This is a genomic window from Acetobacter oryzifermentans (genome assembly GCF_001628715.1).
In the GTDB taxonomy this organism is placed as follows: domain Bacteria; phylum Pseudomonadota; class Alphaproteobacteria; order Acetobacterales; family Acetobacteraceae; genus Acetobacter; species Acetobacter oryzifermentans.
In genome coordinates, this window is record NZ_CP011120.1 from 916,083 (window position 1) to 971,021 (window position 54,939).

Annotated in this window: 62 protein-coding genes, 2 pseudogenes and 1 CRISPR repeat array (2 of these 65 running past the window's edge); of the genes and pseudogenes, 38 read left to right on the top strand and 26 right to left on the bottom strand. The window is 51.6% G+C overall.

Annotated elements, in window-relative coordinates; genetic code table 11:
* A protein-coding gene (locus tag WG31_RS04435; RefSeq protein WP_063353760.1) for a competence/damage-inducible protein A crosses the window boundary here: on the bottom strand, positions 1-366 show its beginning. It extends 390 nt beyond the left edge of the window; 366 of the gene's 756 nt are visible here — the first part of the coding sequence; its start codon is at positions 364-366; the stop codon falls past the left edge of the window.
* A gap of 158 nt (positions 367-524) precedes the next feature.
* Between WG31_RS04435 and WG31_RS04440 the strand changes: the two genes are divergently transcribed.
* Genes WG31_RS04440 through WG31_RS04450 form a run of 3 tightly spaced genes read left to right on the top strand, consistent with a single transcriptional unit; the run spans position 525 to position 5,053 of the window.
* Complete coding sequence (locus WG31_RS04440) at positions 525-2,150, top strand: lysine--tRNA ligase (protein ID WP_006116201.1); 1,626 nt, start codon at positions 525-527, stop codon at positions 2,148-2,150.
* 20 nt (positions 2,151-2,170) lie between these two features.
* On the top strand, positions 2,171-4,258 hold the full coding sequence (locus WG31_RS04445; protein ID WP_006116199.1) for a lysylphosphatidylglycerol synthase domain-containing protein: 2,088 nt from the start codon (positions 2,171-2,173) through the stop codon (positions 4,256-4,258).
* A gap of 57 nt (positions 4,259-4,315) precedes the next feature.
* Complete coding sequence (locus WG31_RS04450; protein WP_006116198.1) at positions 4,316-5,053, top strand: MarC family protein; 738 nt, start codon at positions 4,316-4,318, stop codon at positions 5,051-5,053.
* Positions 5,054-5,067: 14 nt separating this feature from the next.
* On the opposite strand, the gene WG31_RS04455 is transcribed toward WG31_RS04450, so the two are convergent.
* A complete protein-coding gene (locus WG31_RS04455; protein ID WP_063353761.1) occupies positions 5,068-5,889 on the bottom strand; it encodes a 23S rRNA (adenine(2030)-N(6))-methyltransferase RlmJ in 822 nt (273 codons plus the stop codon).
* Entirely contained in the window at positions 5,886-6,992 is a 1,107-nt protein-coding gene (gene tsaD / locus WG31_RS04460) for a tRNA (adenosine(37)-N6)-threonylcarbamoyltransferase complex transferase subunit TsaD (RefSeq protein WP_063353762.1), read from the bottom strand. Before tsaD ends, WG31_RS04455 begins: the two co-directional genes overlap by 4 nt.
* A 145-nt stretch (positions 6,993-7,137) precedes the next feature.
* Here tsaD and hemC point away from each other — a divergent pair, with 145 nt between their 5' ends.
* Both hemC and WG31_RS04470 read left to right on the top strand, forming a co-directional pair.
* Positions 7,138-8,211, top strand: coding sequence for a hydroxymethylbilane synthase (gene hemC, locus WG31_RS04465; RefSeq protein ID WP_035353999.1), 1,074 nt, complete (start codon positions 7,138-7,140; stop codon positions 8,209-8,211).
* Between the two features lie 9 nt (positions 8,212-8,220).
* Positions 8,221-8,949: a uroporphyrinogen-III synthase gene (locus WG31_RS04470; RefSeq protein ID WP_063353763.1), complete on the top strand. Its 729-nt coding sequence runs from the start codon at positions 8,221-8,223 to the stop codon at positions 8,947-8,949.
* Between the two features lie 62 nt (positions 8,950-9,011).
* Here the strand turns inward: WG31_RS04470 and secB are convergent, their stop codons facing one another.
* Both secB and WG31_RS04480 read right to left on the bottom strand, forming a co-directional pair.
* A complete protein-coding gene (gene secB / locus WG31_RS04475) occupies positions 9,012-9,509 on the bottom strand; it encodes a protein-export chaperone SecB (RefSeq protein WP_003628317.1) in 498 nt (165 codons plus the stop codon).
* A 124-nt stretch (positions 9,510-9,633) separates the two neighbouring features.
* Positions 9,634-10,266, bottom strand: a complete 633-nt coding sequence (locus tag WG31_RS04480; protein ID WP_006116191.1) for a histidine phosphatase family protein — start codon at positions 10,264-10,266, stop codon at positions 9,634-9,636.
* Positions 10,267-10,312: 46 nt separating this feature from the next.
* On the opposite strand from WG31_RS04480, the gene WG31_RS04485 reads away from it, so the two are divergent.
* The 4 genes from WG31_RS04485 (at position 10,313) to WG31_RS04500 (ending at position 14,177) form a co-directional block, all read left to right on the top strand.
* Positions 10,313-10,993, top strand: coding sequence for a Tim44/TimA family putative adaptor protein (locus tag WG31_RS04485; protein WP_035353993.1), 681 nt, complete (start codon positions 10,313-10,315; stop codon positions 10,991-10,993).
* Entirely contained in the window at positions 10,990-11,847 is an 858-nt protein-coding gene (locus WG31_RS04490) for a DNA-methyltransferase (protein ID WP_006116189.1), read from the top strand. Before WG31_RS04485 ends, WG31_RS04490 begins: the two co-directional genes overlap by 4 nt.
* A 134-nt stretch (positions 11,848-11,981) precedes the next feature.
* On the top strand, positions 11,982-13,412 hold the full coding sequence (locus WG31_RS04495) for a cytochrome-c peroxidase (RefSeq protein ID WP_063353765.1): 1,431 nt from the start codon (positions 11,982-11,984) through the stop codon (positions 13,410-13,412).
* Between the two features lie 132 nt (positions 13,413-13,544).
* Positions 13,545-14,177, top strand: coding sequence for a Smr/MutS family protein (locus tag WG31_RS04500; RefSeq protein ID WP_063353766.1), 633 nt, complete (start codon positions 13,545-13,547; stop codon positions 14,175-14,177).
* On the opposite strand, the gene WG31_RS04505 is transcribed toward WG31_RS04500, so the two are convergent.
* Positions 14,157-15,371: a hypothetical protein gene (locus WG31_RS04505; protein ID WP_063353767.1), complete on the bottom strand. Its 1,215-nt coding sequence runs from the start codon at positions 15,369-15,371 to the stop codon at positions 14,157-14,159. The genes WG31_RS04500 and WG31_RS04505 overlap by 21 nt on opposite strands.
* A gap of 10 nt (positions 15,372-15,381) precedes the next feature.
* Positions 15,382-16,296, bottom strand: a complete 915-nt coding sequence (gene hemF / locus WG31_RS04510) for an oxygen-dependent coproporphyrinogen oxidase (protein WP_063353768.1) — start codon at positions 16,294-16,296, stop codon at positions 15,382-15,384.
* 138 nt (positions 16,297-16,434) lie between these two features.
* Here hemF and WG31_RS04515 point away from each other — a divergent pair, with 138 nt between their 5' ends.
* The 5 genes from WG31_RS04515 to WG31_RS04535 all read left to right on the top strand — a co-directional run bounded on the left by WG31_RS04515 (position 16,435) and on the right by WG31_RS04535 (position 20,708).
* Complete coding sequence (locus WG31_RS04515; protein ID WP_063353769.1) at positions 16,435-17,658, top strand: cytochrome b; 1,224 nt, start codon at positions 16,435-16,437, stop codon at positions 17,656-17,658.
* A complete protein-coding gene (locus tag WG31_RS04520; RefSeq protein ID WP_082823230.1) occupies positions 17,655-18,446 on the top strand; it encodes a cytochrome c1 in 792 nt (263 codons plus the stop codon). Before WG31_RS04515 ends, WG31_RS04520 begins: the two co-directional genes overlap by 4 nt.
* Entirely contained in the window at positions 18,433-19,317 is an 885-nt protein-coding gene (locus tag WG31_RS04525; protein WP_063353770.1) for an S-methyl-5'-thioadenosine phosphorylase, read from the top strand. Before WG31_RS04520 ends, WG31_RS04525 begins: the two co-directional genes overlap by 14 nt.
* A 91-nt stretch (positions 19,318-19,408) precedes the next feature.
* Positions 19,409-19,930: a DUF4232 domain-containing protein gene (locus tag WG31_RS04530; protein ID WP_063353771.1), complete on the top strand. Its 522-nt coding sequence runs from the start codon at positions 19,409-19,411 to the stop codon at positions 19,928-19,930.
* A gap of 142 nt (positions 19,931-20,072) precedes the next feature.
* Positions 20,073-20,708 (top strand): LysE family translocator, encoded by a 636-nt coding sequence (locus tag WG31_RS04535; protein ID WP_063353772.1) that lies wholly within the window; start codon positions 20,073-20,075, stop codon positions 20,706-20,708.
* Positions 20,709-20,718: 10 nt separating this feature from the next.
* Here the strand turns inward: WG31_RS04535 and WG31_RS04540 are convergent, their stop codons facing one another.
* The 3 genes from WG31_RS04540 to WG31_RS04550 form a co-directional block, all read right to left on the bottom strand.
* Positions 20,719-21,072, bottom strand: a complete 354-nt coding sequence (locus WG31_RS04540) for a hypothetical protein (RefSeq protein WP_035353987.1) — start codon at positions 21,070-21,072, stop codon at positions 20,719-20,721.
* A 229-nt stretch (positions 21,073-21,301) separates the two neighbouring features.
* Entirely contained in the window at positions 21,302-21,952 is a 651-nt protein-coding gene (gene nfsB / locus WG31_RS04545) for an oxygen-insensitive NAD(P)H nitroreductase (RefSeq protein WP_063353773.1), read from the bottom strand.
* A 143-nt stretch (positions 21,953-22,095) separates the two neighbouring features.
* Positions 22,096-22,992, bottom strand: a complete 897-nt coding sequence (locus tag WG31_RS04550) for a delta(1)-pyrroline-2-carboxylate reductase family protein (RefSeq protein WP_063353774.1) — start codon at positions 22,990-22,992, stop codon at positions 22,096-22,098.
* A 485-nt stretch (positions 22,993-23,477) separates the two neighbouring features.
* Between WG31_RS04550 and WG31_RS04555 the strand changes: the two genes are divergently transcribed.
* Positions 23,478-24,017, top strand: a complete 540-nt coding sequence (locus WG31_RS04555) for a cupin domain-containing protein (protein ID WP_063353775.1) — start codon at positions 23,478-23,480, stop codon at positions 24,015-24,017.
* Positions 24,018-24,173: 156 nt separating this feature from the next.
* Here the strand turns inward: WG31_RS04555 and WG31_RS04560 are convergent, their stop codons facing one another.
* Together WG31_RS04560 and WG31_RS04565 are read right to left on the bottom strand one after the other, a co-directional pair.
* Complete coding sequence (locus WG31_RS04560) at positions 24,174-24,608, bottom strand: hypothetical protein (protein WP_063353776.1); 435 nt, start codon at positions 24,606-24,608, stop codon at positions 24,174-24,176.
* On the bottom strand, positions 24,608-25,048 hold the full coding sequence (locus WG31_RS04565; protein WP_063353777.1) for a glycoside hydrolase family protein: 441 nt from the start codon (positions 25,046-25,048) through the stop codon (positions 24,608-24,610). Before WG31_RS04565 ends, WG31_RS04560 begins: the two co-directional genes overlap by 1 nt.
* Positions 25,049-26,176: 1,128 nt before the next feature.
* Here WG31_RS04565 and WG31_RS04575 point away from each other — a divergent pair.
* Positions 26,177-27,007: a sulfotransferase family protein gene (locus WG31_RS04575; protein WP_063353779.1), complete on the top strand. Its 831-nt coding sequence runs from the start codon at positions 26,177-26,179 to the stop codon at positions 27,005-27,007.
* Here WG31_RS04575 and WG31_RS04580 read toward each other — a convergent pair.
* Entirely contained in the window at positions 26,997-27,881 is an 885-nt protein-coding gene (locus tag WG31_RS04580) for a helix-turn-helix transcriptional regulator (RefSeq protein ID WP_238332842.1), read from the bottom strand. The genes WG31_RS04575 and WG31_RS04580 overlap by 11 nt on opposite strands.
* A gap of 691 nt (positions 27,882-28,572) precedes the next feature.
* Between WG31_RS04580 and WG31_RS04590 the strand changes: the two genes are divergently transcribed.
* On the top strand, positions 28,573-28,854 hold the full coding sequence (locus WG31_RS04590) for an RNase A-like domain-containing protein (protein WP_245191559.1): 282 nt from the start codon (positions 28,573-28,575) through the stop codon (positions 28,852-28,854).
* Positions 28,829-29,212 carry a hypothetical protein gene (locus tag WG31_RS04595; RefSeq protein WP_245191560.1) on the top strand — a complete coding sequence of 128 codons (384 nt, stop codon included), beginning with the start codon at positions 28,829-28,831 and terminating at the stop codon, positions 29,210-29,212. Before WG31_RS04590 ends, WG31_RS04595 begins: the two co-directional genes overlap by 26 nt.
* A gap of 399 nt (positions 29,213-29,611) precedes the next feature.
* Here the strand turns inward: WG31_RS04595 and WG31_RS04600 are convergent, their stop codons facing one another.
* The gene (locus tag WG31_RS04600) at positions 29,612-29,995 is read right to left on the bottom strand and encodes a hypothetical protein (protein ID WP_245191561.1); all 384 of its coding nucleotides are present in this window, start codon (positions 29,993-29,995) and stop codon (positions 29,612-29,614) included.
* 317 nt (positions 29,996-30,312) lie between these two features.
* Positions 30,313-30,570, bottom strand: coding sequence for a hypothetical protein (locus WG31_RS14910; RefSeq protein WP_209439368.1), 258 nt, complete (start codon positions 30,568-30,570; stop codon positions 30,313-30,315).
* Between WG31_RS14910 and WG31_RS16250 the strand changes: the two are divergent.
* From WG31_RS16250 to WG31_RS04635, 8 genes and pseudogenes are all read left to right on the top strand, one after another.
* Positions 30,535-30,630: pseudogene (locus WG31_RS16250) on the top strand (IS5/IS1182 family transposase); the annotation flags it as partial. The gene WG31_RS14910 and the pseudogene WG31_RS16250 sit on opposite strands and share 36 nt — an antisense overlap.
* A 492-nt stretch (positions 30,631-31,122) precedes the next feature.
* A complete protein-coding gene (cas5c, locus tag WG31_RS04605; RefSeq protein ID WP_006116166.1) occupies positions 31,123-31,803 on the top strand; it encodes a type I-C CRISPR-associated protein Cas5c in 681 nt (226 codons plus the stop codon).
* Positions 31,800-33,620: a type I-C CRISPR-associated protein Cas8c/Csd1 gene (gene cas8c, locus WG31_RS04610; protein ID WP_063353782.1), complete on the top strand. Its 1,821-nt coding sequence runs from the start codon at positions 31,800-31,802 to the stop codon at positions 33,618-33,620. Before cas5c ends, cas8c begins: the two co-directional genes overlap by 4 nt.
* Entirely contained in the window at positions 33,617-34,564 is a 948-nt protein-coding gene (gene cas7c / locus WG31_RS04615) for a type I-C CRISPR-associated protein Cas7/Csd2 (RefSeq protein ID WP_006116164.1), read from the top strand. Before cas8c ends, cas7c begins: the two co-directional genes overlap by 4 nt.
* A gap of 6 nt (positions 34,565-34,570) precedes the next feature.
* On the top strand, positions 34,571-35,218 hold the full coding sequence (gene cas4, locus WG31_RS04620; protein WP_006116162.1) for a CRISPR-associated protein Cas4: 648 nt from the start codon (positions 34,571-34,573) through the stop codon (positions 35,216-35,218).
* Positions 35,219-35,223: 5 nt separating this feature from the next.
* Positions 35,224-36,264: a type I-C CRISPR-associated endonuclease Cas1c gene (gene cas1c, locus WG31_RS04625; RefSeq protein WP_063353783.1), complete on the top strand. Its 1,041-nt coding sequence runs from the start codon at positions 35,224-35,226 to the stop codon at positions 36,262-36,264.
* Positions 36,265-36,266: 2 nt separating this feature from the next.
* Complete coding sequence (gene cas2, locus WG31_RS04630; RefSeq protein ID WP_006116159.1) at positions 36,267-36,557, top strand: CRISPR-associated endonuclease Cas2; 291 nt, start codon at positions 36,267-36,269, stop codon at positions 36,555-36,557.
* Between the two features lie 272 nt (positions 36,558-36,829).
* Positions 36,830-37,521: direct repeats of the CRISPR family, unit length 32 nt; unit sequence GTCGCTCCCCGTGCGGGGGCGTGGATAGAAAC.
* A 142-nt stretch (positions 37,522-37,663) separates the two neighbouring features.
* Complete coding sequence (locus WG31_RS04635; RefSeq protein ID WP_063353784.1) at positions 37,664-40,057, top strand: CRISPR-associated helicase/endonuclease Cas3; 2,394 nt, start codon at positions 37,664-37,666, stop codon at positions 40,055-40,057.
* A 14-nt stretch (positions 40,058-40,071) separates the two neighbouring features.
* Here WG31_RS04635 and WG31_RS14915 read toward each other — a convergent pair.
* The 3 genes and pseudogenes from WG31_RS14915 to WG31_RS04640 all read right to left on the bottom strand — a co-directional run.
* Positions 40,072-40,227 (bottom strand): annotated as a pseudogene (locus WG31_RS14915) (IS5/IS1182 family transposase); the annotation flags it as partial.
* 95 nt (positions 40,228-40,322) lie between these two features.
* Positions 40,323-40,553: a hypothetical protein gene (locus WG31_RS15475; RefSeq protein ID WP_157884495.1), complete on the bottom strand. Its 231-nt coding sequence runs from the start codon at positions 40,551-40,553 to the stop codon at positions 40,323-40,325.
* A gap of 986 nt (positions 40,554-41,539) precedes the next feature.
* Complete coding sequence (locus tag WG31_RS04640; protein WP_063353785.1) at positions 41,540-41,866, bottom strand: DUF6538 domain-containing protein; 327 nt, start codon at positions 41,864-41,866, stop codon at positions 41,540-41,542.
* A gap of 311 nt (positions 41,867-42,177) precedes the next feature.
* Between WG31_RS04640 and WG31_RS04645 the strand changes: the two genes are divergently transcribed.
* The 5 genes from WG31_RS04645 to WG31_RS04670 all read left to right on the top strand — a co-directional run bounded on the left by WG31_RS04645 (position 42,178) and on the right by WG31_RS04670 (position 46,619).
* Positions 42,178-42,888 carry a class I SAM-dependent methyltransferase gene (locus WG31_RS04645; protein WP_157884496.1) on the top strand — a complete coding sequence of 237 codons (711 nt, stop codon included), beginning with the start codon at positions 42,178-42,180 and terminating at the stop codon, positions 42,886-42,888.
* A 336-nt stretch (positions 42,889-43,224) separates the two neighbouring features.
* The gene (locus WG31_RS04650; RefSeq protein WP_063353787.1) at positions 43,225-43,407 is read left to right on the top strand and encodes a hypothetical protein; all 183 of its coding nucleotides are present in this window, start codon (positions 43,225-43,227) and stop codon (positions 43,405-43,407) included.
* A gap of 1 nt (position 43,408) precedes the next feature.
* On the top strand, positions 43,409-43,861 hold the full coding sequence (locus tag WG31_RS04655) for a hypothetical protein (RefSeq protein WP_063353788.1): 453 nt from the start codon (positions 43,409-43,411) through the stop codon (positions 43,859-43,861).
* Between the two features lie 186 nt (positions 43,862-44,047).
* Positions 44,048-44,527, top strand: a complete 480-nt coding sequence (locus WG31_RS04665) for an HK97-gp10 family putative phage morphogenesis protein (RefSeq protein ID WP_063353790.1) — start codon at positions 44,048-44,050, stop codon at positions 44,525-44,527.
* Positions 44,520-46,619, top strand: coding sequence for a hypothetical protein (locus tag WG31_RS04670; protein ID WP_063353791.1), 2,100 nt, complete (start codon positions 44,520-44,522; stop codon positions 46,617-46,619). The genes WG31_RS04665 and WG31_RS04670 overlap by 8 nt, the downstream gene beginning before the upstream one ends.
* A gap of 87 nt (positions 46,620-46,706) precedes the next feature.
* Here the strand turns inward: WG31_RS04670 and WG31_RS04675 are convergent, their stop codons facing one another.
* Positions 46,707-47,363, bottom strand: a complete 657-nt coding sequence (locus tag WG31_RS04675; RefSeq protein WP_157884497.1) for a hypothetical protein — start codon at positions 47,361-47,363, stop codon at positions 46,707-46,709.
* 68 nt (positions 47,364-47,431) lie between these two features.
* Here WG31_RS04675 and WG31_RS04680 point away from each other — a divergent pair, with 68 nt between their 5' ends.
* Together WG31_RS04680 and WG31_RS04685 are read left to right on the top strand one after the other, a co-directional pair.
* The gene (locus tag WG31_RS04680) at positions 47,432-48,478 is read left to right on the top strand and encodes an AsnC family protein (RefSeq protein WP_063353793.1); all 1,047 of its coding nucleotides are present in this window, start codon (positions 47,432-47,434) and stop codon (positions 48,476-48,478) included.
* 601 nt (positions 48,479-49,079) lie between these two features.
* A complete protein-coding gene (locus WG31_RS04685) occupies positions 49,080-49,601 on the top strand; it encodes a hypothetical protein (RefSeq protein WP_063353794.1) in 522 nt (173 codons plus the stop codon).
* Between the two features lie 89 nt (positions 49,602-49,690).
* Here WG31_RS04685 and WG31_RS04690 read toward each other — a convergent pair whose 3' ends face one another.
* The 7 genes from WG31_RS04690 to WG31_RS16290 all read right to left on the bottom strand — a co-directional run bounded on the left by WG31_RS04690 (position 49,691) and on the right by WG31_RS16290 (position 53,793).
* Positions 49,691-50,026, bottom strand: coding sequence for a hypothetical protein (locus tag WG31_RS04690; RefSeq protein WP_063353795.1), 336 nt, complete (start codon positions 50,024-50,026; stop codon positions 49,691-49,693).
* 110 nt (positions 50,027-50,136) lie between these two features.
* Positions 50,137-51,132 carry a peptidoglycan-binding domain-containing protein gene (locus WG31_RS04695; protein WP_063353796.1) on the bottom strand — a complete coding sequence of 332 codons (996 nt, stop codon included), beginning with the start codon at positions 51,130-51,132 and terminating at the stop codon, positions 50,137-50,139.
* Positions 51,133-51,591: 459 nt separating this feature from the next.
* Positions 51,592-52,107 (bottom strand): hypothetical protein, encoded by a 516-nt coding sequence (locus tag WG31_RS04705; RefSeq protein ID WP_063353798.1) that lies wholly within the window; start codon positions 52,105-52,107, stop codon positions 51,592-51,594.
* 208 nt (positions 52,108-52,315) lie between these two features.
* Entirely contained in the window at positions 52,316-52,807 is a 492-nt protein-coding gene (locus WG31_RS04710; protein WP_157884498.1) for a hypothetical protein, read from the bottom strand.
* Between the two features lie 33 nt (positions 52,808-52,840).
* A complete protein-coding gene (locus tag WG31_RS04715) occupies positions 52,841-53,278 on the bottom strand; it encodes a hypothetical protein (protein WP_157884499.1) in 438 nt (145 codons plus the stop codon).
* Positions 53,279-53,282: 4 nt separating this feature from the next.
* A complete protein-coding gene (locus WG31_RS04720; protein ID WP_082823133.1) occupies positions 53,283-53,549 on the bottom strand; it encodes a hypothetical protein in 267 nt (88 codons plus the stop codon).
* A 1-nt stretch (position 53,550) separates the two neighbouring features.
* Positions 53,551-53,793: a helix-turn-helix domain-containing protein gene (locus WG31_RS16290; protein WP_063353801.1), complete on the bottom strand. Its 243-nt coding sequence runs from the start codon at positions 53,791-53,793 to the stop codon at positions 53,551-53,553.
* A 136-nt stretch (positions 53,794-53,929) separates the two neighbouring features.
* Between WG31_RS16290 and WG31_RS15785 the strand changes: the two genes are divergently transcribed.
* The 5 genes in view from WG31_RS15785 to WG31_RS04745 are tightly spaced (each overlapping or abutting the next) and all read left to right on the top strand, a layout consistent with a single transcriptional unit that may run on beyond the window.
* Positions 53,930-54,103: a hypothetical protein gene (locus WG31_RS15785; RefSeq protein WP_167348733.1), complete on the top strand. Its 174-nt coding sequence runs from the start codon at positions 53,930-53,932 to the stop codon at positions 54,101-54,103.
* Positions 54,100-54,348, top strand: a complete 249-nt coding sequence (locus WG31_RS04730) for a hypothetical protein (RefSeq protein WP_063353802.1) — start codon at positions 54,100-54,102, stop codon at positions 54,346-54,348. The genes WG31_RS15785 and WG31_RS04730 overlap by 4 nt, the downstream gene beginning before the upstream one ends.
* Complete coding sequence (locus WG31_RS04735) at positions 54,345-54,587, top strand: hypothetical protein (RefSeq protein ID WP_063353803.1); 243 nt, start codon at positions 54,345-54,347, stop codon at positions 54,585-54,587. The genes WG31_RS04730 and WG31_RS04735 overlap by 4 nt, the downstream gene beginning before the upstream one ends.
* The gene (locus WG31_RS04740; RefSeq protein ID WP_063353804.1) at positions 54,580-54,846 is read left to right on the top strand and encodes a hypothetical protein; all 267 of its coding nucleotides are present in this window, start codon (positions 54,580-54,582) and stop codon (positions 54,844-54,846) included. The genes WG31_RS04735 and WG31_RS04740 overlap by 8 nt, the downstream gene beginning before the upstream one ends.
* Positions 54,843-54,939, top strand: the beginning of a protein-coding gene (locus tag WG31_RS04745) for a hypothetical protein (RefSeq protein ID WP_063353805.1). The gene runs 182 nt beyond the window's last position; only the first 97 of its 279 coding nucleotides appear in the window; its start codon is at positions 54,843-54,845; the stop codon falls past the right edge of the window. Before WG31_RS04740 ends, WG31_RS04745 begins: the two co-directional genes overlap by 4 nt.

The window sequence follows — 54,939 nt, forward strand, 5'->3', positions numbered from 1 at the left end:
CTGCGGCAGCTTGGCCATACGCTGGCGGGCAGCGTTAAACTCTTCTGGCCCAAAATAGGTTTCCAGCAGTTTGAAGGTGGGGGGGTGGAACTCCCACGGCACCCCAAAAGCTTCGGCAACACAGGGGGCTGTGATGTCATCATGCGTGGGGCCAATGCCGCCGGTGGTAAAAACCTCATCATATTTCGCACGCATTTCTGTCACGGTGCTGATGATGGTTTCCCGAATATCCGGAATCACACGGATTTCGCGCAGAGGAATCCCCAGTTCACCTAAGCGGAGGGCCAGAAACTGGATGTTTTCATCTTTTGTGCGGCCGGAAAGGATTTCGTTGCCAATAAGAATAAGGGCGGAGGTGCGGCGCATGGGTTGAGCCTGTCCTTTGCTGAAGCCTTCTTGATTTAGGTGTCAAGCATGAAACGCAGGGCTGTTAACGTCAATGATATGGTAAAATTTGCCCTTATCCTTCCTGTGCTGCGCGTTTTTGGATTGACCGCAGCGTGTCCAGTTCATAGCTTCCCGCCATGTCAGAAAGCCGATCCGCTCCCGTTTCCGATCTTCCACGTGCCTGGCCTTTTGAGGAGGCGCGTAAACTAGCCGATCATGTTGGTGTGCGCAGCACCACCAACGGTGAGGACGATGCACGCCCGGCGCTGCTGGAAACGGGCTATGGCCCTTCCGGCCTGCCGCATATTGGCACGTTTGGTGAGGTAGCCCGCACATCATGGGTGCGGCAGGCCTACACAGCCCTAACAGGCCGCCCTTCGCGCCTGCTGGCTTTTTCCGATGATATGGATGCCTTGCGCAAGGTGCCCGATAACGTGCCCCAGCGTGACATGCTGGAAAAATATATCGGTCAGCCTCTTTCCCGCGTGCCAGATCCGTTCGGCACGCACGAATCGTTTGCCGCGCATAACAATGCCCGCCTGTGCGCGTTTCTGGACAGCTTCGGCTTTGAATACGAGTTTGCGTCTTCCACCCAGTATTATACCTCTGGTCGGTTTGATGCGGCACTCCGCCGCGTGCTGGAAGTGCATGATGACATTCTAAAGGTTATTCTGCCCACTTTGGGGGCAGACCGGCGCGCCACCTATTCCCCCGTTCTGCCGCTCCACCCCCGTACAGGTGAAGTGATGCAGGTGAAGATGGACGCCATAGATGCCGCAGCCGGTATTGTGCGCTGGACAGATCCTTCCAACGGTGAGGTGTTTGAAACACCCGTAACCGGCGGCCATGCCAAAATGCAGTGGAAGGCCGACTGGGCCATGCGTTGGTATGCGCTGGGCGTTGATTATGAAATGTCTGGCAAGGATCTGATAGACAGCGTGCGGCTTTCTGGCCGTATCTGTAAGATTCTGGGCGGCACTCCGCCAGCGGGCTTAACGTATGAGCTGTTTCTGGATGAAAAAGGCCAGAAAATTTCCAAATCCAAGGGTAACGGGCTTTCTGTTGAAGAATGGCTGCGTTACGCCCCGCCAGAAAGCCTTGGGCAGTTCATGTTTAATCAGCCGCAGCGCGCCAAGCGGTTGTATTTTGATGTTATCCCCAAAACGGCGGATGAATATCTTACACACGTTGATAAAGCCAAGGTGTTGCAGGCCGAAAACCCCACGGGGAATGATCTGCGTGCCAACCCGGCATGGTTTATCCATAAGGGCCACATTCCAGAAGATGCAGGCAGCCCGGTGCCGTTTAGCATGCTGCTCAACCTTGCCAGCGTTGCCAATGCAGATACGCCAGAAGTGCTGTGGGGCTTTATCCGCCGGTACGATGCTGCCGTTTCGCCCGAAACACACCCCATGCTGGCATGCTTGGTGAAACATGCTGTAGCGTATTACGCAGATTTTGTGCGCCCGGCCAAAACCTTCCGTGCGCCCACCGAACAGGAACGCGCTGCCCTGACTGATCTGGCAGAATGCCTGCGTGGCTATGAAGGTGAAGCCGCAGATGCTGGCACCTTGCAGAATCTGGTGTTTGAAGTAGGCAAGCGCCACGCGTTTGAACCGCTGCGGAGCTGGTTTACCTGCCTGTATGAAGTGCTGCTGGGGCAGAAGGAAGGGCCGCGCTTTGGTGGCTTTGTTGCGCTGTATGGCGTGGCAGAAACCGTGGCTCTGATAGATACAGCCCTCCTGCGCGAGACGCAGGTTTAAAACGTAGCGCCGCAAGTTACATGACGCAGACCCCACCCCCACCAGCTCCCCCTTCTTCGCTTCCGGGCGGAGGGGGATGGAAAAAGTGGCTCAAGCATCTGCCGCATATTCTTGGTTTGCTGCTTATGGTGGCCGCCATTGTGGTGGTGCAGCACGAACTGCGGCATCTGCGCATTTCAGACATCCGCCACGCTATGGAGGCTATTCCGGCCCGGCAGATGTGGATGGCGGTTGGCTGCACGCTGCTGTCTTATTTTATCTTGTCCTTTTATGATCAGCTTGCTGTCATTCAGGTAGGGTATCGTAAGCTGCCTTTCCGGCGGGCGGCTTTTGCGGCGTTCTGTTCCTATGTGCTTTCACACAATCTGGGCTTTTCCGCTGTATCTGGCGCTGCCGTGCGGTATCGGCTTTACCGCAACTGGGGCCTTAATTCTTTTGCCATAGCCCAGATTATTGCCTTCTGCTCCGCCACTTACCTGTTGGGTGCTGCGGTGCTGATAGGTGCCGTGTTGATCTGGGAACCCACAGTGTTGCCAGGCATTGGCCACCGCGTGCCCGCATCTGTGCTGGCGGTTATTGGCGCGCTGATGTGGTGCGGCGTGGCGGCTTACATCGGGCTGGCGTTTAAGGTGCGGGAATTCCGCTTCCGTAAATGGGTGGTGGAACTGCCATCCCCCCGTATGGCCATTATGCAAACACTGGTGGCTACGGCAGAGGTTGCGGCTACGGCCAGCATTGCTTTTGTGCTACTTCCCCCCAGTGCTGGGGTAGATTTTGGCTCGTTTCTGGCCATTTACATTGCATCTTATACAGCTGGGCTGGTGGCCAGTGTGCCGGGTGGTTTGGGCGTGTTTGATGGGGCCATGCTACTGGCTTTAGGCCCTTATATGCCTGCGCCACAAATTTTGGGCATGGTGCTGATTTTCCGGCTTTTCTATTACATTATTCCGTTGTTTCTGGCGGGTATCATGTTTGCTGGGCATGAGCTGTTTTTGCGTGGCGATGCCGCTCTGGCAGAAAAGAAAAACCGCAAGATACAAAATAACCCAGATGCCGCCACGGCTCCTATGCCCATGCAGCGCAGGCCCAGCCAAGTGGTGCGGGAAAGTGAAGCCGCTTTTTCTGTAGCTGTGGCAACGGGCACGGTTTCACTTTGCGGGGTTATGCTGATCTGTCTGGTGATGCTGGACCCCGTGCCCAAATTTGCCATGGTGCCAGAAAGCCTGCTGACAATGGCCCGTGTGGGCGGCAACTATGTGCTTTCCCTTATGGGGGTGGTGCTTATCAGCTTGGCTATTGGGCTTTCCCAGCGGGTTACGCTGGCATGGCGTGGAGCGCTTTATCTGCTGCTTACCGCAACTGTGCTGACATTTTTACGGGGCAATACATTTTTTGTGCCGGTTATGCTGGGGCTTTCCGCGCTGTTTATTGCGCCGTTCCGCTCCTGCTATTACCGGCACGCGCGGCTTTTGAGCGAACCTCTCTCCACCGGCACTCTGCTATCTTTGCTGCTGTTATTTGGGTGCGTCATCGCGTTGGCAACACGGCATGATACATCTGGCAGTTGGTGGCAGATGATGTTGGCTACGCAGGCCCGTGGCTCGGTCAGATGGACCATTGCGCTTTCCGTAGGGCTGGCGCTGTTTGTTGTGGCGCGGTTGATGTGGCCGGGGCGTATTATCGTGCGTGAGTGGGATGAAGACGCCTACACACACTATAAAAATCTGGATCATGCTCTGCCAGATATTCAGGCCTTCCGGCCGCAAGGGTATGTTACGGGGGAAGCGGGAGAGGCCATTCTGCCGCTTTACCGGAGAGATAGCTATCTGGTGGCATTGGGTGATCCGGCAGGGGGAGAAGCAGACAGCATTTCTGCTATCTGGAAATTTCGGGATCTAGCCTTGCAGGAAGGCCTTAAACCCGTGTTCTGGCAGGTGGGGGATGACTTCCTGCGCATTTACGATGATATCGGGCAGAGTGTATGGACACTTAATGATGGCAGCAAATTTAATTTCTGCTATCCAGCGAACGATATTGCGCAGGCATCACGCTTTGTTAGAACGTACAAGGGTGGTGCGGGCAATTTGGTGCCATCAGATTTTTCGTGATTAAATGGTGTTTCCTCGGGTAGAGGGCGGATGCCTCGGACAGAACGGTGAGGGGTTATGTCAGCTCATTTTCCCGCAATGCTGTTAACGGCAACAGCATTTACATCCTCTATTTCCTCGTTTCTGCTGGCGTTTCCTGCGTTGTTTTCCATCGTCAACCCGTTTGGGGCTGCGCTTATTTTTGCGCAGGCAACGGCAGGCCGCTCGCAAACTGAAATTATGGCACTGGCGCGGCTGGTGTCTTTTTATTCCCTCTGCCTCATTATGGCTTCGCTTTGGCTGGGCAGTATGGTGCTGGCGTTTTTCGGTATTACCGTAAACGCGCTGCGGGTTGCGGGCGGGCTGGTTGTGGCTGTGCGTGCATGGGATCTGCTGCAAAGCCCGGAAACGGTTGAAGCGCAAAAGGAAAAGCAGGCCTTACAAGGTGGCCGTACGGTGATGGCCCCCAATTGGGCCGATGCTGCGTTTTTCCCGCTTGCCATGCCATTTACGGTGGGGCCAGGCACAATTGCTGTGGCTATTGCCCTTGGTTCTGGCTGCCCATCGGATGAGCCTTTTTGGGCATACACCATTGGCACCACGTTGGCTGGTGTATGCGTGGTGGCTATTGTGTGGGCCGCCTATTCTGGTGCGGATAAGCTGGTATCCATGCTGGGTGTTACCGGCACGCGTATTGTTAGCCGTATGGCTGCGCTGGTGCTGTTGTGTATTGGCGTGCAGATTCTGGCCGCAGGTGTGCAGGGCTTTGCCATAGATATGTGGCGGCACCTGCTGGCCATAAAATTACACGCGTAACGCCATTAAAGGCGTTATTCTGCCACAAGCTGGGTTACGCAGCTTTCATGCGCGCCCAGCGCGTGTTGCAGTTGTTCAAGCTGTACACTTGCTTTTTCTGCAAAGCCAAAAGGCGGCCGTATAACAAGTAAGCCTGCGCCGTTAAGCTGATCCGGGTTGTGTGGCGGCTGCATAAGTAACTCCGCCACGCAGATATTGCGGATACCGGTGGCCATTAACGTTTCATGAAAAATACGAACGGGCGTGCGGTGCTTGATGGGATACCAAATGGCAATAATGGCATTGGCAAAGCGGGCCTGAATGGTCTGTACGGCTTGTGCAAGCCGGTCGAATTCCCCCGGTTCTTCAAACGGCGGATCAATCAGAATAAGCCCGCGCTTGGCGGTTTTGGGCGGAAGCAGGGCGCGCAGGGCTTCATAGGCATCTCGCTCATGCACCGTTACATTTGGAGTGTTGGCAAATAGTCGGTAGAGGCTGCGCTTATCTTCCGGGTGTTTTTCGCAACAAATGAGTGAATCCTGCGTTCGCAGCATCTGCGCAATAATGAGCGGAGAACCGGGATAAAACTCTGGGCCGCCCGCTTGTTTTACCTGTTCCAGCCAATCTGCCAGTGGGCTGGAAGCATCTTCATGCCACAGTTTGCCTACGCCATCTTGCCATTCCTGCGTTTTTTCAGCTTCGGGGCTGTGCAGATCATACCGCCCGATACCAGCATGTGTATCCAACACCATAAAGGGTGCAGGTTTGCGTAAAAAGCTTTGCAGCAAGGTGACAAGCAAGGCGTGCTTCATGCAGTCGGCAAAGTTACCGGCGTGGTAGGCGTGGCGGTAGTTCATGTGGTGGGTGTTTCTGCTTCAAAACGGCTGGCCATGTCTTCCAGTGGCCAGCGCGGGCGGGGGCGTAGGGCGTTATCGTTTATGGGGGGCAGGTGGCGTGTGGCGGCTTCCTGCCACGTTTCCAAGGCTGCCCAACCCACCATAACGGCATTATCCGTGCACAAGCGTAAAGGGGGAGCTGCAAAGCGTAGGCCACGTTGTGCGGCTGTTTTTTCTAAAGCCGCACGCAAAACTGTATTTGCAGCCACGCCACCGGCAGCCACCAACAGTTTGGCTTCGGGCATCATATCTAGTGCGTGCTCAATACGGTTGGTCACTACATCTGCTACGGCTTGCTGAAAGGATGCCGCCAGATCTGCCGCAAACTGGCGGGGCAAAGGCGCCTTGCCAAAAGGTGCGAGCTTTTGGGAGATGGCGGTTTTTAGGCCGGAGAAAGAAAAATCGCAGCCCTCACGCCGCCAGAGGGGGCGGGGTAGGGAGACGGCTTTGGGGTTGCCTTCCCGCGCCAGTTTTTCCAGTTCCGGGCCGCCGGGCCAGCCAAGACCCAGCATTTTGGCAACTTTATCAAACGCTTCACCGGCGGCATCATCAATCGTGCCGCCTAGTTTGCGGTAATGGCCTACGCCTTCCACTGCAATACATTGGCAATGGCCACCAGAAACCAGCAGCAGCAGGTAAGGGAAGGGGGCGCCATCGGGCACAATACCGGGCAGCCGCGCCGTAAGGGCATGGGCTTCCACATGGTTGACTGCTACAAACGGAATACCCAGCGCCAATGCCAGCCCCTTGGCAAAACCGCTGCCCACAATCAGCCCGCCAATAAGCCCCGGCCCGGTGCTGGCGGCAATGAAAGACAGAGTCGCGGGGGGGGTGTTGGCATCCTGCAAAGTGGCCCGAACCAGATTCGGCAGTAGGGCCAAATGAGCGCGTGCCGCAATTTCTGGCACCACGCCACCAAAATCTGCATGCCCATCCTGAGAAATAACACGCTGCGCCAGCACGGTGCCATCAGGGGCCAAAATGGCGCATGCGGTTTCATCGCAAGAAGATTCAATGGCCAGTATTGGGCCATCTGGCCTGCGGTTTTGTGCGGTTTCGTTCATGGACGCATCATGCAAAACAGCGTATCCTTACGGTAACGCAATAGGTGGACGGGGGCGGAATGTTTTTTCGGTCGCGCAAGTTTTTCAGACCAGCCGGGCATCATCACTTCTTGTCCTTTCTCTACTCCCGGTAATAGACACTCTTATGGATTCAGCCTACCCTTCCTCATCCGCCCCTTCTCCTGCGTTGCAGGAACTTGCGGCGGAAGCGGCGGCCCGCCAGAAAAAGGCAAGTGGCCATTCTGGGCGCCGCACCCTGCCTTTGCGTGTTGGCACGCGGGGTTCGCCCCTTGCGCTGGTGCAAACGCGCGCCTTCCTTACCACACTGACACGCTTCTGCCCCGTCTTGCGGGATATGGGTGCGTTTCAGGAACACCAGATTAACACCACGGGTGATCAGGTGCAAAATCGGCGTTTGGCCGAAATTGGTGGTAAAGGCCTGTTTGCAAAGGAAATTCATGAAGCCCTAGCCGATGGGCGGATTGATTTTGCCGTGCACAGCCTTAAGGACTTGGAAACCACGCTGCCCCCCGGCCTTGTGCTGGCCTGCACCCTTAAGCGGGAAGATGCGCGTGATGCCCTTATCCTTAGCCCTGGCCTTGCGCAGTCCGACCCGGATGATCCGTATTCCGCCCTGCCAGAAGGTGCGCTTGTAGGCTGCGCATCCGTGCGTAGGCAGGCACAGATGCTGCATGTGCGGCCAGACCTGCAATTTGGCCTGCTGCGTGGCAACGTGCAAACCCGACTCGATAAACTCGCCGCCCATCAGTGTCAGGCTACGTTGCTGGCTCTGGCCGGGCTAAAGCGCCTTGGCATGGCAGAGCGTGCCAGCATTGTGCTGGACCCCACAGTTATGGTGCCAGCCGCAGGGCAGGGCATTGTAGGCGTAACCGTGCGCGAAGATGATGTTGAACTGCGCGAACTGTTATCTGCAATTGAAGATTACGAGGCCCGCGCTGTTGCCACGGCAGAGCGTTCTTTGTTGGCGGAACTGGATGGCTCCTGCCGTACGCCTATCGGTGGCTATGCACAGCTTCTTCCCGCCGAGGAGGGCAAAGACCCCAAGCTGCATCTTACGGGCCTTGTTGCGCGTGAAGATGGGTCTTTCCTGTTAAAGCGTAGCATTACTGGCATGCCGGAAGATGCTGCAAGGTTGGGTAAGGAGCTGGGTGAAAGCCTGCGCAAAGATAGCCCTTCTGATATTTTTGAGGAAAACTGAGGTAACGCCATGCGTCCGCGTGGTGTGATTGTCACACGCCCGGAACCGGGGTTGAGTGAAACAATGGCAGCCGTTGCGGATGCAGGGTGGCTGCCATTGGCCTCACCTGCATTGGTTGTGCAGCGGTATACGCTGCGTCTGCCCCAAAAATTACCCGCAGCCATATTGCTTACCAGTGGGCAGGCTGTTTCTGCTGTGGTTGTAGCCGCACAGCAGGCCAAAGCGCTGGATATGCCGGTTTACGCAGTAGGGGATCGTACAGCCCAACGCGCGCGTGATGCCGGGTTTACATGTGTGAAAAGCGCAGATGGTGATGCCCGTGCGCTTGTCTCGCTTTTACAAACCCACCAACAGCCAGAACAAGGCAGCTTGCTGCTCTGCTCTGGGGCAAGGCAGGGCGTAGAGCTTGCGGCTTGGTGCAGGCAGGCGGGGTTTAAGGTTATGCGCCGCGTTGTGTATGCGGCCAAACCGATCCAGAAAATAACCGAACAAACGCGTACAGCCATTCAGGCTGCCAAGGTAGCGGTTGTTCTGTTTTTTTCAGCAGAAAGTGCAGCAAGCTGGTTGGCAGCTTTGCCAGAAGCCGAGCAAAAGAGGCTGGCAGCGCAGGCGCGTGCGGTGGTGATATCTGGCCGTGTGGCAGATGTTTTGCGTAACGCGGGTTGGCACGATGTGCATATAGCGGCCCATGTTTCTGCCGCAGCAGTTATGGAAGTTCTGGGACTATATCACGTATAAAAAAACCTCCGCACCCGTAAGTGCGAAGGTTTTTTGCAACCCTTAAAGCAAAGGCAACGCGATTATGCGTGGCCTGCTGCTTCGGGGAATTCTGCGCGGCGTGCCTGCCACAGAGCCACAAAGTCGATCGGCTGTAGCACGATGGGCGGGAAGCCGCCATCACGCGTTACATCGCTGATGATGTTACGGGCGTAGGGGAAGATCAGGCGCGGCACTTCAACCAGCAGGATCGGTTCGATCAGTTCCTGCGGCGGGTTGGTAAGCGTTACGACAGCGGCGTAAACCAGCTCGGTCAGGAACACAGTGCGGCCAGCGGGGCCACCTTCCTTTTCCGGGGCTTCCTTGGCTTCTGCCTTAATGGACAGAACAACCTCGTAAACCATCTGGTCATCCTGCAGGCGGTTGGCCTGCACATCAATGTTCACGCCAATCTGGGGCTGGCTGCGCAGGGTGGCAAAAATTTCTGCACCAACCGGCACTTCAAACGACAGATCGCGGGTGTACTGCAAATTAACGGCAAGCGGCAGTGCGGGTGGGGCACTCTGTTCTGTTTCAGACATCGGTTCTGCTTTCGTCAGCTTCAACTTTGGATACCCTTCGCGGTAGCATGCCCGCAGGCATCCGCCAACTGTAAGCGGCATGTTTGGCAGGGTATCTGGGCTGTGCGGGGCGTTTTATGCGCGCTTAGGGGGAAAAATGTTGCCAGTCTCCATTTTCAAAACTCTCCCCTGTCAGGCTCAGCAAAAACCACCAATGAGAGACCACAAGAGTTTCGGATGCTCTGGCATCCTGCGCCATAATCTGGCGGAATTGTTGCGCCCGGTTTTCCAGGCTTGCGCTGCTTTCTGGCAGCGGAGACCACCAGTGTTCATCTATGTGGGCGAAATCCAGATGTGGCCATGCTGATGCTAAAACAGAGGCTGGTGTACCTTTATCACAGGAATACATGCCGCGTTCGCGCACAAGCGGCATAATTTGTGGGGTAATGCCCAACCGCTGCGCCAAAGGCGTGGCGGTTTGCAGCGCACGTGTGAAGGGGGAAACCAGTATGCGCCGGATTCCCCTATCCGCCAGTTTCAGGCCCAGTTCCTGCGCGTGGGCCTTGCCCTCAGCAGAAAGATGTGGGTCTTCCAACCCCGGATCTCCCCCATGAAGGTTGTAATGGCGGTTGAATTCGCTTTCGCAGTGTCGCAGGATAATCATGATACCCGCAAGGTAGGAAGCATAATGCCCCTTTAGCAAGAGGGCAGGTGATTGTATCCCCCCATGCGCGTGACTATGTGATAAGTAACACGCGATTCTCCGGTTCTGTTTCATGTACTATGGCAGAATAGGCGCAAGGTTTTTGGTGGACGTAAGACAGATGGATTTTTCTCTCGGCCATTTCCCGGTCGATCTGGTGCTTCTGGCTCTGGTTGCGGCATTTCTGGTGCTGCGGTTGCGTAGCGTGCTGGGCAAGCGCGTGGGTATTCAGCCGGTACAGGTGCAGCTTCAGGTTCGGCCGGATGCAGCGCCCAGAGTGGTGGAAGGCAAGCCAGAACAGGCCGAAGCTGCGGCGGAATTTGATATTCCTGCTCCGGGTACGCGCGTGGGCACATTGCTGGCAGATATCCGGCAGAAAGATCCTTCTTTCACACCTCAGCAGTTTCTCAACGGTGCGCAAACTGCATTTGCGCAGGTGGTGGGGGCCTATGCACAAGGCAACCTGAATGTTCTGAAAACGTACCTGACACCTGCTGTTTTTTCTGCATTTGAGGCAGGCATTACAGCCCGCACCAATGCAGAAGAAACGCAGCGGACAGATGTTAAAGCCATTCGGTCTTTGGCAATTGAAGATGTGCGTCTAACACCCATGGAAGCCGGTACGGCAGCCGCTATTGATGTGCGCATTGTTTCGGATCAGATCAGCCTTGTGCTGAACAAGGAAGGGCAGCCGGTAACAGGTACGGATGCCGTAACCGAATTTTCCGATCTGTGGACTTTTGAGCGCTTGCTGGATGTAAATGGCAGCACATGGCGCCTTGCGGCGGCGCGTAGTGCGTGAAAGCTGCCAAAGGTAACGGGGCATCCCGCGCCAACACCACCCACACCAAACCACCACGCGCCCGCCGTTATAAAATTGGGCAGCAGGAAATAGTAATGGGTGATTGCCTGCGTGCGCTCAAGCGCGTGCCGGCGGAATCGGTGGATGTGGTTGTTACGTCTCCCCCTTATAATATCGGCCTGTCCTACCGCAGTTATCCGGACAGGCGGGAAGAAGAAGATTATCTGGACTGGATGCTGGAGGTTGCGCAGCAGTTGCAGCGCATCCTTAAGGATGATGGGTCATTCTTCCTGAATATTTCCGGCTCATCCGCACAACCTTGGTTGCCGTTTGAGCTGGCAGTGCGGCTGCGTGATCTGTTTGTGCTGCAAAACCATATCTCGTGGGTGAAATCCATTTCCGTGGGGGAAGATAGCTTCGGGCACTTCAAACCCATGAACAGCCAGCGGTTTCTGCACCGCGGGCATGAACATGTTTTCCACTTCACGCTGCACGGAGATGTGCGGCTTGATCGGTTACGTGCCGGGGTGCCGTATAAGGATAAATCCAACATTGCCCGGCGTGGCCACAGGCAGGATAGGCGCTGCCGGGGTGATACATGGTTTATCCCGTATGAAACCGTGCGGGGCCGGGCAGAAAAGTTTGATCACCCCGGCACCTTCCCCGTAGCGCTGCCTGAACAGTGTATTCTGTTGCATGGGCGAGAAGGTGCGCGCGTGCTTGATCCATTTATGGGCACGGGCACCACACTGCTGGCTGCCCAAAGGTTGGGCTGTTACGGGCTGGGGATGGAGTTGGACCCGGAATACGTGGCTATTGCCCGTGCGCGGCTGAAGGATGATTTGGCGTCCTGAACGCCTCATCATCGAAAAGATCAATCATTAAAATAAAAACAATCGTTTGGACATATTGATATGTATCAAACACAATGCAGGTAACAGCGCATAAAAGCTATTCAATCAAGGCGTAGAAATTAGGAGACCGGGTTTTGAAACGATTAGTCGTGTCAGCAGTAGGTGTAGCTCTGCTGGCTTATGGTGGCACAGTCGCTTACCTGCAGCATTTTGACCACATTACAGCACCAGAATTACCAGCATCTTCCCCCACGCTGAAAGATCCCGTGGCGCTGGCAGCATTTAACGCCCTGCGTGAGGCGCGGTGTGATTACTGCCATGCCGAACAGCGCGATCTGCCGTTTTACTTCCGTGTGCCGGTTGCCAAAACGCTTATGGAAAAAGACCGTGCCAACGGGCTGCGTCATTTCCGTGTAGAACCAGTGCTGGATGCGTTTGAACAGGGCACTGTGCCTACGGAAGAGCAGCTTTCCCGCATTGAGGAAGTGATTACGCAAAACCGTATGCCACCCAACCTGTATCTGATGATGCACTGGCACGCCCACCTGTCCAATGCAGAGCGTGAAGCTGTGCTGAAATGGGTGCAGGATACACGCCGCAAAAACTACAACAACACAGGTGCGGCAGAGCAGTTTGCAGCAGAGCCTATTCGCCCTGTGCCAGAAAGCGTGGAAGCCAATCCGGCAAAATGGACGCTGGGGCGCAAGCTGTTCTTTGATAAGAGCCTGTCGGGCGATAACACGCTTAACTGCGCAAGCTGCCACGGGCTGGATACCGGCGGGGTGGATAATCTGGTTACCGCCACCGGCATTGGTGGGCAGAAAGGCCCCATCAACACGCCTACGGTGTATGATGCCTACTTTAAGATGGCGCAGTTCTGGAACGCCCGTGCCACCACGCTGGCAGATCAGGCCGCTGGCCCTGTTATGAATCCGGTGGAAATGGGCTCTCATAACTGGGAGGAAGTGGCCAACAAGCTGAACGCCAACCCGGAATACGCACCGCTGTTCCAAGAAGCATTTGGCCCCGATGCCAAGGTTGATGAAAAAACCATCACCACGGCTATTGGCGAGTTTGAAAAAACGCTGGTTACGCCAAATGGTGCCTTTGATGAATACCTTAAAGGCAAACCGGACGCCATTAGCGAGCAAGCTAAACGTGGGTATGAACGCTTTAAGGCGATTGGCTGCTCTGGTTGCCATACTGGCATTGGTGCAGGTGGGCGCGGCATGGAAATCATGGGTCTTGAAGGGGATTATTTCAAAGACCGTGGAGGCAAGCTAACGGATGCTGATGAAGGCCGTTACGCGGTGACACATGAAGCGGGTGATATGAACCGTTTTGTTGTGCCCAATTTGCGGAATGTTGAGCTGACAGGTCCATATTTCCATGATGGCAGCGTAAAAACCTTGGATGAAGCCGTGCGCAAAATGGCCCGTTACCAAACCCCGGATCAGAACATCTCTGATCAGGATGTAGCGGACATTGTGGCCTTTCTGAAAACGCTGACAGGGCGTTACGATGGCAAGCTGCTTACCAACAGCAATCCAGCCGCCAAACAGTAAATCTGGCGTAAAAAAAGCAGCCTTCTAAATGGAAGCTGCTTTTTTCTTTTCTTGAAAGATGGCCCGCAGGCAGGTGATAACCAAGCCTGACGGGCCATTTTTGGTTTTAAGGCATGAAACGTAGAGGGTGATGTGAACAGGCGTCGGCGGCACTTGCAAGAGGGGGAAAAGGCGTTATGGGCGCTTGTCATGCGGGATGTGGCCCCCCTGCATGTGGCCGAACTTGTGCCACCCGCTGCACAGAACGAACCAGAGCCACAGGCTATTCCGCGTGCGCAGGCTAAGGTGGGCAAAAAGTCTCAGGGCAGTGGGCTTATGGCGTCTTCATCTGGTGGTGGAAGAGGTGTGGCGGAAGTCGGTTATGGTTTTATGGCTCCGCGTGCTTCAACTGCGGGCCCACGTGTGCAGCAGGCTCCGCGCCCGGCAGAAACCATAGGCAAACGCCAACCCGGAGTGGATGATTACAGTTGGCGGCGCTTTACCCAAGGTAGTTTCAAAGTAGAGCGTCGGTTGGATCTGCACGGTATGGTGGCGCAGGAAGCTTTCCATCGGCTGATGGAGTTTATGGACGTGGCTACCCATAGGGGTTTGCGCTGTGTGGAAATTATTACTGGTTTGGGCACAGGGCAGGAAGGCGGAATTTTACGGCGCGAATTGCCGCATTGGCTGGAAAGGCCAGAAATCCGCCGCCGCATTCTGGGGCTTACATACCCTCATGCAGGCAACCGAGGGTCTGTTCGCGTATTACTGCGTCGGCGGCGTTGAAAGTAGCGCCGGGGGCGTGGCATCGCGCCAGCGGGGCAGGCTTTGGGCAAACCAGCGGCGCAGCGCCATCAGCACGTGTGGCTCGGGCATAAGCGTTTCATAAAACGGGATACCAGCCGTGCCAGCCAGAATGGTTTGGTTTTCTGCCAATGCGGCTTGCTGAATGGCTGGGTGGTTTGCGCATATTTCAGCCGCATGGCGCCATTGGGCAATACTGTCTGGTTGCGTAAGGGCAGGCAGCACAAGCCCAGCACGCAAGCTGCACGCTGCGGCAATGGCCCCCCAAGCAGGTAGCAGAAACGCAGGTTGGGAATATTTGTGTTCCTGTTGCAGCACAGTGAGCAGATCTGGCGGCAGATTGGGCTGGTGGATCTGCATATCGGGCCGGGCGTTATTAATAAACAGAGGCGTAAAACCCGCAGCCTGTAAGGAGGCAATACGGCTGGGATAGCTGGCATCCAGCGGCAATTGGATAACGTCTGTCTGGCCTGTCTGTAACGTGGCCATTGCGGCTTCTGGCGTGGCATGTCCGGCTACAGGCTGAGGGCGCAAGCCCAACATATCCAGCGCCAGAACGGTGGTTAGCTCTGGCCCTGTTAGTTTGGAAACAGCAACACGCGTAAGCTGCCCGGTTAGACGAGCACGGAAAGACTGATGCAGGCTTACGCGCCCTACGGCAACGCTAGGTTGTGCCACCAGAAACACCGGGGCCCAGCGTCGATAATCAAAATGAATACGCGGCCCACCCAACATGGCAGAAAGTATAGCCGTACCAGGCACCATAAGCCCAACAGGGCCGGGGGTTGTTTGCTGCTGTGTATCAAACAGATTAGCCCCGGTTATGCCATCCCATCCGGTTGTAGGGGTAAGCTGTAAAGGCGGGCTAAGGTGTAGTTCTTCTTCTAATGCAGGCGCCAGCAAACTGGCCCAACGTCCACATTCTGAAGAAGTGGCGCCACCAATAATAAGCGCAGATCCGCTATCCGCACTGGTAGAAAGAGAATCCTCCGCATGTGCTGTGTGCGTGCCCGCCATAATGGCCGCACCGCTGCCCAGCAGAGTGCTTAGAAACATGCGGCGCGAAAATTGCCGTTCAGGCATCACAAAAAGTCGGGGCTGATCAGCGTGGGGCAAGCGCGGGAGATCCTCTTCCTGTTTCTCCATCATATTAAGCGCATATGAGGGAAGAATCACGCGTGTTTTATTATGGCCATTTTACTTCGGGCGGCATGCTCATCAGAATGGCTTCTGTATGGCCGCCGGTTTTCAGGCCAAACAACGTGCCTCTGTCATGTAGCAGATTGAATTCCACATAGCGGCCACGGCGGATAAGCTGGGCCTCACGCTGCTCTGGTGTCCAGGGTTCCATCATGCGGCTGCGAATAATTTCGGGAAACACGTTCAGAAAAGCCAAGCCTACATCTTTTGTAAAGACAAAGTCTTCCTGCACATCACCACTGTTCAGCCGATCATAAAAAATACCGCCCAAACCGCGAGGTTCATTACGATGGGGTAGGAAGAAGTACTTGTCACACCATGCCTTGAAGCGCGGATAATATTCTGGGTCATGCGCGTTGCAGGCCTGCGCAAAAGCGGCATGGAAGCGCGCGGCGTCATCCTGCGCTTCTGCGCTGTCGGGAAACATGGGGGTAATATCCCCACCGCCACCAAACCAGCCTTTGGTGGTGATAATCATGCGAGTGTTAAAATGTGCGGCAGGTACAAGTGGACTGCACATATGCGCCACCAGGCTGATACCCGTGGCAAAAAATGTGGGATCTTCTGCTGCGCCGGGAATAGTGGCAGCAAATTCCGGCGTAAAGGTGCCCTGCACGGTAGAAACGTTTACGCCCACTTTTTCAAAAACACGGCCATGCATCACGCTCATCACACCGCCGCCGCCGGGGCTGCCATCTTCGTTCTGGCGGTTCCAGCTTTTGCGCTCAAAACGGCCTGCGGCTTCATGGCCGGGTAAAACGGGGCTGTTCTGTTTTACGGCGTCTTGCTCAATGGCTTCAAACGCCGCGCAAATTTTGTCGCGCAGGCTTTCAAACCATTGGCGGGCTGGTTCCCTCAGGGCTTGGTGGGCAGAAACATCAGCGGTGTTGGTGGGCGTCATGAACTGTCTTTTCCTCATCGTCCTTGCCTGAAGCTGCCATCTGCTTACAGGCTTTCAAGGGGTGCGCTTTCTGGCGCATCATTGCAAGATGAACCCGAACATCGTTAAACCAACAGCAGCTCTGCACGGGGCAGGAACATGTACCCTATAAGTGGCGTACGGGGAGAAAAGGGCAAGATGGCAGCAACACCAGCCCGCCATACGGAGCAGGCAGAAAAGGAAGCGCGTTCCTTTTTACAGCAGGCGGGTGCTTATGCACGCCATTATGGACGCCTGCCTTTGCCCGCAGATCTGAACTGGTGGTGGACCATTGGCGCCATGCTGGTGGCTGTTTTGGTGCTTATGCTATTCACGGGGCTAACCCTTACACTGGCGTACACGCCAGATGCCTCGCTTGCTTTCGGGTCAGTTGAGGCCATTGAACGCCGAATGCCTTCTGGCTGGTTGCTGCGCGCCATGCATATGACAGGGGCCTCGGTTTTTATGGCGGCCTTGTATGCGCATTTGTTGCGTGGGCTATATTACCGCACCTATTTGCCCCCACGGCGCGGGATATGGTTAAGCGGGTGTGGCTTGCTGGTTTTGGTAATGGTAACGGCATTTGCAGGCTATGTGCTGCCTTGGGGCCAGATGTCTTACTGGGGCGCAGATGTAGCCGCCAAGGCTGTAGGGGCCGTGCCATTTATAGGGCAGGGGCTGGAACAGGTTTTTCTGGGAGGTGAAAGCCCGGGCACGCCCACATTGCACCGTATGTTCACCCTGCACTTTTTGTTGGCATTTGTTATTATTGGGTTGGTTTTGGTGCATGTTGCTGTTGTGCATGCAAAGGGAAGTTCCAGCCCTTCCGTTCAACCCGAAATACGCCGGAAATATCTGCCATTTTACCCGTATTTTACCACGCGGGATATTCTGGCCATATTGGTTATGGCCTTGGGTTTTGTAGCAGTGATGTGCTTTTGGCCGGGGCTGATAACAGAGCCAGCCAATTATCGCCCAGCCAACCCGTTGCATACTCCAGCCGATATTGAACCCGAATGGTATTTTCTGCCGTTTTACGGAATGTTACAGGTTGTGCCTTCCAAGTTTTGGGGGCTGCTTGTTTCTGGCGGTGCGGTGGCCGTGCTGTTTGCTGTGCCGTGGTTGGATAAAGGAAGCCGCATAGCAAACAGCGGTGTGGCACGGTTAACGGATGCCGGGGCACTGCTGGCATGCGTAGGGGCGGCAGTTACTGCCGCAGCGGCTGGCGTGCATCATGCCCAAGGTGGGTGGCTTCTGGCGGGGCAGGCTGCCTGTTTGGTTTATTATTTGTATTTTCTGGTTTTTCTGCCCTTACGCACCCGTTTTGCCGGGAGGGAAGCATAATGGGGCAGAAAATACGCCATACATTCTGGTTCCATGCCGGAGGGATGGTGCTTTTAGGTGCTATGCTGCTGGGGCCAGACATTACGCAGTCTGCACATGCGCAACCTGTTAAAGCGCCTGTGCAGGATTGGTCTTTTAAAGGGGCGCTGGGGCATTTTGATCTGCCATCTGTGCAGCGAGGATACGCCGTGTTTGCCGGGGTATGTGCCTCGTGCCACAGTTTGTCTGAAGTGCGTTTTTCTGATCTCACAGATATGGGGCTGACACTGGAAGAAGTGGGAGCTGTTGCCGCAACATGGCAGGTGGCAGACGGGCTGGACGCCGAAGGGCGGCTTAAGCACCGTAATGCCCGGCCAGACGATGCGCTTTCATCCTCCTATTCCGGGCCGGAAGCTGCGCGTGCGGCCAATGGGGGCGTGGTGCCCCCTGATCTTTCGCGCATTGTGCAGGTTTACCCCGGTGGGGCAGATAGGCTTTTTGCGCTGCTCACGGGCTATAAGCCAAATGCGGTGCGTGTGCCGGGCAAAGGGTTTGCCAATTCCTTCGCTATTGGCCATTACACCGCCATGCCGCCGACTTTGCGTGAAGGTGCGGTAAAATATGCAGATAACACCCCCGCAACCGTTACGCAGGAAGCGCGGGATGTTACCACTTTTCTTGCGTGGGTTTCTGCACCGCATCAGGATACCCGCCGCCGTGTTGGCATAGGTGCAGGTTTGTATCTGTGCTTCCTTGCCGTGTTGTTTGTGATTTTAAACCGGAGACTCTGGTCGCATGTCAGAAAATGAAACTGTGGAACCCGTTATTGGCCTGATAGGCGGGTCTGGCCTGTATGATATTGACGGGTTGGAAGAAAAGGAATGGCGCACGGTAGAAACGCCTTGGGGCCTGCCTTCTGACCAGCTTCTTTTCGGGCGGCTGGATGGCGTGCGCTGCGTGTTTCTGCCGCGTCATGGCCGCGGGCACCCCATTCCACCCTCACGCCTGAATTATCGGGCCAATATTGCCGCCATGAAGATTTCTGGCGTGACAGACATTGTCTCACTTTCCGCTGTGGGGTCTTTGAAAGAAGAACTGCCGCCGGGGCATTTTGTGGTGATTGATCAATTTATTGATCGCACTATTGCACGTACCAAAAGCTTTTTTGATACAGGCTGTGTCGCGCATATTTCCATGGCAGACCCATTGTGCAACCGTGTGGGCGATGCGCTAAAGGCACAGGCAGATAAGCTGGGCATTACCGCAGTGCGTGGCGGCACCTATCTGGTTATGGAAGGCCCGCAGTTTTCAACCCGCGCAGAAAGCGAACTGTACCGGAGCTGGGGTTGCTCCGTTATCGGCATGACCAACATGCCAGAAGCCAGCTTAGCGCGTGAAGCCGAAATGTGTTACGCCACGGTGGCTATGGTGACAGATTATGACTGCTGGCACACGGAGCACGACAACGTAACCGTAGAGAGCGTTGTAAAAACCATGCAGGCGAACTCGGCTAATGCCAAAGCGCTGATTAAAGCTGTTATTCCTGCTTTGGGTGGCAAGCGCCATAGCTGTAGCGCAGGCTGCGATCATGCATTGGAACACGCTATCATGACAGCGCCTTCTGTGCGTGACCCGGAACTGGTGGCAAAGCTGAAAACCATTGCGGGCCGCGTTCTGTAAAATTGTAAATACAAGGCATGAAGTATCAGGTTTTTAGTGCTTCATGCCTTAAGTTTTTAAGGTTTCCTTAAAAGCAGGAAAACTGTGGCGCATGGCAAAATCAGCCCGAATATCTGTCTCTTTGCTTATGGTGTGTTTGTTTGCTGGCACTGTGTCTTCAGCGCAGGCGCATCGGGTTGTAAGATTTTGCAAACCGGATGATTTATCGGTGCAGTTTGATAACGGGCAAGGTGAGTTTGATGGCATGTCCCACAGCGGGGCATGGGTTGTTCTTTTTAACCGCAGTGCTACGCGCTGTGCTGTGCCTGCGTTGCCGGTTATACAGCTTGAAAATGCTCAGGATCATGTTCTTGCGATAGGTAAAGCAGCGCAACTTGCCCCTAACCAACAGCCGAGCCAGAAAATACTTAAACCCCACATGCAGTGGCGGGCCAGCATGTATTGGGTTTCTGGCAACGTGTATGATGAGGGCCAATGTGTTTCACCCACTCGTGCTGTGTTGAAACTTCCTCTGGGTGATGTGGTCGTTAATTTTCCAGCACGCACATTATGTGGGCCATCCCAAATGCCGCTTACGTTTGAGCAAGGGCAATTGCAGCAGGCAGCGCGTTAACAAGGCAAAGCATGTTCAAAACCTAATGCTGTGAGTATTGCAGCGGCATCAGGGGTGCACTGTTTTTTATTGCAGGCTGTTCACCTTTTCCGATTTCTCCTTTAGGACGCCTCCAAACCTTTAACCGGAGAGCCGGATAGTTATGCCGCATGTTTTCCTTCCTGTACTGGCGTTTGCTGCTGCGTGGGGTGTTCTTGTTTTAACACCGGGCACGGAAACGGCCCTTATTATCCGGCTAAGCATCAGTGTAGGGCGTACAACCGCTATTGGTGCGGTGCTTGGCATTGCTGCTGGCCTTACCTTGTGGGGGATTGGCACAGCAGTTGGGTTAAGTGCGCTTATTGCGGCATCTCATACATTGTATCTTGTGCTGGAATGGGCCTGCGCAGGATATCTGCTCTCTTTAGCTTTTCGGTTGTTGGTTAATGTCCTGCGTTCCACGCCAGAGACAGAAACAGATTCCGAAAATAAGGCCCCCAAAGCATTTTGGTCTGGCTTCCGGCGTGGGATGTTTACCACAATTTTAAACCCCCTTGTTGGGGTGTTTGATCTTACAGCCTTTCCACAGTTTATTCCCGCAGATGTTAACGCCGTAACATACGCGCTTTTACTGACTGTGGTGCAGGCTGTGTTAACACTGACATGGTATTTTACATTGGCCTTTACAGCACTGTTCTTTAGCCGCTTTCTTACTAACCCGTTTGTTATTCGTGTTCTGGATGGGTTAACGGCCTTGGTTTTTATTATTTTTGCCGTAAGGCTTGTTATAAGCGGCTAATGGAGAACGGTTAAGAAAACTTTCGGAATCTCTTCATATTTTTCTGAAAACGGGATTCCTTGGTTTTCTGCTGCATGGCAATTAAATGCCGGAAAGCAACAGACATAAGCGCACAGCCAATAACAAACCCTACAAGGGTGAACATTACCAAGGCAGATGTGCTGTAAACAGCCCACGATCGGGTATCGGGCAGGGCATCCCATATGGGTTTCAGCCAGCTTATACTGTGCGGATCATGCACAGGTATGTTCGCACGCAGCATGGCATCCTTAATAATTACCATTAAGGTTAGGGGTAATGAAAGCGCCATTAAAAAAGCACCAGATACCCATAGCAGAATGTATCTTCGTTCCTCTGTGCACATTTCATTTTTTCCCTTACATGTTCTTGAGATCATGCAATTGTGCATAAGTAACGCCACAGCTCTGCTTGAAGTTGCGTGCTACGGAAAGGCAGGGAGATACTTTGGCTTTCTGTTGCAAAGTATTTTTTGAGTATCTATTGAAAATAGTTGAAAGTTTTTGTTGAAACGGCAAGCTAAAATAAATTACGGCGGATAGGCCTGCGTGTAGCAGGCCCTCCACCATAAAATTTTAGAGGTGTGTGAACAGGCTTTTTTCCGATAGGCGAGATTTGGGCAGCTTGGCGTTAAAATCTGCATCGGAATGATAACCGAGAGAAACCAGAACAGCGGGGGTAAGCCCTTTTTCTTTCAGCCCCAGTTCTTTATCCAAAACGGCGGCATCAAACCCTTCCATAGGTGTTGCATCTACCCCCAGAAACCCGGCTGAAAGAAGCAGAAAGCCGAGTGCAATGTATGTCTGCTTTTGTGTCCATGCCGTTAGATCGCCTTCCTGTTCATGCAGGCCGACAAAGGTGTTCCGCCCTTTGGTAATGGACTCTTTCGTGGCGTCATCTGCATAGCGTCCGTCTATCTGCTCCTGATCGGTAATGGTCTGGAGGTATTCGGCGGGCAGGCTGGTGCGAGCGCAGAGCGCGATAACGTGGGATGCATCTGTAACGCGTGAGAGATTAAAAGCGAACGGGCCGCTGGTGGCTTTGGCAATACGGGCTTTGCCTTCATCATTATCAGCAACAAAAAAATGCCACGGCTGAGAGTTTACGGAAGAAGGGCTATAGCGCAGCGCTTCCAGTAACTGGGCAAAGATATCTACCGGAATTTTGCGGGTTTTATCGTAAGCTTTGGTGGTATGCCGATGGGTAAGGGTTTTAAGAAGCGTCACGGCTGCTCTCCTAAGCTTTATCAAGGGGGTAACGGTAAGCGTAACTTCGTAACCCCAAAAGGTCACGGGGCTTTGCGTTAATAAATGCTATGCTGTGGAATATGCAGCCAAAATAGAGTGGAAGTTTGGCTGCAAAAAGCGGCTTACAGCATGGTGTGCGCTACGCGGCAAGCTGCCAGATCCCATACTGCGCATCCAACGGATTTAAAGAACACGGGCTGCGTTGGGTCTGGGGGCGTATCCAGTGCTTGTGCCAGTGCGTGCACATTGTTCCAGTTTACGCCTGCTTGCAGAATGTCTCCGGCTTCTGTTGGCGCGCCAACGGGGTCATCCACATAAAGCTGGCTGGCACGTACAGTCTGTGGCGCAATTTCTGCCATATCGGGGCGGTAGGCGCCTACGCCAATAACAAGGCAGTGCGGATCAGCTTTTCCATCATAAATGGGGGTTGTGCTGGCTGTGGTGGTTATCACAACGTCAAACGGAGTTTCTCTGGGGGCTTCTGGGCGTAGTGTCAGTAAGTGCGTTGCGTGCTGCTTGCAAAAATGCTCTGCTCGTTCTGGGGTGCGGCCACGGATAATAACCTCGATGCCCGGATACAGGGCGCAGAGCGCCTCTACATGCGCAAAGGCTTGGGTGCCTGTGCCAATAAGCAACACCCGATTGACTGCGCCAGTAGCAAATGTGCGTATACCCAGCATGCTTATGGCTGATGTCCGGCGCATTGTTACGGTGGGGCCATCCAGATTGAAAAGGAAGCGCCCATTATGTGCATCTGCGCATGTAATGATGCCCTGTATGGTGGGAAGGTGGAGCGCAGGATTGTTGCCAAAAATTGTGAGTATTTTGGTGGCAATCAAATCTTCCGCCACGGTTGGCATACACATGAGCGTGCCATTGCCATCTTGGGTAGGAACAACGGTGCGCGGAGGGCAGGTAATGGCACCGTTTGCGTAATCGCGCACGGTGCGGGCCAGCATGTTCACCAATGCAGGGAATGGTAAAAGTGCCTGTGTTTCTGGCGCACCATAATATTGCATGTGGGGTGTGTTCCATATTTTCAGTTCAGGACGATGGCGCGGATTGCACTGCGCAACACAATGCACGTCAAGGTACAAGAACCTGAAAAATATGGCGCGCTACAGTGTTGAGGTGGTGCCAGTGCGTAATCATTCGATGAATTGGAAAGATTCTGAATAATTCTGGCGGAGGTATATCAGCTATGTGGAATGTGATCGAAACTGCTGTGGTCTAGGAACGCTGTCTCTGTGGGATAGGACTGGGAAGCGTTGTGATGATATTCATTATGGAAATGACCGTAATAGGGTTTGTAGCATCTCTGCTGATAGCAAAAACAACTGATGCCTTAGCCAATGTTGTCAATATCTGGCCTGAAGATTGGGGATGATCTTCTTTATCAAGAGGATAGAGCGTTAACGCGATGTTTCCGCTTATGTGCGGTCGCCTTGTAAAAGCAACTTGTGGGCCGATAAGGTGTTTATACGTTAACAGGTAGGGGAGAAGCATGGTGCAGCGCGTAATTGCCGGACTGGTGCTTGTTGGCCTTCTGCCTATAAATGCAAATACTGTGTGCGCTCAGAATACGGGCCAGAATCAGCCAGAAAAACCGCCCACCACCTATTACTGGCATAACTGGGCGGATCATAACGGCGTAAGCCATATGACAAAGTGCCCACTCCATCATTATACTCTCAAGACAATGAACAAGCCTGCGGCACCTCAATGGTCAGATGAGCTTTTCAAAGGAGAAGCCCGGATTATTTCAACAGTGCAGCCCGACCACTGGAACGGTGTTTGGCATACTGATCCCAAGGTGCAGTGGATTATTCCACTGCAAGGCACGTGGTTTGTTCAGGCAATGGATGGCACACGTGTTGAAATGGGGCCGGGGGATATATCTTTAGGTGAAGATCAAAGGACACTCCCTGATGCGCAGGGGCATAAAGGACACTTGGGCGGGAATGTGACATCCGGCCCGGTAACGCTGATGGTGATTCAGTTGGCCGAAGCGCCTACAGTGGATGAAGCATGCCGCTTCAAATAAAACATCAGGCTTGAAGCACTTAAAATAAGGCGCAAGTGAACATAACGCGCACATCACTGGGGTGTGTCGTCAGTTAGTTCCTCATGATGGTTGAAACGAGTTGGACGGCTGTAAGGAAGGTTGATTCCGGCTTGTTGTGAAGTGGAAAAAAGATTGTCACCTGCGATGACGCTGCTTCGGTTGGCACGATGGGAGGTAGACACCCGCCGTATCTTCAAAACGATCCGGATGCGCCGTAAGAGGCATGGACACAACATCATCTCTCCGATGGTCAGTATAGACGAACGTCAAATAGTAAGACCGGTCGTCGTTCGAAGGATCGCCATCAAACATTTTGTTCCATTCCAGCAGGTCGCGCCGCAGCGGCGATCCGTCGCCGCTGCTTCGGGTCCAGACCGCTGACACACAGGTTGAAACACGCTCGACGCGCACGATCAACCGCCCATTGAGAAACGCTTTTCCATCGAGCTCCTCATTGAGCACCGTGCTGAGATTGTAGGTCAGCTCCTCTAGGGACTCCGGCCTAGCGCCCGCGTAGGCGGTGCCGCCGATACAGAGGGCGCAAATCAGACTTAGGATAGCGCGGATCATTAATATCGTCCTTCCAGTAGAAGCATGGCCTCGTCGTGCCGTCTTTTGACCAGACCATTCATGATTTTGCCTTTCGAGCGCACCTGCTTCTCGATTATCTGTACGGCCTTGCGTTTGTCGCCGCTGTTGATAGCAGCACGGACACCCGGCCAACCTCGTCCTGGATTGTAGACGAACGAGACGAGGGCATTGAACTCGTTTTGTGTCAGGTAGACATGGATGCCCCGACGAACGATCGCCTCATAGCTCGGGAGATTGACCTGTAGAAGGCGTCTCTGCTGATCGTCCGTCAGATTGACGAGATTTTTATTATCCCGTGCGAACTTTCTGGCCGCTTCGCCACGCAGGCCAGCACCCGCTGCCACGCGAGACACCAGACTAGAGTTGATGCCGATATCCCGCAATTTCTGCTCGACCTTCGCCCGGGAACGGTCGCGCATGTCATAGCCAGGTCCAAGCGTTACTCCAGACGCCCCGCCCGGCCAGTGCAGATGGTTGCTGACACCCCTTTGCTCTTCATGGCGTTCAATAAAACCGCGTCCTTGAAGCGATGTCTTAGTCGCGCTGGGAGCACGTGACGATTCTGACGATGACCGGGTGTAGGACGGATTACAGGTACAGTTTGAGCCAGACATGTTTCCTCATTTCTTGTGGCTTGATGCCACAGGTAAGCTAAAAAGTTAATCAGCATGTAGCCAGACCTTTGGCCCGGTTAGGGGGGGGGCTGGTTTGGCAGATAGCGTCTGACGATGCTGATGCGTTGGTATTCGATATGATGTGTTCTGCAATGCAGACACAAAAAGCCCGCCGGGTCAGGGGGCTTTGCGTGGCGTGATTGATCCTTGCCATAGCAATTTTGGAGAGGATCATGATTTTGTTGGAAAGTCCGGATCAGTGAGCAGCACTGCCGGAACTGTATTTAATATGTAGCAAAAACCGCGCGCGGATACCAAGTGGGAAATAGACTGGCTGAACGCCACCAATGTCTCGTTTTGAGAAATTTTTAGTCACTTGCACATTTCCAACATGAGGGCGGAGCAAAGCGCTTTTATCTGTTCACGCGGCTCTTGGTTGCGATAAGTGGAGCGATCAGATATTTTTCTGCCTTAATCTGTGGGGACAAAGCACAATGACTTCTCCCTTTTTTCCGGTCTGATTACTATTCAGGAACAGGTGGATGGGGAAATTTCGACGCTCTCGTTTTTTCGGATCACTGGTTGAACCGCGCAAAGACCGGGAAGGCTGGCTTCCCCAGCGTAAATTCGATCGACTGTGCCGCAGGGAATATGCCGCGTGGCGCATGTGGCGCCGCTTAAGAGGCATTGCATTGATAATCCTCTGCTTTCTGGGCTTCTGGGCCATGACTGCTGTATCATCGTTTCTAAATGGTCATCGTCAGTCATTGCCAGCACATGTTTCGCATCATCACAAGCAGCATATGGCGAAGACACACGGCATCCACGAAAGCCGCACGTAGCGCACGCTGATGTAAGATTTCTGCTTTTCCGGGGTACTCAAATCCTCTTTTCGGGGAGACCTGCACAAATATATTCATTCATTTAAGCAGTATGTCTGATTCATCATCTTCTGTTCATGTCATTTCAGGTCTTCCTAGATCTGGATCTACTCTTTTAGCAGCACTGCTGCGGCAAAATCCTCACATCATTGCTGCACGTCACAACACGCCCGTAATGCCAATGCTCATTCGGATAATGTCTCTTATGAGTGAGGGAGAATACCGGACAGAATTCAAGAACGGACAATGGCAGCAATTGATGCGGGGTATTGTTCGTTCTTATTTAAACCCCGGTGCCCAGAATCATGTCATGCTAGACATCAATCGGGAATGGTGCGCGCACGCTGGATTGCTAAATAGTCTTTATCCGCAGGCAAAGATTATCTGCTGTGTGCGTGATCCTGTCTGGATACTTAACTCGTTTGAACATCTTATCACACGGGACCCTTTGTTGGGATCACAGTTGGTGCCGATTGCACATCGAGGAAATCAGCATGACCGTATTGATTACCTCGTATCGCGTGATGGGGCCTTCGGTTATGCGTGGCGGTTAGTAACAGAAGTATTTTTTGGCCCATTTTCGGATAAAGTTATTTTTGTAGACTATGATAGGTTCGTTAGGGAACCTGGATTTGTCATGGAGCGCCTCACTCAACTCTTGGGTATTCGTCCTTTTGCATATAATTTTGAGCATATAGAAACACCGGATGCTGCTGCATTTGATGCCGCACTTGGCACTCCAGGCTTGCATTGTCTGCACCAAAGTGTGGTGGCCAGTCGAAAACGATTGATTTTGCCGCCTCATATCGTGGAGCGCATGGCACATCAGATGTTCTGGCGAAAACCAGATTTAAATTCAGGAGGCGCCGTAGTTATCGCCTGAGACGAGGTATCCGCCGGAGTTCGGAAGGATTGATGCCAAATTGCTTACGAAACGCTGCTGAAAAATGCCCAGGATTTGCATAACCTAGCCGTGTTGCAATGGTTAGTATGGATTCATCATCTTTAACAAGCTGACGGTAAGCTTCGTGCATGCGTTCTTTTTGAAAAAGTGCGTAGATGGTACTGCCAAACAGCATACGAAAATGTCGTTGCAAGCGTGAGACGCTCATTCCCGCATGACGGGCAAGCTGATCCACGCGGGGTGGCGATGCAAGATCTGCCAGCAACATATCGCGGGTATCGTTCAATCTGCGTATTTCGCGCTCGGATAACGAGATATTGGGAGGTGTAATATGGCAGATCTGTTCAATGAGCGACCCCATAAAAGACAGGCTTTGTCCGAGCATTTGCAACTGGCTGCCTGGCTGTTTAGGGCTTGTGCTTACGCTTCGTAATGCATTTGCAAAAGAAAGAAGCTGCCGTCCGCCACGAACCTGATTAAAATAATGGCCAGAACGCAGTTTCTGATCAAGACATGTTGCATCTTCAGCTGACAGACTGGCCAGAGTTGTGGGGCTGAGTGTGATTGTTACGCCAGTTCCGGCCCCGGCTGTTTTTGTAAAATCAATGCGACATCCAGGACGATATGCAACATAGGCATCATCGGGCCTGCTTAGGGTATCGTAAGTTGTCAACCCATCCCAACACCGTGTTGCCATATGAGAATTTCCGCCTGTGTAGGCTCCAAAATAGATCAGGTCATCATCATGGTAGGCGGAATAGCTGAAGTCATGTTTGGTTTGTGCGTCCCAATACAGGATTTGTAGGCCGGTCTGAAGAGCAATCAAGCGCGTATAAGCGTTGAGTCTTATCATGGAAGATTGTGTTATGTCTGTTTGACTACTTTCTGGTGCATCTAGTGGGGGAGTGGTCTCTATGCTTTTTTTTGTCATCGTTATGACGCTTCTCTTGGTTTAAAAACGATAGAAATTGAAATTATATCTTGAAGAATGATAAATTATATTTCTTGAAATGTTATTCTGTCTATTAAGCAACCCAGTAATGCTGCAAGATCCCCCCAGCTCCTGATCACACCAGCCGCATTTATGAAAAACGCGTGATTGCAAATACGATTATCTCCATTTTAATGCCTGCGCATTAAATGCCATAGGTTTAAAAATTTCCTCAACCACGTTAATCCAAGCCATACATTATTTTGGAAAACTTGATGAGGTCAACATCATCGATCGCATACGTGCCGTATGCCGGTATCAAGAAAACCCACCACCATGGCTCCAAGGGTTTTTGAAGGTGGCTTCTGGAAAAGCACAGGCAATCTGGTAGGCAATAGGGGTTTTGGGGCCAACATTGCAAACTTGGAGGCCATAGGCTTGGGAGAGGTTTTTAAAAGGAGACGCATAAAGAGGAATGGCGGCTCCTTTATTACTGTGTTTCCCGCAATTATTTTCACGCCCTTGTCTATGCGCCAAGTCCCTAAGCTATGGCTAGAGGCCGTATGGCTTTTCTAGTCGTGTCGGCTTACGCCTTCATGTCGAACATTTGTGTGTGGTTAAACGCCCTGTCGTTTCATTCTTCACATCGAAGGAAGACGTCGAACGTGCTATTCACAAAATGCTCAAGGATAACGGCCCCAGAATTGATCGCTGGCGTAAGAACGCCGCAGATGGAAAAGTAACCCAGTTTGACGGATATACCTCAGAAAAGGGAACTGTCGTCATCGAGAGTGCCAATCGGCAGCGCAAGGCTGCGCGGCACATTCAAGTTACACTTATTAAAAAAGAACACAATGGAATGAGCTACTATGTCCAAACTGTTAAACTATACTAAATATGATATTCTCGACATGTTTCCGCGTCTCACTAATCTGGGCGCTAGCTCGTTTGGTGAGGATCCTGAGCTCTTTGGCGATACGCTGTTCGAAGTCATTGAAGATGCGCCGCGGGGTCATTTCCTGCCGTTCAAGCAGCAGGCAGTCAACGAATTAAGGACGTTACTGGCTTATAGCGATGTAGATCTCGATCGCGTCAGTTGGGCTGTTCTTGGTATGAACCCCATGGCGGATATTGAAGAACCACCCAACTGGGGCAATTTTCCAAGCCTGCGGGCATTCTGGTCAGCCGTTCTACACGCTTTTGAAAATGACCCCGAAGTGCGGGCGGGAAAAGAGATTGACCCCGACATGTAAGATGGCACCCTAAGAGCCAAAGGCTACCTGCGTTTTGGGAAGGGTCGCATCTTCATGAATGCCAAGATGGTGCAGGTCGGATATTGATAAATTAACATATGAGGTGATTCCCAATTTTGGGGAATTTGGCCTTAAATGGCAGTTTTACGGTGCTTTTTGTTGATTCCCAAAGAGGCATGATTCTGGCGGGAGATGCTCTTACACTCGGGTTAGGTGCCTACCTACATGTCCGTAATACGCCGCAGCAGTTAAGCGGTATATCCGCCTATGTGGAACTGAGCGGGGGCTTATCTTCGATAGTTCAAATGTCAGCTTTGAGGGAAGCGGATAGTCTGCTTTTGAAACGCCAACACATGGAAACAGACATTTCTGTATTCCATGTTGGTGAATGCCCGGCTCCTACACGTTGCGGTCAATCTCTTTTCCTGCCCGCACTTCGGGGTCATTTTCAAAAGCGTGTAGAACGGCTGACCAGAATGCCCGCAGGCTTGGAAAACTGCCCCAGTTGGGTGGTTCTTCAATATCCGCCATGGGGTTCATACCAAGAACAGCCCAACTGACGCGATCGAGATCTACATCGCTATAAGCCAGTAACGTCCTTAATTCGTTGACTGCCTGCTGCTTGAACGGCAGGAAATGACCCCGCGGCGCATCTTCAATGACTTCGAACAGCGTATCGCCAAAGAGCTCAGGATCCTCACCAAACGAGCTGGCGCCCAGATTAGTGAGACGCGGAAACATGTTGAGAATATCACGAGTGGTATAGTTTAACAGTTTGGACATAGTAGCTCATTTCATTGTGTTCTTTTTTAATAAGTGTAACTTGAATGTGCCGCGCAGTCTTGCGCTGCCGATTGGCCCTCTTGATGACGACAGATCCCCTTCCAGAAGTATATCTTCAATACCTGTCTTGGTTCCCGTTTGGGTCTTCTTAAGCCAATTATCAATATTACGGCAGGCCAGTCTATGGCTGACCTGATGTAGACTGAGGTGTATTGGGTGCATGCCGCCAATATCTGTTAAAGATATGGTAAGTTTATCTTTAGTTGATTGCTCTGGCGGCCATTTGCTTACAGTGATTGTTCTTTAAGAATCACAAATTATGAATATTTAAAATGGCGGAATATTTTATCTGCCGTGTCAACAAGTTGTGCATGGTGAATTAAATAAACACCCGTAGTAGCGGCAGCTTCTCTGGCTGACGCTGAGAAGGTTGAGTTTGTGAAAACATCAGCTCCTTGATCATCACTTTGTTTTGTAGCTTGGACGTCCCAACCGGCATTTTTTAGGCATGAGCAAACCACTAACGCGGTGTTGAAGAAGCGTGGGATTTCGACCGTCAGATCGCCGAAGTTCACGTCCGTATCGCCATACTGCGTCGTTCTATCGCGCTCGGAATCTCGCTCACATGCGCCGTCAGGTGGATAATAGACGATCCAAGCGCGCAACACTCTCAATCAACGAATTGTGCAACAAAGCCACTTCGACGCTGAAGTGATTACTTGAGAACAGTCGGCGAACGTGTGGTAGCTCAAGGACTGGAGTGAGAAATTTCACGGCAATCTTGCCGCCCAATAGCCGGTCAAACTTCAGTCGTTCCAAGCGTAACGAATAGTAAGACATGCTCGGTGCATTGCGCGAAGCAGCATCGCCGGTGCGATCGAGCGGCGGCTCATTCCAGAATAGGGTGCTGCGAAGACCATTGACAGCGCGAGCAGCGCATTGTCCGCAATGGCGCAGATAGTTCGAAGCGGATGCCCCGCCCGCATCGGTGACGCCACCGATTTTTCAACAGCCTTCTAAAAGAACCATATTGGTTCAGATTTTTCTAAAAATAGAGATTTTACAATTCTTCAAAACTGGTAAACCCTTCTAAGGGACATATCGGGAACAGGTTATAGAGAGGTTCTATGGGGATCAGATTACATATCTGGGGAGAGCGTGCCTGTTTCACCAGGCCCGAACTCAAAGCTGAACGTGTTTCTTATGACGTTATAACGCCATCTGCGGCGCGGGGAATTTTGGAGGCTATTCATTGGAAGCCGGCTATTCGCTGGCACATTGATCGTATTCATGTGCTCAAGCCTATCCAGTTCGGATCATTTCGCCGGAATGAGGTAAGTGCCAAGGCAAACGCCAGAAATGCCGCGACTGCGATGAAAGCAGGTACGACGGCGGGACTGGGTCTTGTTGCGGAAGAAAATCGTCAACAGCGTGCAGCGATGATTTTGCTGGATGTGGCATATGTTGTCGAAGCGCATTTTACCATGACCGATCGTGCTGGCCCGGACGATAATCCCGCTAAACACATTAGTACCTTTAACCGACGGGCTGAGCGCGGCCAGTGTTTCCACCGGCCGTGCCTTGGGACGCGAGAGTTTCCTGCTGAATTTCAGCTTTTACCAGAGGAGGCAGCCCTCCCTCATTCTGATTTTCTGTTACAGACACAAGCTGCTGGTGATGTGGATCTTGGCTGGATGCTACATGACATTGACTTTACGAATGGGAAAATTTCAAAGTTTTTCAGGGCACGTATTCATAATGGCATCATAGATGTTCCACCGTTTGATAGTCCGGAACTGGCGGCATGACAGAGCAGATTCAGCAAGGGATTTTGCAGGCTCTGGTCAGGTTTTATGATCGTATGCAGAATGCTCCAGCATTGGGTTGGAGTCAGGTAAAGTTCGGATGGGCTATTGTTCTTAATGAAAGCGGCCATCCGGTAGATGTTATGGATTTGCGCGACCAGTCGGGGAAAAAACCTGCAAACCGGTTTTTTATGGTGCCCGCAGAAGTGAAACGAACGGCAGGCATTTCTCCGAATTTTCTCTGGGATAAAAGTTCTTACGTATTGGGCAAAACTGCGGGAGCAGGCAAGCGTACTGCGCAGGAGCACGCCGCATTCGTAAAAAAAAATCTTGAGCGTATCGCGGGAGTGGAAGATGCAGGACTTCTGGCGCTAAAGGCATTTTTAGAAAACTGGTCACCAGAACGCTTTGAGTCAGAGCCTTTTCAGACTGACATGCTGGACGCGAATATCATGTTTCGTCTGGATGGAGATGCCCGCTATATCCATGAGCGTCCCGCAGCCAGAAAACTCGTAGAGGCACGCGCCCTTGAGGCCGATGGGCCTGAAGACAGGATCTTTTGCCTCGTAACAGGGGAGAATAGCAAGCCAGCCCGACTGCATCCTGCGATTAAAGGTGTTGAAGGCGCGCAGATTGCAGGAGCGTCTCTGGTTTCTTTTAACTGTGATGCGTTCACATCCTACGGTAAAGCGCAGGGTGAAAATGCCCCAACGTCTGAAGGTGCGGCATTCCGCTATGGTGCTGCGCTGAATAGTATGCTTCAGCGCGGTAGTTTGAATCGCGTTGCCCGACCGATAGGCGATACGACGGTCGTTTTCTGGGCAGAAGCATCTGATAGACAGGCAGCAGAAGCGGCAGACGCGTTCGGTGCGATTGCTCTGAGTTCTGATAATAAAGATGATGCTGAAGTCGAAAAAGTTTCTGAAACTCTTAAAAGAGTTTCAAGGGGTGAAGCGCTTCATACCATAAGGCCTGATCTGGGGGAGGGGACGCGTTTTTATGTACTGGGTTTGGCGCCTAACGCTGCTAGACTTTCCGTGCGGTTTTGGTTGTGTGACACGCTGGATGCCTTTGCCCGCAATCTAGCCATGCATTATCAGGATATTGCAGTAGAACCAGCTCCGTGGCGTAACTTGCCTTCGCCTTTCTTGCTGGCTGTAAAAACAACAGCGATGCTGGAAAAGGCAGATAATATTCCAAAGCGTCTCGTGGCGGATATATTGAATGCAATTTTGACGGGGAGAGCCTACCCCCGTACATGGCTTTCCTCCGTTATCATGCGTTTGCGCGCAGGAGATGATCCAACTGGCTGGCATGCCGCCGCAGCACGAGCTGTGTTGCAGCGTATGAAACGGAAGATCAATCCGACTATTTCAGAAAAGGAGAGTGTGCCCGTGAGCCTTAACCGGGATTACCCGAATATCGGGTACCAGCTAGGCCGTCTTTTTGCGGTTTATGAGCTTGCTCAGCGTGCTGCGCTGGGTGGGGTGAATACCTCCATGCGTGATAAGTATTTTGGCGCAGCTTCGGCTACGCCCGCCAGCGTTTTTCCTGTGATTATTCGTAACGGGCAAAATCATCTTGGAGTTGTGCGTAAAAAACTTGCGGGCTGGTCAGTGATTATTGAAAAAGAACTGGAGGAGATTTTTAATAAAATTTCTCCTGAAGAGCCTTCTTCATTTCCTCGTTCTTTGCATCTGGAACAGCAGGGTGAATTTGCACTCGGATATTATCATCAGCGCTCCGCTAAGCTTGCTGGTCAGAAAAGTAACCAGTCGTTGCCTGAAATTGAGAATGATCAAGAGGACGAAGACGCATGAATAAGCCTGTAGAAAACCGCTACGAATTTGTTCTCTATTTTGATGTGACAAATGGCAATCCGAATGGTGATCCGGATGCGGGAAATTTACCACGGCTTGACCCGGAAACCAATAAAGGTCTTGTTTCGGATGTTGCGCTCAAGCGGAAAGTCCGGAACTACATTTCGGCGGTAAAAGAGGGTGATCCCGGTTTTGAAATTTACGTCAGCGAAGGAGCAACGCTGAACGTACAGAATAAAAAATCCTGGGCAGCGGTTATGCCAGACGTGACCAAAGATGAGGAAATGAAAAAGCTGCCCAAGGAGACCGAGAAGGCTCTGGCTCTTACAAAGTGGATGTGCGCAAATTTCTGGGATATCCGCACTTTTGGCGCGGTTATGACGACGGCTGTTAATGCCGGACAGGTGCGCGGGCCCGTGCAGTTTGCATTTGCCCGATCAGTTGAACCGATTGTTCCACTGGAAATTTCCATCACCCGGATGGCAGCGACAACAGAAGCCGATGCTGAGAAAAAGGGTGGTCGCACCATGGGGCGTAAACATATTGTGCCGTATGGTGCGTATCGTGTTCATGGCTTTGTATCTGCTCCTCTTGCGTCCCATCCTGTCAAAGGAACAGGTTTTTCCGAAGAAGATTTGGAATTACTGTGGTCGGCTCTGCTAAATATGTTTGAACTTGACCATTCTGCAGCCCGAGGTGAAATGTCAGCACGTAAGCTGATTGTTTTTAAACACGCCAGCAAATTAGGGAATGCACGGGCACAGGATCTGTTTGATCGTGTCAAAACCTTTCGTACGTATCAGGGGTCCAGTTATCAAGTTGATCACGGTTCTGCTCAGAACCCAAAGATGGATAACTGGCCACCTGCTCGTTTCTGGAATGATTATGCGGTGGTGATTGATCGTGAAAACCTGCCCGACGGCGTTGAGATTATCGAGCGTTAAGCCGTCATGATGCCAAAGCCTGACCAGAGGCAGGATGAGGAAAATCTTGTTCCTGTTTCGGCTTTGCAGCATTATCTATTTTGCCCCAGACAATGTGCGTTGATCCATATAGAGCAGCAATGGGCTGAAAACGGCGCAACTGTAGAAGGACGGCTGCTGCATGAGCGTGTTGATTCTGGTGTGCCAGACCGGAAACGTGGTGTGCGCACGCTCCGCACATTGCCGATACGTTCTTTTGCTCTGGGTATATATGGAAAAGCCGATGCTGTAGAACTGCATGGGACTGGTAGCACCCTTATTCCTTATCCGGTAGAATATAAAAGGGGTAGTCCTAAGCCGCATCATGCTGATGAAGTTCAGCTTTGCGCACAGGCTTTGTGTCTGGAAGAAATGTTTGGCTGTGCGGTATCAGAAGGGGCGTTGTTTTACGATCGTCCTCATCGCCGCACGACCGTGCAGTTTGATCAGGATCTTCGGGATTTGACTCAGAAAACTGCACAAAAAGTGCAGGACATGTTGGCGGCAGGTAAGACCCCACAGCCTGTATGGAACAAGGGGTGCAAACATTGCTCTCTTGAAGCGATCTGTCAGCCACGCCGTCTGGAGAAACCTCTTTGTGTTGAGAAATGGTTTCTCGAAAATCTGGAAGACTGAACACGATGCGCAAACACCTGAACACAATCTACGTGACAACAGAAGATGCTTGGCTACGCAAGGATGGCGCGAATATCGTTGTCGAGGTGGAGGGCAAGGAGCGTGGTCGTGCGCCGTTGCATCTGCTGGAGGGGATTATGTGTTTTGGACGTATTGGTGCATCTCCGGCTTTGCTGGCCGCGTGTGCGGAAGCTGGCATTGCGTTTTCCTATCTTTCACCCATCGGACGTTTTCTGGCACGGGTTGAAGGACCAAGGTCAGGTAATGTTCTGCTGCGGCGCGCACAATATCGGGTGGCAGACGATAACACCCGAAGTGTCTTGATTGCCCGGTATATCGTGGCTGCAAAGGTTGCCAATCAACGGACAGTTATACGGCGTGTCTTGCGAGACTACGGCGCATCCTCCCCTGAAGCGAGCCAGAAGGCCCTTCAGGCCGCTGAAGCTTGGCTGACAGATACGACGCGCCGGATTGTTAAAGTTACGGACATGGACAGTTTGCGGGGAATAGAGGGGGAGGCCGCCCGAGTTTACTTTAGTGTGTTTAACCTGTTTATCCGTTCTGAAGATCCTGCTTTTCAGTTCGGTGGTCGTTCCAGAAGGCCACCGCTGGATCGTGTTAATGCATTGCTTTCATTCCTGTATGCCCTTTTGGGGCATGATTGCCGGTCAGCACTGGAAAGCGTTGGATTAGACCCGCAGGTTGGATTTTTGCATGCAGACCGCCCCGGTCGCACCAGTCTGGCGCTGGATCTTATGGAAGAATTCCGGCCTGTTCTGGCAGACAGGCTTGCCCTTAATCTGATCAATCGTGCACAGGTGCGTGCAGCCGATTTTACGTGCCATGAAGGGGGTGGAATTACGTTGCATGATGATGCTCGTAAAACGGTGCTGACAGCATGGCAGGAGCGCAAGAAGCAAGAAATCCGCCATCCATTTTTAGGAGAAACGATGACCTTCGGTCTTGTCGCGCACATGCAGGCGTTGTTGTTATCACGCTATTTGCGTGGAGAACTGGATGCATATCCAGCATTTATCTGGAAATAGTCATGCTTGTTTTAATAACGTATGATGTAAATACAGAAGATGCTGCTGGTCGCAGACGTCTGCGCCGGGTTGCGCGTGCGTGCCTCGATTATGGTCAGCGTGTTCAGCATTCTGTTTTTGAATGTGAGGTCGATCCGGCGCAATGGGCAGAATTGCGCGCGCGCCTTCTTGATGAAGCTGATTCTGCAAAAGATAGCCTGCGCTTTTATCAACTTGGTGCTAAAGGGCGTCAACGTGTAGAGCATGTAGGGGCAAAACCAGTACTGGACCTTGATGGCACGCTTGTTTTTTGACACCTGAACATTCCTGCAAATAACCAGTGGCAAGCGGTTTCTGAGCGATATTTCCAGATAGAATAACCGAAGTTATTTTGCCGATCAGAGTATCTGCGCGAACTGTGATCGGCTGGTGAAATCCGGGGAGGATCGCGCACTTCGTAACATATTGAAAAACAAAAGAAATCTTTGGGCCTTTGGTGTGCTGGTGTTGTGATGTGACTTCAATCGACAGGGTTCGCGCAGAACACATGGTTTTTGCCGTCATAATCAGTTAACAAAATAGCGGTGTCGCTCCCCGTGCGGGGGCGTGGATAGAAACACCTACAACCTCGGATTGTCCGCGCTGGCAGGATGTCGCTCCCCGTGCGGGGGCGTGGATAGAAACTTCTTATAAGCCACGGATTCAAGGTCTAGGTTCCGTCGCTCCCCGTGCGGGGGCGTGGATAGAAACCTGTTTGTACAATTGTGCCGTCCAGTTTGCTGAGGTCGCTCCCCGTGCGGGGGCGTGGATAGAAACTGGTCATAGATGTAACCATCACCACGAAAATAGGTCGCTCCCCGTGCGGGGGCGTGGATAGAAACTGCAAGTGGCGGAAAATCAGGATGCACCGCTACGGTCGCTCCCCGTGCGGGGGCGTGGATAGAAACATTGTACCCAGAGCATGACTGGGCAAGCCATTATGTCGCTCCCCGTGCGGGGGCGTGGATAGAAACGGTGGCAATATCGACTGGCTGAAAGAGGCGTTTGTCGCTCCCCGTGCGGGGGCGTGGATAGAAACTCTCCTGCGCGGGTGTTCCATGCGGTGATTGCTTGAGTCGCTCCCCGTGCGGGAGCGTGGATAGAAACTGTTTGTCGTGCATTACGAACTCATTACGTGTCCGTCGCTCCTCGTGCGGGAGCGTGGATAGAAACCAGAATATAGGGCTGCTTTGTTTCTAGGCGTTTCGTCGCTCCCCGTGCGGGAGCGTGGATAGCCGAGTTCATCACGGATTACGAGATCGAGGCGCAGGAGACGGTCTGCGATCTGCCCCATGTGTAGTGGTGGTATGTTGTGTGTGCCATGCCTGCGAACAAAACAACGCCTTACGTTGAATATGCTCAAGACAGAAAAGAGTATCGGATGCTGTACGCTCATTCTTTGCCAGAGACTCCAGATAAAAAGGGATGGGAACCGCTTCTTGAGCATTTAGAGTGTGTTGCACGCTGTGCTGCCAGATTTGCATCCCCTTTTGGATGTGCTGTTCTGGCGGAAGCTGCTGGATTGTTGCATGACCTTGGCAAGGCGTCCGAAGAGTATCAGGATTATATCAGCAAGCAGGCAGCCAAAGGTCCAGATCACAGCACAGCAGGCGCACGGGAAGCGGTAGCGCGCTATGGTAAGATATGGGGACGCTTGATTGCGTTTGTGGTGGCAGGTCATCACGCAGGCCTGACAAATGCATTCCAGAGTGAGCGATGGAGTTCTACGCCACTGAATGAGCGTCTGGACCCGACGTCGCGTATAATACCTGATTACAGTCGATGGAGTTCTTTAGGTCTGAAACTTCCGGAACAGGCAGACCTGAAACCGACAAGAATTTTTCAGCCCGCTCCGGATTATCCAGGGTTTCGGGAGTTTTTTCTAACACATATGCTTTTTTCAGCTCTGGCAGATGCAGATTGTCTGGAAACTGAACGTTTTTATGCTGAAGCAGCAGGATTACCGCCCCCGGCACGAGGCGGGCAGATCACACGTAAACATCTTGAAAACTTACGTGCTGAAATGGCAGCACGTTGTAATCAGTCAACTCCTCTCAACCGTTTGCGTGCTGAAATTCTGGAGCACGCGGTTGGTAAAGCGTCTCTCGCTCCGGGCCTGTTTACCTTGACCGTCCCGACGGGAGGCGGGAAAACACTGACGTCACTCAGTTTTGCATTAGAACATGCGCTGAAGCACGGATTGCGTCGGGTGATTTATGTTATCCCCTATACGTCCATTCTTGAACAAACAGCCGAAATTTTTAGAGATGTTTTGAAAAGCCCAGACGATATTTTGGAGCATCATTCCGGATTTGAATGGGAAAAGCGCGCACCTGATGCAGAACGTGATAGTGAGCATGAAGGGCGCGAGGGTCTGGATAAGTTACGACGTGATGCAGAAAACTGGGATGCCCCCATTATCGTTACAACCAGCGTGCAGTTTTTTGAAAGTTTGTTTGCTGCGAAGAAAAGCCGCCTGAGAAAACTGCATAACATTGCACAGAGTGTGGTCGTGCTGGATGAAGTGCAGACACTTCCAGTCTCGTTGCTAAGACCCTGTATGGCAGCTCTTGACGAACTGGCAAGAAACTACGGCACAAGCCTCGTGTTATGTACGGCCACACAGCCAGCTTTGCGTAAATGTGACGCAGCATTACCTGCTCTTGAAAATGGACAGGCGCAAGGGTTTGATATTGATCAGCAGCGCGAACTTGCGCCTGACCCTGAGCGGCTTTATGCCACGCTTAAACGCGTGACGGTTGAATGGCTTGATCAGCCTGTGACGGATGAAGAGATTGCGGCACGTTTCTCTGATTGTCCGCAAATGCTCTGTATTGTTAATACGCGGGCCCATGCTCAGGAACTCTTTGAGGCAATTAACAATTTGCCTGGTGCCAGACATCTGACAACCCTGATGTGTCCCATGCATCGTCGTCAGGTTCTGGCGGAAATCAGACAGGACTTGCAACAGAAAAAGCCGGTGCGACTTGTCTCAACCAGCCTGATTGAGGCGGGTGTGGATGTAGACTTTCCAGAAGTATGGCGCGCAGCCGCAGGTCTTTCTTCTGTAGCGCAGGCGGCTGGTCGTTGTAATCGGGAAGGGCGGTTGGACGGGCTGGGGCGTACAGTTGTTTTTGAATCTCTTGACGCTCGGAAAACAGTTGATCAGGACGAGGGAAACGGTAGTAGCCAGAAGAAAAATTTACGTATTCTTCGTTCCATGCTTCCTTTCTGGCAGGCGACTAGAACCATTCGTCGCAAAGGGGTGGATCCTCTTAGTTTGAAAGGGATGCATCTTTATTATCAGGAGCTTTACTTCAATCAGGGTTACGAGGCGCTTGACGCGGCGACTCTTCCTTCAGGCAAGCCAGGTAAGGCCGGAGAAAAATATCCCATTCTTCCTGCTGTCCAACGCACGGCATCTGGTATGAACTTGCCTTTTGCCACGATTGCATCTGCATTTCGCATGATTGATACTGCACTTGCTCCGGTGATTATTCAGTGGGATGAAGATGCCGCACAGGTGGTGAAACAATTGCAATTCATGCCATATCCTACACCGAGAATTTTGCGGACCTTACAGCATTACAGTGTTCCGGTGCCGCCTGATGTACGCATGAAGCTGGTGATGACGGGTGTCTGCACACTTCTGCATCCAGAGGTATTTGGAGATCGATTTGTCGTGCTGGAACGGAATAATGATCTTTACAGCGCTCAGACCGGCCTGAGGCTGGATGATCCGACATGGCGATCTGAAGAAAGTAATATCTTTTAACATCCTCTGGATTGCTACGCGCTCCCGCTCATTCTCTCGATGAATAGAAATCGGCGCATATTATAGACGATATTGGCCGGCCCGATCCTTATGGCGGCTCGTGTTATGCCTACGGTGCGTATGAACAGTCCCGCTTGTGATTTCTGATCGGCAAAGACATGCTCAACACGTGGTATTGATATGCCATAATGGAGGTTCACTGACCATCAGAAGGAGACCGCCCGGATGAAAGCTAGATACTTGGATGAAGGGGCCGAGGAGGGCTTCATAGTTCCTCTTGAGGAGGAACGCGATTTTCTTCCCACCCTTTTGGAAGAGGATGTTCGAGGCGAAATTTAGCTTGCGCCTCTAGCCATTCAGCAAGGTTGTTGGGGATTAATTGCTTGCCCTTCGACCATCTTTGAACCGTGGTATTGTGAGTTCCTAATATTTCGGACAGTTTGCGCATAGATATCCCCAGAATGTCTAGGCATTTTATAAATTGTTCAGGCGTCATAGGTAAAAATATCCAAAGAAAAACCCAACAGAAATTCCAATAATTGCTGCCAAAACGAAAATGAATATAAGCGTTTTGTTGCTGAGCATTCTGCCTATCCTTTCAATTCAGAGGGGTGAAGGGTTGGCGCCTCTCGGTTTGTTAGTGATGTTCGAGGAACTTACCTATTACGCCACCAAATGTGAGTAGAGTTGACTTATCGCCTGCATAAGCTTGGTCTAATTACCGGCTGGCAGTATCGGACATTTAACATCCAAATCAGGACGAATTTCGGGAGTGGCGATCTGGACAGAGTGGCACGCGAGACTTCAGGGCTTTGGAAAATGGTGCTGGAAGATCTTTGGGCGCAGAAACTTACCCGATCTGACATCATAAGAGAGCTAAGTATCCCTTATGAAGAACTTGAGAATCTCTTGTTCAGTCTAACAGCTTCAACTGATCAGCCACCGAAAAAAAGCGAGAAGCTGCCTTTCTCAATTGTTCGAAGCCATCGCCGGAGGGTTCCGGAGCCAGTATGATGATTGCTGCCATCAGCAGGAGAGATAGCGCACAGGGAAACAGTGCATATAGCTAACTCTCTCATTCGGCTGTGTCCTTCTCTCGTCGTTGCTGGATGACAGTTCGTAATATCATGACCGCCTTCAATATCTTCTGGGCGTAGTTGTTGCTGCCAGCATGGAGTCCTCGCATTGCTTCTGTAGCCTCTGCATGGCTTCTGGAGGCATAGGGGCGGTCATCATGGAGCGGTAGTTCATGCAAGCAGACGTATCACCAGACCGATGGTGAGGTTGTTGCGCACAGCCAGCAAGCATGATGGTCAGTATGAGTATTATGAACCAGTTATAAACCATGGCTATTACGCGCTGTCTTTCCTCAACCTAACTCCAGCTCCACCACCGTTCTCAGCGATGAATTCAACGCCAACGGCCTCTAAGGCGCTATGAATGGCATTGATAGTCGACTGACGGGGGGTAACTTCCGCCAGTTCAATGCGCGTTGATCCCTGTTTTTGTGGCTTCTGGCACATCAGACACAAGTTTGTCCTCAGTGGCCCATTCGGGGCACCAATTGCCATGCAGGGGTTTAAGACCAGCCTGAGTTAAGCGGCGGTCAATTTCTGCCCTCATTTCTGCAAGGGCCTTATCACGCCGTTTTATGGCTTCTTTTGGGTCTCTGGTTTGCAGGGAGCGAATGATCTCCTGCTTTATCCCTGACTTGGTGCTGTAAACACGGCCTACATCTTGCCAGCGGTCTTTAGGGATACTGAGGCGGGCTGAATAGGCTTTGCCACCTGTTAATTTTAAGCTGTGCATATCGCTAGGAGCCTTCTTGGTCATTGAAGGACTACGACCGACTACTACCGATTGAGTAGCAGTTTGCTACCTTTGATGGTGTATAACTCATTGAAATATAAGGATTTTTAGGTGATGGTGGAGGGATCCGAAACCGAATAAGTTGTGCTTCGAACGCGTACCTCCTATTCTCAGAAGAATCGTTTGGCTGAAAAAAACTGTAGATTGCTGTGACTTTTTAATTTTTCATAGTATTGATCTAGCCTAAATATTTGAGAGGCTTAGAGGCAACCTTGCCTTCTTACGGTCCATGAAATTTAGGAGACAATATTTTGACTATATCCAATCATCACTCGTATGCAGAACAATGGATAAAAGAGACGGACCTCTTGGAGGCCAATGGCATTTACGAAAAACTTGCAGCAGCAGTACCATTAGGGCGAGTTTTGGAAATCGGTTGTGGGGCTGGAAAAGGAACGTCACAATTGATCCAACAACATGAAGTTCTCTCTCTTGACAACAATCCTCACCTTATTGACGCGGCGCGTCAGAATGTTTGTGTGGCTAGTAATGTTACGATCCACGAGTGCAATTTATTTACCCTTACCGAAAACGATAAAAAAATAATATCGTCCTTTCAACCAAATGCGATTGTAGGGTGGTTTCTCGGTGGTTGTGGTGAGGATATATTTTCCAAAACTGAGGGAGTGACCGAGTTAACCGAAAAAGCAAAGCTGTATAGAGAAAAACTAGAAGATATTATCATTTCCGAAGAAATACTTATTGATACTGTCAATACAATCAATCTTGTCTATCGAGGGAAAAAGGTATCACATTTATCCGATCAAGAGGTTAAAGATAGTCAGGCTAAGAATTATAATACATATGTTTTCGATCAGGTTGGTTTTAAAGTGACTGATGTAAGGCTGTTCGATTGGCCTAGGGAAGGAAGTGATTTTACCTATGGTGCGGCTCATAACCCCAATTTGGTGCAAGGTGCCACTAATCCGATCATTATTTCGCTAATTGCTCAGAGGACGTAAGCTTCGCCGCATCGGATCACTATAACGATTTGCGGGAAACTCCCGTCGAATTGGAGGAAACATTCCTCGCTGGTCATTACGTTGTTAACAGTAGAGCGACAGCTTGGGCACGTCCGCTTGCTGATGATATAAGCTTATTTCTATGTCTGCTCTGAGGCGTAAGCCGACACGCCTAGCAAACTGCTTGTCATAGTGATGTTCGTATTGCTGCATGCAAGCAGTAAGAACTCCAGCAAGAATAAGTCCTAAACTTCCCGCTTTTCCTTGTACCTTTCTTCCCTCCGTACTATCATTTCCCCAACATCATTAAGCTTTTGGAGGGCAGGATTTATGGGAATGAACTACGGTATTATTCAGGCTCTTACGCAGACACCTCCGCCGGAACATATCAAAGCTATCGCAAATATTCTAAAGACCAAGCGCGGTCTGGATATGGTGCATATTGCTGCTGCAAAGGTCATTGTGCTTCCTAAATCAGTGCGTTTATCGATGGCTTGTCCGACTGGGAAGGCAGCGTGAAATGACTGGTAGCACAATAGAAAATAAGGCCAGCACTCAGAAGGATGATGGATTACCTCCTGCGCCGGAGGGATTTTCCTTCAAGCAGGGGGTTTGCAGCATAAATGGCACGCCTACTGATACCTTCGAGGTAAAATGGACCGGAGCTGATGGTCTGGCACATACGGCATCTTTCCGTAAGAAAGTACCGCTTGGGCAGCGGATCAGTGCAATGGAATCCTTTGGTGAGCAGGTTACGGCAGAGGGGCGTGTTGGTTTTCTTGCTGCAATCAGCGCCATAGATATGGACTCGATTCCTGAACCACCTGAACGTGGCAGGAATGAGCTTCTGGGCTTCTTGGACCGTCTGGATGATGCTGGTTTGATGGCATGGATGCGCGCAAAAGCTGAAATCGCCAAAAGCTCTGAGGAACAGGCAGAAGCTGCAAAAGTTAAGGCTACGGTGGGAAACTGATGAAGGATGCTGAGTTTGGCCGGGCAGTTTTTCTGGCTAGATGCGGCATCCCTTTTCGTGTGCAGGAAACGCTTCCAGAAGCTGCGTTAATTGCTGCTTCAAATATTAACCTGGTGTGGCAGATGCCGGGTATGGCATCATGGAATCCCCATACAGGGGAAATGGATTTCGTGAGCGCTCCACAAAATGGCTAGAGAATTCACAGAGCAAGGCTTTCTGGATTATCTGGCCTCAGCCCCCGTAAGGCTGGAAGCGCAGCTTAAAACTGCCATGAAGCATGAAGCTTCTCATCTGCAGAAAGAAGCTCGTGAAGAAGTGGGTCATTATCAGGAAGCGGCTGGCCCGTTTCCTGCATGGTCACCATTAGCAGATAGCACCATGGACGATCGTATTCGAAAGGGCTTTACCCCAGATGATCCGGGCCTACGGACAGGCGCTATGCGTGACAGCTATAAGGCCAGTGTAGAGGGCAACAAGATCGTTCTGGGCAGCACCAGTAATGCAGCCCAGTGGTTTGAAGAGGGTACTATTAAGCAGCCGCCACGCCCGGTCATTGGCCCAGCGATTTTCCGAAATACAGAAACCATAACAAGACATCTGACGGAAAGTATTTCTGCTGCTATGGCAGGGCATATCACCGCGCTTGAGAGTGATGTTGATGACTGAGACTTATACCGTCCGTGGCGAGTATCTTTTCATTACAGATGCTCCGCAAACTCTGGAGCGCATTACTCGCGGTTTTGCAGAAGCTATCCGTTATGGGGAACGTTACCGTTCCTTGCTAAAGGAGATAGGCGAGCAGGCTTTTTCTCTCGAAAAGGCAGGCAAGTATCTGAAGGAGCTCAACGTTGCCGGGCTGGAAGGCCTATTATCCAGCGCCAAGTCTGCGACTTTTTCGTTTGATGCGGTTTCTTCTTCTATTGCCAAGGCCCGCGAGCAGATACGCCTGATGGCAGAGGAATCTGCACGGCTGTCTTTCGCAGAGGTAACCGCGCCGGCGCCTCGTAACGGTGCGAGAAGTGGCGGAAGTTCTGGTGTCGGAGGGGGTGGGGCCTCCCACAAGGAACCTTCTTATCTGCGGCGTGCTGTTGGCTTCGATATTCCTGGTTACAAATCACCAGGCATCGCGACCTTTGTGGGTGGCACTGCACTCTATGAGACGGCCAAAACGTCTTTTGACGCGTATGCCCGTACGCAGCAGGTTTATGACATCATGCTGAGTGACAGCAGGGTTAGAACAGATCCGGCCATGATGAAGGTCATTCAGGACAGTGCCTCTGATAATCTACGGAAATACAAAACACTGTCTCCTTACGATGCAGCGCGGAATTCAGCAGAAGGGTATGCACTTTCTGGTGGTGAGAAGGAGGAGCAGCCTGTCATCACTGATCTGCTTGGGCAGATTGAAGAAAACATGATCCTACGTGGGAAATCATCCGAAGATGCTCAGCAGCAGGCCCGAATGATTGTGTCCGGTATGGATATTGGGAACCGTTTCTATAACCGCAAAACTGGTCAGCTTGATCTGAAACGGATGTATCACGAGGCTGAAATTACACAGGCTCTGGTTGATGTCGGAGGCGGGTTTACAACAGGCAGGGCAATCCGGGAGTTTTTCAAAAGCACAGGCACTGTTGGGCAGGATATGTCAGCAGTAGGCTTGGCGCGTGCTGCTCACTTCATAGAAACCAATCCGCAAAGAGCATCTCAAGCGATCGGGTCATTTGTTTCTCTGTTTGAGGGAAGTGCGCCGACCATGCGCAAAAGAGATAAGGCTTGGTGGACGGAACATGGCTTATACGGAAAAAACGGCAGGTTGTCGGAAACTGCGGATACCTTGCTGCACTCTGATCCTATCGGGTTTGCTGAAAAATATCTTGGCAGGTTTACTCGGCAGCAGATCAGCGAACATACACAGAGAAGGAACGTTGGCGCCATTCTGAACGAAATACAGGGTTCTCAGGGCAATATTGATCGGCAGGCGGAGGCTGTGGCTCGTACGGATATGAACGCCAATCATGCAGCGCTTCTGGGAAGTCCCTCCGGCTCTGTAAAGGTTCTGGATGCTGCCATTGCACGCTTTATGACGACACTAGGGAAGTTTGAAGCGGGTCCGGGGGTTAAGATACTGAACCAGATGACTGATGGTCTGGACAGGATGTCTAACTATATGAATGCTCATCCTAAGGATGTGGCCACCTTTATGCAGGAAATCGGCCATATCGCTTCTGCCCTTGGATCATTCGTCCTCTTTCTGGGGAAGGTATCCGCGGCCATTCCAAGTTGGCTCAAACCTATTCTTTTCGGAGGCGTGTCCGGTGCAGCAACGGCTTCTGTTGTGCCGGGTCTTGGAACGGGTACGGGTGCGGTAACTGGTGCAGCTACGGTCGGTTTGGATGAGCTTGCAAACTATCTGAAACAGCAGGATCATAAACTGAATTATGATGATGGGGCACCTCTCACATGGAAGGATAAGCTGGATCCTTTCCAGTGGTGGCATCATCGTGAACGGTATTACGCTCCTCCACAGGACAATTTACAGCCGGTCAATTCAGTTGTGCGGCAGCCGCAGCAGCAACCTACCCAAGTTACGGTAAACGCCCCTGTTTACCTGGACGGCAAGAAGATTGCCGATAACACTCAGACTTATGTGATGCAGGAAGTCCAGCGCACTTTTGACCGCGAAATGCGGGCGAGTAACTCGATGCCCGATCCACTTTCGACGCCACGGGTGCCGGGAGTGCCGTGGGGGCATTGATCGGAGGTAACTCAGAAATATGATTGATAGCAGGCCAATGGCAATAAAGGCGAGGATACAGGGGCATCTGTTGGTTAAGGTGTGCTGTTATTTGCCGCTTTGCATCTCTTTACTATAGGCAGGGAAGTATTCTGTGACGGGGCGCGTTATAATTGCATTGATATTACCTGACTGCACATTTGCCTCAAAGGATTTTGGTGTTCCTTCTTCCGTTAAAATGTGATCGTTCCCCCAGACTCCATCGGCTTGATAAACTATTATGTTATCAGGATTTATTGTCTTACCTTCCTCTCCCCAGTCATTCGTTACGAAGAGGCTTACGGGAACAAGAGCGCAAGGGTGGGAGTAAGTTAGCGTTGCTTCTTTGAGCGTTATAATCGTTGTTAACGGGTGTCTGGGAGCAGTGTCCTCTTGTGTCAGTTCATGGCGTCTTTTTTCTTCGGCAATCGGAATAGATGGCCAAGTCCGCTCGCTCTCAGGATCTGATGCCATATGCAATGTATCGCGAATATCTTCTGGACCAGCAAAAGAATGGCCTGCCCACTCGAATACCGCGCGTTCAGGCACTATAATGGGGCCATATTCGTATTCTTGTGTGTAGTCGCTACTATTGAACGCAACTCTTTGAGCGCATATTTTTGCCTGACCAGTAGCATGCGCTGCTGAGAAACAAACCAACCAAGATATAATAGCCAAGGCAATATGTTTTGGTGTGGCGTTTGATAGTTTTTTATCTTTGTCCAATTTGGACGCCTTTCCTTGTACCGCATCTTGCCCACTGATATTGTCCATTTTGGACAAAGGCAGGTGAAATGGCAAAGAAACTCAATCTCGATCTTCTGAATAAGATATGGACTCTGGCAGAGCAGGGAACTGAAGGAGAGCAGGCTGCAGCACGCAACCGGGCAGAGGCGCTGGTTAAACCCCATGGTTACACATTGGCAGATGTGCCTGACCTGCTTTTGACGGAGGGGTATCTTGATGATGAGCCGGAGCCCTCCGCCGGTGGTTTCACCTTCTACGATATGAGCAATCCAGCGCATCAACGCGCTTATGCAAGGGCCGAACGGAAGAGGCAGGTTGCATGGCGCATGGCCAACCGTGCCAAGATTGATGAAGTGCTGGCACGTTATGGTTCAGAAGAGGCCGTGTTTGCGCATATGGCAGAAGAGAAAGCTTATGATGCGGCGATCAAACCCTTCCACAAGAAAGGAAAGGCTGGGCAGTGTGATACATGGGATGGCGAGCACTTCGGCCCTACGGCAAAGGTTCGTGCAGCCCTTGCTACGGTCAAGCCTTGGCCTGACACCATTCCTGATGCCATTGTGGAATATGAGTATTGGGAGAAGCTGCATGATGACCGGAACATCGCAGACGGCAACAACCAGTATAATTACCTCAGCCAAGGTGCTGACTTCCGGTACTGGGCCTTAGGCGATCTGATCAACAAAGAGATTGAGGCCCGTAATATCTCGGATGTGATTATCCGCCTCCGCTTTCAGGAAGCCAGTCAGGGCACTTACAATGATAGTGCTGCCATCCTGCGGAATTTGGAACGGCTGCATGCTGAGGAAAGCCTCAAACCCGGAATTAGTGGGGCAGGGGATATTCTCCTAGACCGAGGATTTTCGGTCAGTTCTGATGGAAACGCGGGTGACTCTGAAAACCGCGCCACCTCTCCGTCCAATTTGGACACTGCTACAAAGCGCCGGGCGGAGGTGGTGCGGATACTGCAAACTGCGGAAGGGATGCGCATGCCATTTCGAGCAGTTGCCCAGATGGTAGGGGTTTCACCTACTACGGTTGGGAATATTAAGAGGCGGATCGAGAAGACTGTTCGACAGGCATGCCGTCAATGATGGGCTATATCTAGTTCTCTACGGTGAGTCGTATGGTGACCAGACATCACGTTATGTTTCGCTTATAGGTGCTATTGTAATTAACCACGACAATTTTTCAGTGCACCAGCGTGAACAAATCCGTCTTCTACAGTTGGTGGTCTTGATTATTCTACGAGATCACAAGCGTCATTTTCATGAGAGATTTGCCGCAACGATCGTTGTGAGTTGTTTTCGCTCTCGTTGCGCCTCTTGCAAACGTAAGCAGCCCATGTATAAGATGAGCCTACGTGACAGCCGTCATCTAACCTACTACGCAGTTTTCCGCTTACCTAGTAGGATATGACCGGCAGTGGGGACATACAGTCTCCCACCGACCAAGCCGAAAGCGGATGTACTCACGTACAGAAACCGCTTTAGGCCAAGCGCATGTAATGCGTTTGCTCATCTTTGTTCACCTCCCTTCATGATGCCGAGGGGTCCAGCCTCGGTATCAGGAAAGAACAGCGTATAAGATGACGGCTGCCACAAAATCTCATACTGCAATTTACAACAGTGGGTCAATGCTGGTACTAGAGAAAAGAGCGAAACTTTTTTCTTGAATAATGGAACGTACGTCACCATGGACGCTGTTGTTGCCCGCATCATGGCCGATCTTCAGTCGCTCCGTGAAGCGGCTAAAAGACAAAGCGCGCGAATTGATGCTTTAGAAACCCTATACGAACAACAAAAAAAGAAGCGCGAAGATATCTGCGAAAAAATTAAAGATTTAGAGAATTTCTTAGTTTATTACGAACATTATACAGCAGCAGGAAAGCACCTCCCTAACCATGGTTACCGACGACCGGTAATGAAGGGCGGAGAGCCTAATAAACGCCCAGGATTACGTCCTCAGAGTCGCGCCGGAAAAATAGAAAAAGTCGCGATCCGTGCAATTCAAAAAGCTGAACGCCCATTATCAATTGGTGAACTTCTTTCCGCTATAAATAATGCCGGTTTTGAAATTCATGGGGCACGACCAAGAACTAATCTGGCTTCCATATTAAGCCGGAGCCAAAAAATTTACTACGACCACCCAGACGGATGGAAATTTGCATCTGATTACAATCCAGAGATTGATGTACACTTAAAGAATACAAAATAATATATCTGACAGAATATCTCTCCTCCACAGGAACACGTCGCCCACATGTTTCTTACTGGTGAGTTGATTGCGAAGGTGGCTGCTCCAAGCTACCTCCGCCGTGGAGCTTTCTTCTGCACAGCAAGTTCGGCGCGCCTTTTTTTCAGAAGTTTTACCGCTTTATCATATGCTTTGTCTGCTGATGGTTCAAAAGAGCTGTGTGAATGCCTCAAAGGCCGCTCAGGGCGTTCCTCCAAACTAGACAGCAGGCATTGAACATCTGCTGGATAAAAGACGATACGCCGCCCTATCCGCCGATGTGTAGGGTGCCCCTCAAACTCGGGCACCATCCTTAAATGCTGCAGCAAGTAGGTGCGCCCTACTATGCCTTTCAGGTGCTCCAACACCTGAGCCAGAGTCAACAGGGTGGGAAACAGGTCTGTCACGCACTCCTCCTGCTCAATGTTGCTATCTTACTCAGCCAGAATAAGGTTTGCTGAAGCGGTACCTTTTAAAGACTACGCAGTCGAAACGCGGGCAGACAACATTATAAAGGTCAGTTCACGTATTTGATGACTTCAAGCGTGGGAGCAACGATCATCTCCCCAGAAGCTGCTGTGTATTTGATGGGGTCAACACCTATCACGATTGCGATCTTACCATACTGAATGTGACCGTTTGGATCCTGCACGATCGTTTCATAAGCCTCTGAGCTTGATGGCAGGCTATCAATAATCAGAACGGTGTTCTCATCAATCCACTGACGTCGACCAAAGCGGGACGCAATCAGGACCTCGTAGCATTTTCCCTTAGCGGCGTAAGGATCGTTAAAACCTATAATTAAGTTCATAGGCTGCGGTTGTCCGTGACAAATACCTGATATTGGATCGGCTGGAGCCGATGCTACAGGCTGCTGTGGCGGGGCATAATTTACCGGAGGCGCAGAAGATATCTGCGCTTGTTGTGGTGCATTGGCTCCTGACAATACAACTGCGTCAGCATCAGAAATAAACCCATCATCAGAAGGCCGGTGAGATACTCGCTGCCATGTGGAGATAGCCTCTCTCGTGCCTTCTCCGTACACACCGTCAGCAATGCTGCCAGCGGGAAGATATCCAAGATCAATAAATTTTTGCTGCAATGCTATATGCTGGTCTATCGGGCGATTGGCCTCTTCTAAGGCGCTTCCGGACAAGCGAGCTTTATACTTCTGCGTTATCTCGTCCATCTTCGAGATGTAACACTGTGGATCGGCCTTTGGTAAAGTTCCGTCCATTGCATCAGGCGCAACGCACGCCTTCAGTGCGTCATCATCAGCAATCGCCTCTTGCCTAAGCGCTTTCCAGCCAGCTTTCCCGACGATCTGCCTCAGCGCGTAATACGTCTGGTCAAAAACCAGCTCATGCTTGGCAGCTTCGCTGTTCTGGCAAAGCATCGTGGCAATGCTGTCTTTGGAATGGTCTGCTGAACAGTTGAAATCAGGCTTATATTCCTGAGCCCATGCCACGCTTGGCGCTGCGATTACAGCCGCCAATAATAGAATCTGTTTCAAATCCGTCTCCAGTCAAATCTCTTGGCAGGATAGCGGTACCGGGCGGCGGGGGAAACTTCTTCTTGTACCTCATGGTCTCCAGTACTAAGCTGTCCAAATTGGACAGGGGTCCTTCAACTGGCTGAAGTGAGGGTAAAAATTTAATGCGCAAATGCGAAAGCGTCTCAGTGTATCAGGCTTCTGACAGTCATACTGAGCAGTGGAATGTTGAGGCTTTAAATACCGACGGAGCGGGTGGAGTAGACCATGCCATATTCTCTGGCCCGGACGCAAAACAACGAGCCAGAGAATATGCGTCATCCACTTATCGAAATGGCACGACGCGGATGCAACAATTTCTCGCTGGCCTAACAGACCTTTGTAACCAACATGGTGTCGGGCTAACTGGCGACACAGACTTGTTTCTGATGGAGCGAGAAGATTATGACACAGTCTATAAAATGACGAAGGAGGGAAAGATTACAACTTAACGCTTAACCCAGAGTTGGGTCCGTTTGGTAACCCTAGAGCTGTGTCCACGCCGGGGTTTTCCCGCAGGTCTTTAAGCAATTCTTCAGGATCATACTTAAGGCCGATCTTTGCTTCGGAGCTACGTCTCGGATTTGATGAAGTGCGTGCGCGATACACCGTTACATCATCTCCTCCATTACTAATGGCATGAAGGCACACGCCGCGCGCATAATAGCGATTGAACTCACCTTCAGACAGCGTATCTGCGGCGTTGACCGGAACTGATACCGTCTTTCCTGCGCGCAGCGCATGAGTTTTAAGTAAATTTTCATCGCGCAGTTTTGCAGCAAGGGAAGCATCATCGCCTTTTTCTGCGGCCTCTAAAAGTAAAGATGGCCACAAAATACGGCCCTCTTCGTTTAAATAAGAACCCAAGTAAATTGTGCCGTTTTCGGTATCTTTTTCGACCTCCTCCTGCATAAATTTGCGGGTTGTTTCGTCTAGACTTTCGTAATTTAAGGGCATTTCTGTCTTCCTTTAAAATAAAAAGACTGCCCGTACCCCTCAGAGTCTCGTAAGATGAACAAACCATGAATCAGCACTCATGTACGCATGGCGGGGGGAGGAGAAAGGAAATGCGGACCTAACCCCCGTCTTTCATTTAATTTCCTGCTTCTCTCTTGCTTGGCGTTCTTTCTCCCGCTCCATGATAAATGCCTGCTTTTTTTCGGGCCTATGGTGCTTTCGCTTTTGGCCAAGACGCCCACTCACCCACACTCTGTCCTCCTTGGTATGTGCCCGGCTCCCCGCCAGGAAGACCGCTATCTCTTCGGTGATCCCAATATTTCCACGAGAACTGACACTCCTCAATTGATACGAATGCTACGTCTCCATCCAAGGGGAAGGTGTTTTCAAACGCCTTAATACGATCGGGGCGGACAACACCAAGAAAGCGCATTCCCCAGTCAGAAGTAACAATGCTCTTTTCAAGCATAAAGGCTGCCAAAGGTTTGAACCAACGCGTATTCCTATTGCGAATGCGCTCACAAAGAGGCCGCGTATTCCAAGCTTCTGTTTCTTCAATCACGATGACATGACGACGCCTAAAATCAAGCGCAACATAGTCTGGGCACGCGCCGCCATGTTCGCCATCAAATGCTATTTTCACTTGAGGCGCGATATAAGTTTGCCCGTCCATTGTCAGATAAGTGATCAGATCACCCAAGTCAGCATCCTCTACTCAATTTATCCCACAGCCTTATGTGGTGATGACACCGTCGAGCGCATCCCATCGCGCGCGGAACTGCTGATCAATATACCGAGGGGGATCTACCCAATAAAGCGGTCCATTAGGGTCTTGCTTCATGCGCTCAATCACGTCCTGCCGGTTCAGCAAAAAACATGTTGGCGTCTCTGAGCGCACATTGATGGTAATCGCCATCCAATCGAACGGGAGACTGTCTGCCCCAGTGATATCCGTGCCAAGACTGACTGCGGCTTGGCTGCTAAATGCACGAGATTGGATCAGAAAAGGGGAACTGATTCCTTCTTTCGTAACCTTAAGCAAAGTAGATCGTTTTTGAGTTTCTGATGCAGGTAAGACCTCCCAATCCCGACGGGCCAACTGCCATGTCACATACGCCAGCCCTGCTTTAGCTGTGTGTTGCTTATCTTGGGAAAATATTGAAGCTGCCATAATACTATTCAATCGAAGAAGGTGAAATCAGGTTAACCTGCCCTGTAAGCTCGCCCTTCATCCGCAAATGAAAGCCCAATTCGACCAACCTCTCTGCTGTAATGCGGTCAAGCGTATAAACAGCATGCTTTCGATGGTGCTTCATTTTGCCATGCGTAGGATCGCCCAGAACATAGAAACCCTCTTCGTTAGGTTCAGGGCGGTAAATTTCCGTCTTACCTTTATGCTCGCCTTCCTTATGCACACGATAACGGATCAATTTTCGAGGCATTCTAACTATTCCCTTTTTTCAACCTGACCCCGGCACCACCACCGTTCTCAGCAATGAACTCAACGCCCGCCGCCTCCAAGGCTGTGCGGAGGACTGTAAGTGTGGAGTGACGGGGGGTCGTGGCCTCTGTTTCCACGCGCACTAATGTGCTCTTAGGAACCCCGCTGGCCGCGACTAACTGATCACGTGTCCAATTGAGGAGGCCGCGAGCTGCTCTTATCTGTGATGATTTTATGGTATCCACAGTATCATTTCCGCTTGCAATTCAAAAATCATAATGACATTGTAAATACCACTTCGCAATAGCGAAGCGGTCGAACGAAAGGGGTAGGAGCCTTTCCGTCCGACCTAACCAAAACCGCTCGTAGGAGGAGCAGGCCATGGCTAACCGTGCCTATAGCACGCCCATACACACATGGGCATTCCGTATCTTCTGTACAAGCCTTCCCGCATTGGTGGCGCCAGCTCTTATTGCTCTGGCGCTGTTGGGAATGGGGGCTTCTGATCCTGTCGTAACTGGCCACGCAGCCCAGAAGCTGGAGGCTGTACGATGAGTAAGATGCCAGCAGATATTGTTCTCATAGATCAAGCAGCCAGTCTGGGTGAAATCCAGAACGCCATGCTGATGATGATGCGTGAACTGTATGAGCGCATGGATGAGCAGAGCGACCCAGCCCCCACACATGCAAATGCAGCGGCTTGGGGTGATGGTCTGTCTTGGCTGGCACGCTCCGTTGGAAATATTCGGGATAATTTGAAGCAGGCCGTGGCTTCTGAAGCGAAGGAAGCAGCGCGATGAGCAACCCGACACCGGCCATGACAGAAGCCGAGCATGATCATCTTGCCAACTATAGAAACCCACGCCTGCTGCTCGATAAAGCCGAGAAAATCGCACAGGCGCTGCATGATTTAAGTCAGCCAGAGAATGAAGTGGTTTTTCCGGCTGCTCGTTATTGGTTGGCAGACCAACTTTGCTTAACGCTGGAACGCCTCGGCAATGTGAGCGGCTACAGTGTGCGAGGAGGTGGCCATGAATAACCAGATGCCTCTCACAGGTTTCGAACAGGAAACTGTCAAGAACATGCGGAGTCAGGAGGCTGTCCTGAAAGACGCACGGATGATGGCTGCCCTTATAGTGGAAGTGACAGCCGGATGGAGCTGTGATGAATGCGACATCACCGATCCCGAAGCTCTCCATTGGCTGAGCCATCGGTTGCGGGATCATCTGGATCTGCTGGCAGCACATACAGGCGCGAAAGACGTGCCCGGCTGGATGCTGCCGGAGGAAGCGGCATGAGTAAGACAACCATACTCTTGAATATCAATTTGCAATTCATCGGGCAGCAAATAGCCGAACAGACCTTTCATGATGGAGAAGGTGCCGCAAAGT

Excerpts from the sequence above, each read along its gene's own strand:
- cas8c (WP_063353782.1), top strand. The coding sequence starts at position 31,800 with ATGACAGAGCAGATTCAGCAAGGGATTTTGCAGGCTCTGGTCAGGTTT.
- WG31_RS04450 (WP_006116198.1), top strand. The coding sequence starts at position 4,316 with ATGTCAGCTCATTTTCCCGCAATGCTGTTAACGGCAACAGCATTTACA.
- WG31_RS04685 (WP_063353794.1), top strand. The coding sequence starts at position 49,080 with ATGGACGCTGTTGTTGCCCGCATCATGGCCGATCTTCAGTCGCTCCGT.
- WG31_RS04650 (WP_063353787.1), top strand. The coding sequence starts at position 43,225 with ATGAACTACGGTATTATTCAGGCTCTTACGCAGACACCTCCGCCGGAA.
- WG31_RS04530 (WP_063353771.1), top strand. The coding sequence starts at position 19,409 with ATGGCAAAATCAGCCCGAATATCTGTCTCTTTGCTTATGGTGTGTTTG.
- cas7c (WP_006116164.1), top strand. The coding sequence starts at position 33,617 with ATGAATAAGCCTGTAGAAAACCGCTACGAATTTGTTCTCTATTTTGAT.
- WG31_RS04555 (WP_063353775.1), top strand. The coding sequence starts at position 23,478 with ATGGTGCAGCGCGTAATTGCCGGACTGGTGCTTGTTGGCCTTCTGCCT.
- WG31_RS04705 (WP_063353798.1), bottom strand. The coding sequence starts at position 52,107 with ATGCCCTTAAATTACGAAAGTCTAGACGAAACAACCCGCAAATTTATG.
- tsaD (WP_063353762.1), bottom strand. The coding sequence starts at position 6,992 with ATGAACGAAACCGCACAAAACCGCAGGCCAGATGGCCCAATACTGGCC.
- WG31_RS04670 (WP_063353791.1), top strand. The coding sequence starts at position 44,520 with ATGACTGAGACTTATACCGTCCGTGGCGAGTATCTTTTCATTACAGAT.
- WG31_RS04655 (WP_063353788.1), top strand. The coding sequence starts at position 43,409 with ATGACTGGTAGCACAATAGAAAATAAGGCCAGCACTCAGAAGGATGAT.
- WG31_RS04730 (WP_063353802.1), top strand. The coding sequence starts at position 54,100 with ATGAGTAAGATGCCAGCAGATATTGTTCTCATAGATCAAGCAGCCAGT.
- WG31_RS04535 (WP_063353772.1), top strand. The coding sequence starts at position 20,073 with ATGCCGCATGTTTTCCTTCCTGTACTGGCGTTTGCTGCTGCGTGGGGT.
- WG31_RS04665 (WP_063353790.1), top strand. The coding sequence starts at position 44,048 with ATGGCTAGAGAATTCACAGAGCAAGGCTTTCTGGATTATCTGGCCTCA.
- cas5c (WP_006116166.1), top strand. The coding sequence starts at position 31,123 with ATGGGGATCAGATTACATATCTGGGGAGAGCGTGCCTGTTTCACCAGG.
- WG31_RS04470 (WP_063353763.1), top strand. The coding sequence starts at position 8,221 with ATGCGTCCGCGTGGTGTGATTGTCACACGCCCGGAACCGGGGTTGAGT.
- WG31_RS04580 (WP_238332842.1), bottom strand. The coding sequence starts at position 27,881 with ATGATAAGACTCAACGCTTATACGCGCTTGATTGCTCTTCAGACCGGC.
- cas1c (WP_063353783.1), top strand. The coding sequence starts at position 35,224 with ATGCGCAAACACCTGAACACAATCTACGTGACAACAGAAGATGCTTGG.
- WG31_RS04560 (WP_063353776.1), bottom strand. The coding sequence starts at position 24,608 with ATGATCCGCGCTATCCTAAGTCTGATTTGCGCCCTCTGTATCGGCGGC.
- hemF (WP_063353768.1), bottom strand. The coding sequence starts at position 16,296 with ATGACGCCCACCAACACCGCTGATGTTTCTGCCCACCAAGCCCTGAGG.
- WG31_RS04635 (WP_063353784.1), top strand. The coding sequence starts at position 37,664 with ATGCTGTACGCTCATTCTTTGCCAGAGACTCCAGATAAAAAGGGATGG.
- WG31_RS04525 (WP_063353770.1), top strand. The coding sequence starts at position 18,433 with ATGTCAGAAAATGAAACTGTGGAACCCGTTATTGGCCTGATAGGCGGG.
- WG31_RS04595 (WP_245191560.1), top strand. The coding sequence starts at position 28,829 with ATGTCCAAACTGTTAAACTATACTAAATATGATATTCTCGACATGTTT.
- WG31_RS04680 (WP_063353793.1), top strand. The coding sequence starts at position 47,432 with ATGGCAAAGAAACTCAATCTCGATCTTCTGAATAAGATATGGACTCTG.
- WG31_RS04565 (WP_063353777.1), bottom strand. The coding sequence starts at position 25,048 with ATGCGCGACCGTTCCCGGGCGAAGGTCGAGCAGAAATTGCGGGATATC.
- WG31_RS04515 (WP_063353769.1), top strand. The coding sequence starts at position 16,435 with ATGTACCCTATAAGTGGCGTACGGGGAGAAAAGGGCAAGATGGCAGCA.
- WG31_RS04740 (WP_063353804.1), top strand. The coding sequence starts at position 54,580 with ATGAATAACCAGATGCCTCTCACAGGTTTCGAACAGGAAACTGTCAAG.
- WG31_RS04720 (WP_082823133.1), bottom strand. The coding sequence starts at position 53,549 with ATGCCTCGAAAATTGATCCGTTATCGTGTGCATAAGGAAGGCGAGCAT.
- WG31_RS04445 (WP_006116199.1), top strand. The coding sequence starts at position 2,171 with ATGACGCAGACCCCACCCCCACCAGCTCCCCCTTCTTCGCTTCCGGGC.
- WG31_RS04715 (WP_157884499.1), bottom strand. The coding sequence starts at position 53,278 with ATGGCAGCTTCAATATTTTCCCAAGATAAGCAACACACAGCTAAAGCA.
- WG31_RS04440 (WP_006116201.1), top strand. The coding sequence starts at position 525 with ATGTCAGAAAGCCGATCCGCTCCCGTTTCCGATCTTCCACGTGCCTGG.
- secB (WP_003628317.1), bottom strand. The coding sequence starts at position 9,509 with ATGTCTGAAACAGAACAGAGTGCCCCACCCGCACTGCCGCTTGCCGTT.
- WG31_RS04540 (WP_035353987.1), bottom strand. The coding sequence starts at position 21,072 with ATGTGCACAGAGGAACGAAGATACATTCTGCTATGGGTATCTGGTGCT.
- cas4 (WP_006116162.1), top strand. The coding sequence starts at position 34,571 with ATGATGCCAAAGCCTGACCAGAGGCAGGATGAGGAAAATCTTGTTCCT.
- WG31_RS04455 (WP_063353761.1), bottom strand. The coding sequence starts at position 5,889 with ATGAACTACCGCCACGCCTACCACGCCGGTAACTTTGCCGACTGCATG.
- WG31_RS04550 (WP_063353774.1), bottom strand. The coding sequence starts at position 22,992 with ATGCAATATTATGGTGCGCCAGAAACACAGGCACTTTTACCATTCCCT.
- WG31_RS04575 (WP_063353779.1), top strand. The coding sequence starts at position 26,177 with ATGTCTGATTCATCATCTTCTGTTCATGTCATTTCAGGTCTTCCTAGA.
- cas2 (WP_006116159.1), top strand. The coding sequence starts at position 36,267 with ATGCTTGTTTTAATAACGTATGATGTAAATACAGAAGATGCTGCTGGT.
- WG31_RS04640 (WP_063353785.1), bottom strand. The coding sequence starts at position 41,866 with ATGCACAGCTTAAAATTAACAGGTGGCAAAGCCTATTCAGCCCGCCTC.
- WG31_RS15475 (WP_157884495.1), bottom strand. The coding sequence starts at position 40,553 with ATGACGCCTGAACAATTTATAAAATGCCTAGACATTCTGGGGATATCT.
- WG31_RS15785 (WP_167348733.1), top strand. The coding sequence starts at position 53,930 with ATGGCTAACCGTGCCTATAGCACGCCCATACACACATGGGCATTCCGT.
- hemC (WP_035353999.1), top strand. The coding sequence starts at position 7,138 with ATGGATTCAGCCTACCCTTCCTCATCCGCCCCTTCTCCTGCGTTGCAG.
- WG31_RS04735 (WP_063353803.1), top strand. The coding sequence starts at position 54,345 with ATGAGCAACCCGACACCGGCCATGACAGAAGCCGAGCATGATCATCTT.
- WG31_RS04485 (WP_035353993.1), top strand. The coding sequence starts at position 10,313 with ATGGATTTTTCTCTCGGCCATTTCCCGGTCGATCTGGTGCTTCTGGCT.
- WG31_RS04600 (WP_245191561.1), bottom strand. The coding sequence starts at position 29,995 with ATGTCCAAACTGTTAAACTATACCACTCGTGATATTCTCAACATGTTT.
- WG31_RS04480 (WP_006116191.1), bottom strand. The coding sequence starts at position 10,266 with ATGAAACAGAACCGGAGAATCGCGTGTTACTTATCACATAGTCACGCG.